The 55845-nt window shown below is 61.6% G+C and carries 54 protein-coding genes, 2 pseudogenes and 2 riboswitches; of the genes and pseudogenes, 20 read left to right on the forward strand and 36 right to left on the reverse strand.

The window, feature by feature from the left end:
- Window positions 1-135: 135 nt before the first annotated feature.
- From RBR25_RS09130 to yedE, 5 genes are all read right to left on the reverse strand, one after another.
- Complete coding sequence (locus RBR25_RS09130) at window positions 136-357, reverse strand: hypothetical protein (protein ID WP_432819246.1); 222 nt, start codon at window positions 355-357, stop codon at window positions 136-138.
- 41 nt (window positions 358-398) lie between these two features.
- Entirely contained in the window at window positions 399-1208 is an 810-nt protein-coding gene (locus RBR25_RS09135; protein WP_432819247.1) for an NAD(P)H-hydrate dehydratase, read from the reverse strand.
- A 26-nt stretch (window positions 1209-1234) separates the two neighbouring features.
- Window positions 1235-1789, reverse strand: coding sequence for a DUF3343 domain-containing protein (locus RBR25_RS09140; RefSeq protein ID WP_432819248.1), 555 nt, complete (start codon window positions 1787-1789; stop codon window positions 1235-1237).
- A 2-nt stretch (window positions 1790-1791) separates the two neighbouring features.
- Complete coding sequence (locus tag RBR25_RS09145; RefSeq protein WP_432819249.1) at window positions 1792-2010, reverse strand: sulfurtransferase TusA family protein; 219 nt, start codon at window positions 2008-2010, stop codon at window positions 1792-1794.
- 83 nt (window positions 2011-2093) lie between these two features.
- A complete protein-coding gene (gene yedE, locus RBR25_RS09150; protein ID WP_432819250.1) occupies window positions 2094-3176 on the reverse strand; it encodes a YedE family putative selenium transporter in 1083 nt (360 codons plus the stop codon).
- Between the two features lie 156 nt (window positions 3177-3332).
- Between yedE and RBR25_RS09155 the strand changes: the two genes are divergently transcribed.
- Window positions 3333-4229 carry a selenium metabolism-associated LysR family transcriptional regulator gene (locus RBR25_RS09155; RefSeq protein WP_432819251.1) on the forward strand — a complete coding sequence of 299 codons (897 nt, stop codon included), beginning with the start codon at window positions 3333-3335 and terminating at the stop codon, window positions 4227-4229.
- Between the two features lie 122 nt (window positions 4230-4351).
- Here the strand turns inward: RBR25_RS09155 and RBR25_RS09160 are convergent.
- From RBR25_RS09160 to RBR25_RS09220, 13 genes and pseudogenes are all read right to left on the reverse strand, one after another.
- Window positions 4352-4441, reverse strand: a pseudogene (locus RBR25_RS09160) (carbonic anhydrase); the annotation flags it as partial.
- Between the two features lie 28 nt (window positions 4442-4469).
- Window positions 4470-4682, reverse strand: coding sequence for a hypothetical protein (locus tag RBR25_RS09165; protein WP_432819252.1), 213 nt, complete (start codon window positions 4680-4682; stop codon window positions 4470-4472).
- Window positions 4683-4700: 18 nt separating this feature from the next.
- A complete protein-coding gene (locus RBR25_RS09170) occupies window positions 4701-5105 on the reverse strand; it encodes a hypothetical protein (RefSeq protein WP_432819253.1) in 405 nt (134 codons plus the stop codon).
- Window positions 5106-5441: 336 nt separating this feature from the next.
- Entirely contained in the window at window positions 5442-6098 is a 657-nt protein-coding gene (locus RBR25_RS09175) for a methyltransferase (protein WP_432819254.1), read from the reverse strand.
- A 1-nt stretch (window position 6099) separates the two neighbouring features.
- The gene (locus RBR25_RS09180; RefSeq protein ID WP_432819255.1) at window positions 6100-6300 is read right to left on the reverse strand and encodes a YwbE family protein; all 201 of its coding nucleotides are present in this window, start codon (window positions 6298-6300) and stop codon (window positions 6100-6102) included.
- Between the two features lie 3 nt (window positions 6301-6303).
- Window positions 6304-7938, reverse strand: a complete 1635-nt coding sequence (locus RBR25_RS09185) for an ABC-F family ATP-binding cassette domain-containing protein (RefSeq protein WP_432819256.1) — start codon at window positions 7936-7938, stop codon at window positions 6304-6306.
- A gap of 98 nt (window positions 7939-8036) precedes the next feature.
- Window positions 8037-9068, reverse strand: a complete 1032-nt coding sequence (locus RBR25_RS09190; protein ID WP_432819257.1) for a radical SAM protein — start codon at window positions 9066-9068, stop codon at window positions 8037-8039.
- Window positions 9069-9157: 89 nt separating this feature from the next.
- Entirely contained in the window at window positions 9158-10018 is an 861-nt protein-coding gene (locus RBR25_RS09195; protein ID WP_432819299.1) for an acyl-CoA dehydratase activase, read from the reverse strand.
- The gene (locus RBR25_RS09200) at window positions 9927-10313 is read right to left on the reverse strand and encodes a hypothetical protein (RefSeq protein WP_432819258.1); all 387 of its coding nucleotides are present in this window, start codon (window positions 10311-10313) and stop codon (window positions 9927-9929) included. Before RBR25_RS09200 ends, RBR25_RS09195 begins: the two co-directional genes overlap by 92 nt.
- A 198-nt stretch (window positions 10314-10511) precedes the next feature.
- The gene (locus RBR25_RS09205) at window positions 10512-11192 is read right to left on the reverse strand and encodes a hypothetical protein (RefSeq protein ID WP_432819259.1); all 681 of its coding nucleotides are present in this window, start codon (window positions 11190-11192) and stop codon (window positions 10512-10514) included.
- A complete protein-coding gene (locus tag RBR25_RS09210) occupies window positions 11189-11743 on the reverse strand; it encodes a hemerythrin domain-containing protein (protein ID WP_432819260.1) in 555 nt (184 codons plus the stop codon). The genes RBR25_RS09205 and RBR25_RS09210 overlap by 4 nt, the downstream gene beginning before the upstream one ends.
- A 2-nt stretch (window positions 11744-11745) precedes the next feature.
- A complete protein-coding gene (locus tag RBR25_RS09215; RefSeq protein ID WP_432819261.1) occupies window positions 11746-12204 on the reverse strand; it encodes an iron-sulfur cluster-binding oxidoreductase in 459 nt (152 codons plus the stop codon).
- Between the two features lie 12 nt (window positions 12205-12216).
- A complete protein-coding gene (locus RBR25_RS09220) occupies window positions 12217-12438 on the reverse strand; it encodes a hypothetical protein (protein WP_432819262.1) in 222 nt (73 codons plus the stop codon).
- 192 nt (window positions 12439-12630) lie between these two features.
- Here RBR25_RS09220 and RBR25_RS09225 point away from each other — a divergent pair, with 192 nt between their 5' ends.
- Window positions 12631-13059, forward strand: coding sequence for a PAS domain-containing protein (locus RBR25_RS09225; RefSeq protein WP_432819263.1), 429 nt, complete (start codon window positions 12631-12633; stop codon window positions 13057-13059).
- A 92-nt stretch (window positions 13060-13151) separates the two neighbouring features.
- Complete coding sequence (locus RBR25_RS09230) at window positions 13152-13718, forward strand: HEAT repeat domain-containing protein (RefSeq protein WP_432819264.1); 567 nt, start codon at window positions 13152-13154, stop codon at window positions 13716-13718.
- Between the two features lie 87 nt (window positions 13719-13805).
- Here the strand turns inward: RBR25_RS09230 and RBR25_RS09235 are convergent, their stop codons facing one another.
- From RBR25_RS09235 to RBR25_RS09245, 3 genes are read right to left on the reverse strand one after another with little or no spacing between them, the layout of a single operon-like run.
- Window positions 13806-15143 carry an HD-GYP domain-containing protein gene (locus RBR25_RS09235; protein WP_432819265.1) on the reverse strand — a complete coding sequence of 446 codons (1338 nt, stop codon included), beginning with the start codon at window positions 15141-15143 and terminating at the stop codon, window positions 13806-13808.
- Window positions 15133-16761 (reverse strand): HEAT repeat domain-containing protein, encoded by a 1629-nt coding sequence (locus tag RBR25_RS09240; protein ID WP_432819266.1) that lies wholly within the window; start codon window positions 16759-16761, stop codon window positions 15133-15135. Before RBR25_RS09240 ends, RBR25_RS09235 begins: the two co-directional genes overlap by 11 nt.
- 39 nt (window positions 16762-16800) lie before the next feature.
- Window positions 16801-17373, reverse strand: a complete 573-nt coding sequence (locus RBR25_RS09245) for an isochorismatase family protein (protein ID WP_432819267.1) — start codon at window positions 17371-17373, stop codon at window positions 16801-16803.
- Window positions 17374-17511: 138 nt separating this feature from the next.
- On the opposite strand from RBR25_RS09245, the gene coaE reads away from it, so the two are divergent.
- Window positions 17512-18105 (forward strand): dephospho-CoA kinase, encoded by a 594-nt coding sequence (gene coaE, locus RBR25_RS09250; RefSeq protein WP_432819268.1) that lies wholly within the window; start codon window positions 17512-17514, stop codon window positions 18103-18105.
- Here coaE and RBR25_RS09255 read toward each other — a convergent pair.
- Window positions 18080-18883, reverse strand: a complete 804-nt coding sequence (locus RBR25_RS09255; protein ID WP_432819269.1) for an alpha/beta hydrolase — start codon at window positions 18881-18883, stop codon at window positions 18080-18082. The two genes, coaE and RBR25_RS09255, sit on opposite strands and share 26 nt — an antisense overlap.
- Window positions 18884-19011: 128 nt before the next feature.
- Window positions 19012-19794: an IclR family transcriptional regulator gene (locus RBR25_RS09260; protein ID WP_432819270.1), complete on the reverse strand. Its 783-nt coding sequence runs from the start codon at window positions 19792-19794 to the stop codon at window positions 19012-19014.
- Window positions 19795-20077: 283 nt separating this feature from the next.
- Between RBR25_RS09260 and RBR25_RS09265 the strand changes: the two genes are divergently transcribed.
- Window positions 20078-20530: a universal stress protein gene (locus RBR25_RS09265; protein ID WP_432819271.1), complete on the forward strand. Its 453-nt coding sequence runs from the start codon at window positions 20078-20080 to the stop codon at window positions 20528-20530.
- Window positions 20531-20700: 170 nt separating this feature from the next.
- On the opposite strand, the gene RBR25_RS09270 is transcribed toward RBR25_RS09265, so the two are convergent.
- From RBR25_RS09270 to RBR25_RS09290, 5 genes are read right to left on the reverse strand one after another with little or no spacing between them, the layout of a single operon-like run.
- Window positions 20701-21504 carry a sugar phosphate isomerase/epimerase family protein gene (locus RBR25_RS09270; protein ID WP_432819272.1) on the reverse strand — a complete coding sequence of 268 codons (804 nt, stop codon included), beginning with the start codon at window positions 21502-21504 and terminating at the stop codon, window positions 20701-20703.
- A gap of 25 nt (window positions 21505-21529) precedes the next feature.
- Window positions 21530-21967: a DUF4212 domain-containing protein gene (locus RBR25_RS09275; protein WP_432819273.1), complete on the reverse strand. Its 438-nt coding sequence runs from the start codon at window positions 21965-21967 to the stop codon at window positions 21530-21532.
- A gap of 56 nt (window positions 21968-22023) precedes the next feature.
- Window positions 22024-23220: a tRNA pseudouridine(13) synthase TruD gene (gene truD, locus RBR25_RS09280; RefSeq protein WP_432819274.1), complete on the reverse strand. Its 1197-nt coding sequence runs from the start codon at window positions 23218-23220 to the stop codon at window positions 22024-22026.
- Window positions 23213-23917, reverse strand: coding sequence for a tRNA (guanosine(46)-N7)-methyltransferase TrmB (gene trmB / locus RBR25_RS09285; protein ID WP_432819275.1), 705 nt, complete (start codon window positions 23915-23917; stop codon window positions 23213-23215). The genes truD and trmB overlap by 8 nt, the downstream gene beginning before the upstream one ends.
- A gap of 53 nt (window positions 23918-23970) precedes the next feature.
- Window positions 23971-24285, reverse strand: coding sequence for a c-type cytochrome (locus RBR25_RS09290; RefSeq protein ID WP_432819276.1), 315 nt, complete (start codon window positions 24283-24285; stop codon window positions 23971-23973).
- Window positions 24286-24456: 171 nt separating this feature from the next.
- On the opposite strand from RBR25_RS09290, the gene aroF reads away from it, so the two are divergent.
- Window positions 24457-25467, forward strand: coding sequence for a 3-deoxy-7-phosphoheptulonate synthase (gene aroF / locus RBR25_RS09295; RefSeq protein WP_432819277.1), 1011 nt, complete (start codon window positions 24457-24459; stop codon window positions 25465-25467).
- A 10-nt stretch (window positions 25468-25477) separates the two neighbouring features.
- Here aroF and RBR25_RS09300 read toward each other — a convergent pair whose 3' ends face one another.
- Window positions 25478-26335, reverse strand: coding sequence for a metallophosphoesterase (locus RBR25_RS09300; protein WP_432819278.1), 858 nt, complete (start codon window positions 26333-26335; stop codon window positions 25478-25480).
- A gap of 101 nt (window positions 26336-26436) precedes the next feature.
- On the opposite strand from RBR25_RS09300, the gene RBR25_RS09305 reads away from it, so the two are divergent.
- The 4 genes from RBR25_RS09305 (at window position 26437) to RBR25_RS09320 (ending at window position 33442) form a co-directional block, all read left to right on the forward strand.
- Complete coding sequence (locus tag RBR25_RS09305; protein WP_432819279.1) at window positions 26437-27633, forward strand: FprA family A-type flavoprotein; 1197 nt, start codon at window positions 26437-26439, stop codon at window positions 27631-27633.
- 604 nt (window positions 27634-28237) lie between these two features.
- Window positions 28238-30430 (forward strand): replication restart helicase PriA, encoded by a 2193-nt coding sequence (priA, locus tag RBR25_RS09310; RefSeq protein ID WP_432819280.1) that lies wholly within the window; start codon window positions 28238-28240, stop codon window positions 30428-30430.
- Window positions 30431-30492: 62 nt separating this feature from the next.
- Window positions 30493-32037 (forward strand): DUF2868 domain-containing protein, encoded by a 1545-nt coding sequence (locus tag RBR25_RS09315; RefSeq protein ID WP_432819281.1) that lies wholly within the window; start codon window positions 30493-30495, stop codon window positions 32035-32037.
- Window positions 32030-33442 carry a DUF3482 domain-containing protein gene (locus RBR25_RS09320; RefSeq protein ID WP_432819282.1) on the forward strand — a complete coding sequence of 471 codons (1413 nt, stop codon included), beginning with the start codon at window positions 32030-32032 and terminating at the stop codon, window positions 33440-33442. The genes RBR25_RS09315 and RBR25_RS09320 overlap by 8 nt, the downstream gene beginning before the upstream one ends.
- Window positions 33443-33446: 4 nt before the next feature.
- Here the strand turns inward: RBR25_RS09320 and RBR25_RS09325 are convergent, their stop codons facing one another.
- The 3 genes from RBR25_RS09325 to RBR25_RS09335 all read right to left on the reverse strand — a co-directional run bounded on the left by RBR25_RS09325 (window position 33447) and on the right by RBR25_RS09335 (window position 37130).
- The gene (locus RBR25_RS09325; RefSeq protein WP_432819283.1) at window positions 33447-33914 is read right to left on the reverse strand and encodes an LEA type 2 family protein; all 468 of its coding nucleotides are present in this window, start codon (window positions 33912-33914) and stop codon (window positions 33447-33449) included.
- A 90-nt stretch (window positions 33915-34004) separates the two neighbouring features.
- Entirely contained in the window at window positions 34005-35855 is a 1851-nt protein-coding gene (locus RBR25_RS09330) for an aspartyl protease family protein (protein ID WP_432819284.1), read from the reverse strand.
- 30 nt (window positions 35856-35885) lie between these two features.
- On the reverse strand, window positions 35886-37130 hold the full coding sequence (locus RBR25_RS09335; protein ID WP_432819285.1) for a ChaN family lipoprotein: 1245 nt from the start codon (window positions 37128-37130) through the stop codon (window positions 35886-35888).
- Window positions 37131-37259: 129 nt separating this feature from the next.
- Here RBR25_RS09335 and tdh point away from each other — a divergent pair.
- Window positions 37260-37493, forward strand: a pseudogene (gene tdh, locus RBR25_RS09340) (L-threonine 3-dehydrogenase); the annotation flags it as partial.
- A 331-nt stretch (window positions 37494-37824) separates the two neighbouring features.
- Here the strand turns inward: tdh and RBR25_RS09345 are convergent.
- Entirely contained in the window at window positions 37825-38679 is an 855-nt protein-coding gene (locus tag RBR25_RS09345) for a universal stress protein (protein WP_432819286.1), read from the reverse strand.
- Between the two features lie 456 nt (window positions 38680-39135).
- On the opposite strand from RBR25_RS09345, the gene RBR25_RS09350 reads away from it, so the two are divergent.
- Window positions 39136-40389 (forward strand): multiheme c-type cytochrome, encoded by a 1254-nt coding sequence (locus RBR25_RS09350; protein WP_432819287.1) that lies wholly within the window; start codon window positions 39136-39138, stop codon window positions 40387-40389.
- Window positions 40390-40474: 85 nt separating this feature from the next.
- Here the strand turns inward: RBR25_RS09350 and thiC are convergent, their stop codons facing one another.
- Both thiC and thiD read right to left on the reverse strand, forming a co-directional pair.
- Window positions 40475-41773 (reverse strand): phosphomethylpyrimidine synthase ThiC, encoded by a 1299-nt coding sequence (thiC, locus tag RBR25_RS09355; RefSeq protein ID WP_432819288.1) that lies wholly within the window; start codon window positions 41771-41773, stop codon window positions 40475-40477.
- Between the two features lie 70 nt (window positions 41774-41843).
- Window positions 41844-43259, reverse strand: a complete 1416-nt coding sequence (thiD, locus tag RBR25_RS09360) for a bifunctional hydroxymethylpyrimidine kinase/phosphomethylpyrimidine kinase (RefSeq protein WP_432819289.1) — start codon at window positions 43257-43259, stop codon at window positions 41844-41846.
- A 238-nt stretch (window positions 43260-43497) separates the two neighbouring features.
- Window positions 43498-43601: riboswitch (TPP riboswitch) on the reverse strand.
- Window positions 43602-43888: 287 nt separating this feature from the next.
- Here thiD and alr point away from each other — a divergent pair.
- From alr to RBR25_RS09400, 8 genes are all read left to right on the forward strand, one after another.
- Window positions 43889-45013: an alanine racemase gene (alr, locus tag RBR25_RS09365; RefSeq protein WP_432819300.1), complete on the forward strand. Its 1125-nt coding sequence runs from the start codon at window positions 43889-43891 to the stop codon at window positions 45011-45013.
- A gap of 12 nt (window positions 45014-45025) precedes the next feature.
- Window positions 45026-46258 (forward strand): ASKHA domain-containing protein, encoded by a 1233-nt coding sequence (locus RBR25_RS09370; RefSeq protein ID WP_432819290.1) that lies wholly within the window; start codon window positions 45026-45028, stop codon window positions 46256-46258.
- Window positions 46259-46393: 135 nt separating this feature from the next.
- On the forward strand, window positions 46394-47959 hold the full coding sequence (gene purH / locus RBR25_RS09375) for a bifunctional phosphoribosylaminoimidazolecarboxamide formyltransferase/IMP cyclohydrolase (protein ID WP_432819291.1): 1566 nt from the start codon (window positions 46394-46396) through the stop codon (window positions 47957-47959).
- 187 nt (window positions 47960-48146) lie between these two features.
- Window positions 48147-49418 carry a phosphoribosylamine--glycine ligase gene (purD, locus tag RBR25_RS09380; protein ID WP_432819292.1) on the forward strand — a complete coding sequence of 424 codons (1272 nt, stop codon included), beginning with the start codon at window positions 48147-48149 and terminating at the stop codon, window positions 49416-49418.
- Window positions 49419-49484: 66 nt separating this feature from the next.
- On the forward strand, window positions 49485-50003 hold the full coding sequence (purE, locus tag RBR25_RS09385) for a 5-(carboxyamino)imidazole ribonucleotide mutase (protein WP_432819293.1): 519 nt from the start codon (window positions 49485-49487) through the stop codon (window positions 50001-50003).
- Between the two features lie 247 nt (window positions 50004-50250).
- Entirely contained in the window at window positions 50251-51612 is a 1362-nt protein-coding gene (gene resB, locus RBR25_RS09390; RefSeq protein ID WP_432819294.1) for a cytochrome c biogenesis protein ResB, read from the forward strand.
- Window positions 51613-51641: 29 nt separating this feature from the next.
- The gene (ccsB, locus tag RBR25_RS09395) at window positions 51642-52484 is read left to right on the forward strand and encodes a c-type cytochrome biogenesis protein CcsB (RefSeq protein WP_432817639.1); all 843 of its coding nucleotides are present in this window, start codon (window positions 51642-51644) and stop codon (window positions 52482-52484) included.
- Window positions 52485-52700: 216 nt separating this feature from the next.
- Window positions 52701-53474 carry a tRNA1(Val) (adenine(37)-N6)-methyltransferase gene (locus RBR25_RS09400; RefSeq protein WP_432819301.1) on the forward strand — a complete coding sequence of 258 codons (774 nt, stop codon included), beginning with the start codon at window positions 52701-52703 and terminating at the stop codon, window positions 53472-53474.
- A gap of 103 nt (window positions 53475-53577) precedes the next feature.
- On the opposite strand, the gene RBR25_RS09405 is transcribed toward RBR25_RS09400, so the two are convergent.
- Entirely contained in the window at window positions 53578-55362 is a 1785-nt protein-coding gene (locus tag RBR25_RS09405) for a S8 family serine peptidase (protein WP_432819295.1), read from the reverse strand.
- Window positions 55363-55439: 77 nt separating this feature from the next.
- A riboswitch (cyclic di-GMP riboswitch) is annotated at window positions 55440-55520 on the reverse strand.
- Window positions 55521-55845 lie beyond the last annotated feature (325 nt).

Raw genomic sequence — 55845 nt, forward strand, 5'->3', positions numbered from 1 at the left:
GGCGCTTATAGGACGACAGGCATTGTTGGTTGATAATGCAGAAGCAAATCAGGAACCGCCGTGTACGGAACCGTACGCACGGTGGTGTGGGAGGACGGCGGGGGCAACCCCGCCTCCTACCCGATTGGGGGAGCGTCAGTCGGGGGACGGAAGGGAGTGCTTGGCAACGTTGTTCAGATCGTTCAACAAGCCGTTCAGGTCGAGCCCATAACGGGCGGAGAGATTTTCGAGGGTTTCGAAGAGCGCCTCGCAGCAGATGCAGGCCTGTGCCGCGTGGTCGTATTTTCTGAAAACGTCGATGGTTTGTTCGTATCGGCTGAGAATGTCGAGGACGGTCTGGTCCTTGTTGATGATCATTTTGACACTGGTCTCGGGAGGTGGGAGGGAGGTTTTTTCCGTCAGAGAACCTGTTTCAGGGCCTGGGGGATCTGCCGGATGATTTCGATGACCTGGGTCGCGGGGCTGGGCTTGGCGAAGGAACCGGCCAGGCGGTTGACCTTTGCGGCGACGATGGCGGCCCGACCGACGGGCATGCCTGTTTCGATAAGCGCCGAGGCGATTCCCGTCAGGGTGTCGCCGGTTCCCCCCATGGCCTCCATGGCTTCTTCGTTGGGACCGTCCACCGTTTCCACGACGCCATCGCGGTCGGCCAGATAGTCGCAGCGGCCCTTAACGAGAAGATTTTGCGCCGTATTGTTGTGATGGTAGGCCCGCTCGATGAGATCCGGAACCCGGTTTTCCTCCTGCAGAATGAAGCCCCGGGTATAGAAGGGGTGCGGCGCTTCTTCGTCGGCGAGGAAGGCGAGTTCGCCGACATCCGGGGTGAAGAGGTCGTAGGCGGAGGCGCGGCCGCTCATCTTGGCCATGTACATGTAGCCCGCATCGGCGATCAAGCGCGGGCGTTCGGGCATGATCTCGATCGCGCCCAGGATCTTGGCGTGCCAGTGGACGATCGGCTGCAGGTAGTGAAAGGTCAGGGTGCTGAAGTTCGCCTGGGGCAAATGGTCGGCGAGGTGTTCGTAAAGGAGGAGACTACCGTGACCCAGGCCGATATCGCCGACCAGGTAGGTGAAAGGGGGCGGCGCTCCAAGCGTTTTGGTGGTTTTGAGGGCGGCGGCAAGCAGGGCCGGTGTGCCCCGGTTGACCGCGATGCGCTCCCCGGCAAGGCTCAGAGACTCCCCTTCAAAAGCGACTTGACCGCTTTTCAAGGGGGATTTTTTTATGGGGATGGTTCCTATAACCGCGAGCATTGTCGTGCGATCTCTTCGTAGGCAAGTTGCAGGGCATAGCCGCAGAGGGTGTGTCCAAGATCCCGGGGAAGCGGCGCAGTGTCCAGGGATTTCCCCACCAGTTCATACGCCAGGTAAGGAACGTCGGGACACCCCCCACCGGAGATGTTGACGATGGTGCGGGTCGCTTTATCGACGGTTATTTTCATGTTTGCGGCCCGGACCATCAGGTGACCACCAAAATCCTTGATCTGAAAAAGGTTCACCGGTTTCAGCAGGGGGCTGGTGACCGGAACGACCTGCAGGGGCGGAATACCGACGGCTTCAAGGAGCCGGCGAATTTCCAGCTCTTGCACCAAGGGGAACTCGATCACCAGGTCGCAGCCGGTACGGACCTCGGGCGGTGGACCCATGACGGTGACAGCCAGCCCCTGGGCTTTTAATGTGTTTTCCGCCTTGATGACCTCGCTGGTGTTCTCAAAGACCAGAATCCCTGAGCCCCTCTTTTTTTCCGGCACTTTCTGGGCGGATTTTTTTCTGAACAGGTTTGTGAGGGCCACGGTCAGTCCTTCTTAAGCAGGATCTGATAGCCGCTGTCCTGGTGGTCGATGTTCTGTGTCTGCCATTTACGGCTGGCGGCCGCGCGAATGACATTCTCTTTCGAGGCTTCCGTATCGACCAGGACAATGACCTCGCCCCGCTGTTGCCGCTGAAGTTGTTTCAAGGTATCCAGAACGGGCTGTGGGCAGGAAAGCCCTCGCGCGTCAACCGTCGTGCTCATTCTTCGCTCTCCTTTAGGGGACTATTTTTCAGCCGGGAATGCGCCTTCGACTCGATCGTTCGAGAAGTTCCACTCCTCTGGTTTCAGGCTTTTTGCCGCATCGTGAAGCCGATGAACAGGCAGACCAGAAGACCGACCACCAAGGCGGTGATGCCGTTGGGGCCGAGGCCCTGGGGTGAGCTGGCCAACCCGAAGTTGTGTGCCAAGCCGGCGCCGGTGATCATTCCGAAGACAAAAACCGCCGCGTCGCCGTCCCCTTCACCGGCCAGGAAGAGCTGCCTGCCGGGGCAGCCGCCCGCCAGAGTGAAAGCCAACCCGGCGAGAACCATCCCGGCGGCATTCCAGAGGCCCAGCGTGTGCGCTACCGGCTGTTCGGAAAATCCAGGGTGAAATTGACCGACCATCAGGTTGGTGACAAAGGCCGCCACAACCAGGGCCATGACGCCGGAGACCAGATGCATCTGCCGGAAGAGGAGAAGGTCGCGAAAGGCGCCCATGGTACAGAAACGGCTTCGCTGCGCAATAAATCCGACGAAAAGGCCCACCGCCAAGGAAATCGCCAGAGGAGCGTGCATGGCCCCGGGGCCTTTCAGGCTGTAAAGTAAAACGCCGCTTTTGCTTGTGCCCGGGATTTGCGGATTAAACAGGAGCAGGAGCAGCAGGCCGAGCATGGAGAGCGGAAAGAGCCAGCCCGCCGAGGAGTAGGTCTTTTCGCTGCGCCCCAGGTTGAAGCCGCTTTTGAGAAAGAGGGTGCCGATCCAGATGCCGGCGATCAGTCCGGCGAGGCCGAACAGGGCGTTGCCGTCCCCTCCGGAGAGTCGCAGCAGGGCACGCCACGGGCAGCCCAGGAAAATCAGGGCACCGAGCATGGCGAATATCCCCAGAATGAACCGCACAACCGGGGCGGAGCCGAGGCGGGGGCGGAATTCCTTGAACAGGTAGGAGGCGACCAGCGAGCCAAGGACAAATCCGATGATTTCCGGACGCAGATACTGCACCACCTCCGCCCGATGGAGGCCGATCGCCCCGACGATATCCCGCTCGAAACAGGCCACACAAATGCCCATATTCCCCGGGTTTCCCCAGTACTGCAAGAGTGCGGCCAAGACCCCGATTATCGTTCCGACGCCGATAATTCCAGGACGGGTGGCAAAAAAATTCTTCATGACAGTTCGCTTCCTCTGATGGTTCACTTAGACAGGCGTTAAAAGCCTTCGACTCAGGTTCGGCGAAAACATACCAAGTCCGGTAAATGTTTAGCAAATAGGTAATTTTGTAATTTTGTGATATCGTCTATTGAAATTATAAATAAGGAGATGGGTATGACCCGGAAACAGATCGATGTTTTTTTGGCCGTCGCCGACCATCGGAGCTTTTCCAAAGGAAGTGAAGCGGTGCTGTTGGCCCAGTCCACCGCCAGCCAGCACATCCGTGCCCTGGAAGAGGAGCTGGGGGTGCGGCTCTTTGACCGTTCAGCGCAGCAGGTCAGCCTGACGGAAGTGGGTCGGCTCTTCTATGAACAGGCCAGAAGGGTGGCCGCGCACTTCGATGAGGCGATTCGGGCGGTCAGGCGCTTTCAGGGGCTGGAGCAGGCGACGCTGCGCGTCGGGGCAAGCACGATCCCGGCGGCCTTTTTGATTCCGGACATGCTCGGGCGTTTTGGTTCCCGCTGGCCCGGAATCTGCCTGGACCTGCACCAAGGGAGTACCCGTGAAGCCCTGGGGATGCTGAGTGAGGACAGGGTCGAACTGGCGGTGGTGGGGGGCAAGCCGGACCGGGAGTTCGCTTGCGAAGAGGTGGCGGTCGATCGCATTGTTCTGGTAACGTCTCCCCAGGAGTCCCGGCAAAAGCCCCTGACTCTCGAAGACTTGACGGAAATCCCCTTGGTTCAGCGCGAGGCCGGTTCCGGCACTCGCCTGGCGGCGGAATCCGCCTTGTCGAGAGTTGGCGTCGATCCGCGCACGCTGAAGGTCGTCGCGCACCTGGGAAGCAGCGAAGCGATACGGCGGGCCGTTTTGGGTGGGGCCGGTTATTCCTTCATTTCCATGCTGGCGGTCAAGTCGGATATTGCCGATGGCGCGCTTCATGAGGTCCCTCTGCCGGGGCTCAAGATCCGGCGAAGCTTTTACCTGACCTGGAAGTTGGGGCGCAGCCTGTCGCCGGCGGCGGAAATGTTTGTCGCGACGATGAAAGAATCGGTGTCGGAACCGTCCGCATAAGGAAAGGAAGAAGGAAGAAAAAGGCCCGGCCGCTGAGACTTCATGGCGGTCGGGCCTTTTTTTGTGATTTGAGTCGGGGCCGCCGGAAAGTGGCGCCCTGACGAATTGACCGATCAGTGGGCCATGGCGGTTACCGCCTCACCCTGGGTGTGGCCGAGAACGACCATCACCGGGATATTGACGTGGGCCAGGCCGCATTCGATAGAGCCGGCACTGCCCCGATTGACAACGTTTTAAGGTTCATCCCTGCCATAGGGTCCAGGCCAGATTGTTCTTGTCGGTACTCTGGGTGAATTTGGCCTTGCAGGTCAGGCATTGATAATCCTGTTCCTCGAAGCCACGGGGCTTGATCCCGTTGAACTTTCGCGGGGGACCGATTTTTACTAAAAATTCATGGGGTTTTCCGTTGCGGGTTTTTCGCGATTGCTCTTCACAGAGCGCGCAGATTTCCATACCGACCTCCTGAGTCTTTTATTTGCAGCGCATGGTCTTTTTTCCGTCTTCGAAGAGAATCTCGATCTTTTGCGGACCGACAATGCGTTGGACGAAGCCAAGGCCGAAGGTCGGATGGTTGATCAGCGATCTGAGTTTGTAATGGGCGGTCATGGAGTAATCCGTTGCCTCGACGTTCGCGATGGTCGGCTGCAAATCTTCCCACTCTTTGCGTTCGGCGGCCTTGGCCAGACGGGTTTGCCGCACGGCGGTCTTCTGGTTTGTGGCGTCTGTCCGGTAGTCATGCTGGCGTCCGCAGATGTTGCAGAGAACCTTTCCTGGGGTGGATTCGTCCATGGTGACAATAAGGTGAGAGGTGATTTTGCGACATTTGGTGCAACGGGTTTCGATCTCTTTGCCTTGGGAAAACATGGGTTTTCGCATCGTGTGACTCCCTGGTTTGCAACTAGCCGAAGGATGGCCGATAAAAACCAGGGAACAGACCGGAATCTAAAGGCACGCTTGACCAATTGGCATATTTGGAACACCCGTTGGCAGGCAACGGGCTTCTTCAGGCCGTAAACTCAGATCCTTACGGCAGTGAAGGGATGAAGGGCGAGGAGGGGTGGGGGAGGATCTCTGGTTAATACTACACCCCCCCACGAATAAAAGATACCGATAGATCAAGCAAAGACCTGTTGCAGGTGAACCGCATGGCAGTGGTCGGCGCGGATTTTGGGGAAGGCAGGAAGACGGATGGGGGGCCGAAGAAGGTTGCCGTCAGCGCGGTTCGGCCAGCAACAGGCGGTTTTTCGGGGTGATGTCGCCGGGGATGGTCTGGGTGTGGATCTGATAGCCGGCTCGGCGCAGACGTTCGGCGCGCAACACGTCGAGGGCGAGAGGGCCGTCGAGCCAGCCGTGCAGGCCGCCGAGGTCGGCGCCCTTGAGGTCGTGACAGCAGGGGAGCAGGGCCAGTCGGGCGCGGACGGCTAGGGCACGCTCCAGAATCCGGTCGCTGAGGCCGCCGCAGGCATGGGCGGAAACGACCAGATCGCCGGCGGCAAGTTCGACGGCATTCAGGTCGGCTTCGATAAACCGCACCCGCCCCGCCAGGCGCGGCCAGTCTTCGACGAGTACCGCTGCCAGTCGGGGAGCGCTCGCCGGTAGACGCAAATCCACGGCCAGCGCTTCCGGGGAACTGTCGTCGAGCAGAAGCAGCAGTTGGGCGAGCAGCCCGTGCCCGCAGGCGAGATCAACCACCCGTCCGCCGCGCAGTCGCCGCCGCGTCCGCCGCGCCGTTTCCCAGGCCTCGAACAGCTCCTTGCGCGGCAGGCAGCCGGCCCGGCAACAGGCGCGGGCGACCCGATCGAAAAGGCTGTCGCCGGGAAACTGGGGAATCATCCGGGTGGTCAGCCGGTTGCGGGAGGCGCGGTCCATTTCAGTCGGGCGCTCCGAGCACTTTAACCCGGCCCACTTGGCCATCCTCCAAGCGCACCTTGATCCCCCGGGAATGATAGGGGGCGCTGGTAAGCAGATCCTTGACCACTCCCCAGGTCAGCGTGCCGCTCTTCTGATCCTTTTTCAGCACGATCGCTACGGTCATGCCGGGTGCGATATCCTTGCGCGTTTCGCCGGCCATGGTCTAGAGCTTCAGGTCGGCGTGGTCCGGGCTGAGCTGTTCCCGCTCGCGGGCCACTTCGGGGCTCTCCAGGTATTCCTCGAAAGTCATGGCGCGGTCGATATAGCCCTCCGGCAAAAATTCGACGATGCGGTTGGCCAGGGTTTCGATGAACTGATGGTCGTGGGAGGTGAAGAGGATCACTTCGGAAAAGGTGATGAGACCGTTGTTGAGGGCGGTGATCGATTCGAGATCGAGGTGGTTGGTCGGCTCGTCGAAGACCAGGGCGTTGGCTCCTTTGAGCATCATCCGCGCGAGCATGCAGCGCACCCGCTCGCCGCCGGAGAGGACCCTGGTTTTCTTGGTCGCTTCGTCGCCGGAGAAGAGCATCCGTCCGAGAAAGCCGCGGGCGAAGGTCTCGCCGTCGCAGGGCGGAAACTGGCAGAGCCATTCGATGAGATTGAGATCGTTGTCAAAATAGCGGCTGTTGTCCTTGGGGAAGTAGGCCGGGGTGATGGTCACCCCCCAGCGGCAGCTGCCGGCGTCCGGTTCCAGTTCGCCGGCGAGGATCTGGAAGAGGGTGGTCTTGGCCAGGGCGTTGGCGCCGACGAAGGCGATCTTGTCCCCCTTGTTGACGAAGAGGTCGAGGCCGCCGAAGAGTTCGACCCCATCGATCTTTTTGTACAGTCCCTTGATTTCAAGGATGATGTCGCCGCAGGGGCGCTCGGGCTTGAAGACGACGAAGGGATATTTGCGCGACGACACCGGCAGTTCCTCGACGGTGAGCTTTTCCAGCAGCTTCTTGCGCGAGGTCGCCTGCTTGGCCTTGCTGGCGTTGGACGAGAAGCGCTGGATGAACTCCTTGAGTTCGTTGGCCTTGTCGGTGATCTTGCGGTTTTCGTCCTGCTTCTGCTTAAGGGTCAGTTGGCTGGCCTGATACCAGAAGTCGTAGTTGCCGACGTAGACGGTGATCTTGCCGAAGTCGATGTCGGCCACGTGGGTGCAGACCTGGTTGAGAAAGTGGCGGTCGTGGGAGACGACGATGACCGTGTTGGGGAAGCGAAAGAGAAAATCCTCCAGCCAGGCGATGGATTTCAGGTCGAGATGGTTGGTCGGCTCGTCGAGGAGCAGGATGTCGGGATTGCCGAAGAGCGCCTGGGCGAGGAGCACCCGCACCTTGTCCCCCGGTTCCAGTTCCTTCATCCGTTTGTGCCGCAACTCCTCGGGGATGCCGAGACCGTCGAGCAGCACCGCCGCTTCGGCCTCGGCTTCGTAGCCGTTCATCTCGGCGAATTCCGCCTCCAGTTCGCCCGAGCGGATGCCGTCTTCCTCGCTGAAATCCCCTTTGGCATAGAGATCCTCGCGCTCGCGCATCACCTCGAAAAGGCGTTTATGCCCCATGATGACGGTATGGAAGACCGTCTCCTCGTCGAAGGCGAACTGGTCCTGGCGCAGCATGGCGATGCGTTCGCCGGGGCTGACGGTGACTTCCCCCCGATCCGGTTCGGACTGCCCGGCGAGAATCTTGAGAAAGGTCGATTTCCCCGCGCCGTTGGCACCGATGAGGCCATAGCAGTTGCCGGGGGTGAACTTGATGTTGACGTCTTTGAAAATCACCCGCTTGCCGTAGGCCAGGGCGATATTGTGAGCGCTGATCATGTTTTTGCGTTCCTTGCGTAAAAAAGAAAAGAACCGCCGGGACGATCCGGCGGTTCGTGATGTGGCTTTATAGCATCAATGCGGCGGGGTGTAAAGGCCTACGACAATGCGGTGTCGATCAGCCTGCCGTGACTTTTGGCGTAGTAGCGGGAGGGGCCGGTACGCGCCTGCCAGTCCGCTTCGGCGAAGAGTTTGACGCAATCGGCGACTGACAGCCCCCGGCCTTCCTCGGTTTTCTCCCGGGTGTCGCGGGGATTGGCGCCGCTTTCCGCCCAGAACAGGTTAGCGCCGGCGGCGGCGCCGATGACGCAGGGTTCGTGGGTGCAGTTACCCAAAACGGTGCGCGGTGTGGCGATCCTGGTCACAGCGACGATCTGGCTCATGCGCAATTCGGAGATCATGCCCTTTGCTTCCAGTTTCGATCCGGGGATGGTGATCCGCCGGGCGGCGCCGCTGAAGGCTGGATCAAAGGAGGCCGCTAAAAGGATGTGCTCGGCGATTTCGGTGTTACTGTGTTCGGGGCCAATGGGTTCGACGCAGGTACCGACGATCAGCCCCGCTTCCTGAAAGTTGCGGATGCTGCGCAGGCGCTGCCGACGCGGCGCCTTGGTGACTGTCCCCTCGCCCAGCCGAACGGCGTGGTAGACCCCGTGAAAACCGGCATCCTTGAGTTGCCGGGCTTTTTCGTAACTCATGTCGCCGACGTTGGCGATGAGCGTTGTTTCTGGCCTGAGCCGCCCTTTGATCTCCCGGGCCATTTCCAGCAGTTTGCCGAAACTGTAATCGGCGGTGGTCATCAGCAGGATGGCGTTGTTTTCCGGGTTGCGCTCGAAGTCCAGGGCGGCCTGAATCGCGGCCTCGGCCGAGAGCTCGCTGGGTCGGGTAAAAATTTGGTATTCGGAGGAAAAAGAACAGAATTGGCAGTTGACCGGACAGGGGGAGAGGTTGAGGGCAAACTGCCCCTGCACTTCGGCGAGGTTGTCCGTGAGTTCCCGGGAAATTCGCGCCCCCTCGGCCATCAGCAGCATCGCCTCGGGGGAGGACGCCGGCGGGGCCAGCATGGTTTCGATCTCGTCCCGGGTGAAGGTGCCGCCATCCCGGGATTTCGCTAACAGTTCAGACAGATTCATACTTAACTCTCCAAAAATTGATTGACGGCCTTCAGGCGGCAGCGCCCAGATGCAGTGCCGCTCCCAAGGCACCGACGATTTCCGGCGCGTCAGGAACATGGACCGAAAGCCCCAGGCGGCTCGCCAGAAGCTCGACTAAAAAACCGTTGAGCGCGACGTCCCCGGAAAAAACCAGATCCCCCCCGGAGGCCTACCCGCCCCAGCATATTTACCAAGCGGACGGCAATCGACAGATGAATGGCCCGGGCGATGTCCTCGGCGGCGAAGCCGCGATTACGCAGGGAGATGACTTCCGATTCAGCAAAAACCGCGCACATGCTGTTGATCGGTATATCTCGGGTCGATATTGCCGCGGCTGCCGCGAAGTCTTCCAGGGAGTAGCCCAGGGATGCGGCCATGATCTCCAGAAAGCGGCTGGTGCCGGCGGCGCATTTGTCGTTCATCTGAAATTGCGCGACGCGCCCCTTTTCGTCAAGGGCAATCACCTTGGAATCCTGACCGCCGACATCGAGGATAGTTCGGCATTCCGGAAAAAAATAGCGCGCCCCCAGGGCATGGGCCTTGATTTCGGTGATGACCTGTTGTGCGAAATGTTTCTGAGCCAGATGGCGGCCGTAACCGGTGGCTACGACCGGGGCGGTTTGATAGCGGGCGATCAGTTCGGCCGTCTGTTTGTGCGGCTCGAAGGAACTTTCTACCACTTCGCTGCCCACCAGCTTGCCCCCGCAGACCAAGGCCAGCTTGATGGCCCGCGAACCCAGATCGATACCGATATGCATGGCGATGGTGTCTTTGTAATAGCGGGTACCGATGCAGCTTTCTTCGTTGACCACCACCGCTCCGGCGCTCTCGATGATGTTATGCAGTTTCCAGTTGGGCAGCGCCATGGGGGTGCCCGAGATCATGACCCGGGGCGTGCCCTTGGGGGCAATCCTGTCGCCGTTTTGGATGCGGGATTCGAGTTCGTCGCAGAGTTCGTTGATCTTCCGGAACATAGACGCAGAAGGTGCCGATCACCGGCTTGCCTTCCTGACGGAAGGCGGTCATTCCCCTGATGCGCTTGGTGAACATGCCGCTCACCATGTCATCGAAATAGGCCATGATTGCCGGGCGGTTTTTCTGACGGAGGAAGGTGTGGTTGAAGGACTGGGTGAGCATGGGCGGGATGTTCATGAAGCGGTCGACATCCATATCGAGGCTGGCCCAGAGTTCCGGATCGGTTTTGATTTGAAACGCATCGGACATCGCTGCAGCTCCCTTTGGCTTTTAAGGATTTTTCGAAACAGAGCAATCCTTGCATAGCCCGGGATTACGAGTCAATCCGCAATTTTACAAAAACTATCCTGTCTATCGATTTGGCCGATAATGGCTCGTGAAGGTATTGTATTGATGGATAGACGGTAGGCTTGCGCTGCCCGTGCGGGCGTTCTTGTCCGGTTGTTTTCAGCCGGAATGGCGCAGCAAATCGTCGATTTCCGAGTCGATTCGGGCGATGTCGATACCGGCTTCGTGGAAGAGGGCGCTCCAGCTTTTGCCGGTAGCGGATTTTCCCTGGGCGACGGCTTGCGCCGTTTGACCGCTCTTTTTCGCCAGCAGGGCGACCATCAGCAGTTCCTGGTTTTCGAGACCGGCCTGGCGTAATGGGGCGATATCCCCTTTGTTCAGCACCCCGTGGCGCGGCAGCAGCTCATCGACGATTACCCGGTCGAGGCGGGTGCCGGAGGCTTCCGAGGCGAGGGCGTTGGTGAAAAAAGGCTCCAGGGATTGGCCGTCGATTTCTTGGGCGGCGAGGGTCGCGCTCCAGTTCGGATGTTCGTAACGGGCCTTCAACAAGGTTTCCGCAGAACTTTTCGCTTGTCCGGCAACGTAATGGGCCACCCAGAAATCCTCCATGAGCATCCCTTTTTGTTTGCCGCGCACCAGCAGCTTTTTCTCGGTCTTAAAGAGCTTGGCGAAGAAGGTGTTCTGGGTCGCCGCCAGATAATAGGCGTCAGCCGCCTCGGGACGGGCCGCATCATAGCTGCGGTCGGTGAAGCAGTGGCAGGTGACCGCCGACAGCGGGTTGGCCAGGGCCGGAAGCGCCATCAACAGCAGCGCCGATAGAAAAATCATGCGTAAGATCATGAGAGAATCTCCTGTTCGTAGTCTTCCACCATTCGCCGATAGGTTTCGGCCAACTCGGGTGCGCGGGCCTCGGCGGCCCGGTAGGCGTCGAGCATGGCCGGGCGCATTTCTTCGGGGAGTACCCGCTCGGCCAGGGGATAGAGAATGGTGTCTTCTTTGTTGATGTGGCCGCGCAGCAGCTTGGCGTAGCCCCGGGCGTGTTCGAGCAGGGCCGGAATTCCGCTGTCGTCCCCCGCCAGCGCCCGCTGTGTCGCCTCTTCCATCCCCCGGACATGGGCGCGGCCGGCGTCATGTTCCATCAGCATGGCCTCGATGGGGGACTGCTTTTCCGGCATGCCGTTTTTCACCAAGGCGGTAAAGAGCACCGCCTCTTCCTTGGCATGATGAAAACGGTCGGCGTAGTCGCGGATAAAGGCAACGGCGTCGAGAAAAAAGCGCCAGTTGCGAAACTCGCCCCGCGCCAGTCGTTCGGCGCTCTTCTCGACCAGGGCGATCATGCGCAGGATCAGCCGGTGTTCCGCTATCATCTCCTGAGTCACCTCGGTCTTCATGGTCAGTTCTTCCGGGTTCCGTCGATGCCGATCACCACGATCTCCAGGGGCACGTCCTTGCCCGACTGTTTGAGCGCTTCTTTAGCCATCAGGCCGAGGCCCCGGCAGCAGGGGACTTCCATGATCGTCACGGTGATCGAGAGAATATCGTTTTGGCGGATGATTGCCGCCAGCTTTTCCACATAGGGGCTGGTGTCGTCCAGCTTCGGACAGGCGTTGACCAGCACCCGGTCCTTGATGAAATCGCGGTGGAAGTCGCCGTAGGCGAAGGGGACACAGTCCGCCGCGATGAGCAGGTGGGCGTTTTCCAGCCAGGGGGCGTTCGGCGGCACCAGATGGAGCTGGGTCGGCCACTGGCGCAACTCGCTGGTCAGCCGCCCGCCCGGCTCGGCGTTTGGGGTTTCGGGGCGCTCAATGGTGCGAACAAGGCTGCCGGAGCAGCCGCAAGCGAGTTTTTCCATGGGGATTCTCCTTTATGCGTCGAGGGGTTCGAGGTAGTCGCGGATTTCCTTTTCGATTTTCGCTTCGATTTCGTCACCGAGGGCATGGATGGTGACCACGTCCTTGACCAGGCAGATGCCGACACCGCAGGTGATACAGCCGATGTCGTACTTCTGCAGGATTTCGCCGATGCGCGGATGCTGTTCGATGGTTTTGTTGATCGGCTGGTTGCCGATTTCCTCGGGCAGATTCATGGTCGCTCTCCTTTCCTCGTGAACGTGATGCCAGCATATCCGTAACGACCGGAGCAAAACATGACCGGGGTCAAAAGTCCGATAAAATTTGTCATCATTTCCCGGGGAAGGCGACAGGTAGCCCCAATGCCGCAGGGATTTTGCTATCCTTGCAGCAACTGAAAACGCCCGGAATAAAGGAGAGATGTCGACATGGACGAAGAAAGATTGCGGGAAATCATCGTGGAGAAAGCGCCGGATGCCGTCATGTTCGCCGATCGCGACGGGGTTATCCAGCTGTGGAACGAGGGCGCGGAGTGGATTTTTGGGGTGGCGAAGGCCGAGGCTCTGGGTCGTTCTCTCGATCTGATTATCCCCAAACGGCTACGGGAGCGCCATTGGCAGGGATATCATCAGACCATGTCGACGGGCATAACCCGCTATGGTCGTCAGTTGTTACGGGTTCCGGCCCTTAAAGGGGACGGCGAGCCGTTTTCCAGTGAGTTTTCCATTGTCCTGGTTCAAGATGAATCCGGGCAGCCGCTGGGGGTTGCCGCCATCCTCCGGGACGTGAGTGGACAATGGCAACGGGAGAAGGAGCTCAAGGAGAGGATCGCGGCTCTGGAGGCGGGGCGAAAATGAAATGATTGCACCGTGGATCAGGTTTTGTTAATGTCGTGAAGTTGTTGCACAGTTTTGAAATGAGGCCTGTGGCCAAGAAAGTGAAATGAATAATGTTGGAAGATCGCAAAAAGGCGTTACGGGAAAGACTCAAAGATCCGGACGAGGGGGTGCGTCAGGCGGCGGCTTCGGCGCTCGATGCGCTGGAGTCGGCTCTCGACCTGGCGGAAATTCTCGAACTGATCAAACGGGGCAACCGGGGGCAGCGGGTTAAGGCCCTGCTGGCCCTGGAGCGGATCAATTCCATCGAGGTTTTTCCCCCTCTGCTGGCGGCGCTGAGCTTTCCCGACGAGGATATCCGCTCCACTGCCGTTCAGGTGCTGGGGCGCAAGAAGAATCCCAAGGTCATGGGCAATCTGGTGCAATGTCTGGGGGACAGCCATCCGGCGGTGCGAGTACACGCCGCCGAGGCGCTCGGCTACTTCTCGGACCCGCGCCTGGTCCCTCACCTGACGGCGCTGCTTGACGATGGAGATATGGAACTGGTCAAGGCGGCGATTCATTCCCTCGGGGCCATCGGCTGTAAAAGTGCCGAGGCGCCACTGATTGCCCGACTTAAGCATGAAAGCGCCGCCGTTCGCCGTGAGGCGGCCCGTGCCCTAGGCCGGCTCGAACTCTAACGCCGTCGAGCAAAGCGGTTACCATACAAAAAAGCCGATCCCAAGGGACCGGCTTTTTTGTATGTGGCCCGATTCTGCGCGAAGATCTCAGTCGAAATAATCGGTGACTTCGATGTTGCGCCCGACGGGGTCGACCTCGGCGACAATGCGTTTGATCTCGGCGTCGTTCAGGGTGGCGGGGATCGGTTGGGGAAGCTTGTCGCCGTTACCGGTGGTGATGATCTTTAAATCGATGCTGTTTTCTTCCTGGCGCCCGACCCGGGTTACGACTGCCAGTTCGTTGCTGTCGAGGCGGACCAGGCTGCCCACCGGGTAGGGGCCGAGATAGGCGATGAGTTTTTGCAACAGCTGCGGGTGCAGGGTGGTGCCGGAGAGTTCCATCAGGTTTTTGACGGCCATGCGCGGCGTCACCGGGCGCTGGTAGGAGCGCAGGGTGGTCATGGCGTCGTAGGTGTCGGCGATGGTCGCCATGTCGGCCAGTTGGGAAATCTTTTTGCCCCGGGCGTCGGCGGGATAGCCGCTGCGGTCGTAGTTGAGGTGATGTCCGAGAATGATGTCGACCACCTCTTCGCTGATTCCATCCATCTGCCCAGCGATCTGCGAGCCCGAGACCGGGTGTTTTTTGATCTCCTCGTATTCCGCTTCGGTCAGGCGTCCCGGCTTGGTGATGATCTCCTTGTCGATGATCAGCTTGCCGATGTCGTGGAGCAGGGCGCCGAGCCCCAGGGTCCGCATCTTCTCTTCCGAAAGCCCGCAGGCGTGACCGACGGACAGGGCGATAACCGACACATTCACCGAGTGGGTGAAGGTGTAGTTGTCATAGTCCTTGAGCAGGGAGAGGGCGAGCAGGGCTTGGGGCTCGGAAAGGGTCGAACGGACCATGCTGCCGACCACTTCGATCGCTTCGGTGGAAGAGGGGATGCGCCCCAAGCGCACATCGTTGAAGATGTGGCTGACCACGGTCAATGCCCGCTGGTAGATTTTCCGGGGCGGTTCCGCTCGTCCGTCGGCGACCTGTTTCTCTAGGGTCACGGAGCGGATGTGGGTGATGCCGTGTACGGTCAAGAGCTTTTCCAACTCTGTCCCGACGCTCTTGGTTTCGTGCAGGATCTGAAAAAACCGTTGAATTTCCTGAGCGGTCAATCCCGTTTCGAACTCAAGGGCCTCCAGTTTCCGCTCCGTGAGCAGATCGCGAATCTCCTCCATCGCCGGTTCGCTGAGGACGAACATGTGTTTTTCGAAAAAGAGCGTATCTTCCAGAACGCCCAGCCGGATTCGGGGTTTCTCCTGAAAAAGAACGAGAAAACTCTTGGCCAGGTTCTGCGCCTGTTGCTGAACGGCCGGATGGGCCGGCGGATAGAGACGCAGCCCCTTGTGGACGCCGCTCAATCCGTAAATGATCTTTTTCAGCTGATCAAGTTGCATGTTTCAACGCTTTCTCCAGACGGTTGAGAGCCAGGCGCGCGGCCCGGGCCACGGCCGGGGACCGGTCGTCGACGGCATTTTCCAGCAGGGTCAGGGCCTTGTCGTCGCAGATTTTGCCCAGCGCCTCGGCGGCGGCTTCGCGCAGTTCGTCATCGTTGCCGCCAAACCAGAAGCGGCGCCGTTTCAGGATGCCGCCTAAGCAGGGGAGCACTTCCCCTGAGCCGATCTGGCCAAGAGCGACGATCACTTCCTTACGCTCTTCCGGCGATAATCCTCTACTTTCCTTGCGACTCGCCAGCTCCGTCAGGGCCGGCAGGGCCAGGGTCGATTTGAGCGCGCCCAGAGAGAGAATGGCCTGGCGGCGCATTTCCCCATCGTCGCTTTCAAGGATACGGATTAAATTGTTTTCGGCGCTGCGTCCGCCGATCTTGGTCAGGGCGCGCAGCGTTTCCCGCCGTACGCGAATGTCTTCATGGTTCAAGAGCGGCACGATCTGCGCCGTGGTCTGCTGGTCGCGGATTTCGCCGAGAATGACCATGACGTTACGCACCACGAACCAGCGCGGATCCTTGAGATGACCGATCAGAACCGAAGCGGCGGTGGCGCCCAGGCGTACCAAGGCCGTACCCAACACCTTGCGCGCCTGGGAATCCCCTTCGGCAGCCAAGTGACGCATCAGCGGCTCTTCGATTTTGCCGGGGAAAGCGGCGATGAGCGTCAGCAGGCGTTCACGGGATTCGCGGACCTCGGGATTATGGCACAGGCAATGGATGAGAAAGTCGAAGAGGTCGTCCCGGGCGAGGAGACCGAGGGTCTCTTGGGCGGTGCTCCGGCGGCTCGGGGAGAGCCGGGGATCATCGCCGTAGCGGCGCAGCAGTTGCAGGGCGCGGATGACCAGATTGGCTCCTTGGTCGTGGAGATGGGCGAGGATTGCCGGTTGCAACTCTTGGGCGAGGATTGCGAAGTGCTGATCCGACTCGGTCTGTTCCAGATCGCGCAGCAACTCTTCCAGATCCCGTTGTTCCGGTTGCGCGGCTGCTACGGCGGCTAAAGTGCCGTCCGGCAACGTCTCGGCGCCCTCGTTTTCATCCCCGTCGAGGGTTTCCTCGGGACCCAGGCTTTCGATCTCTTCCTTGCGGGTGAGAACGGCGGAGAGGTCGATTTCGTTCACCCAGATGGTGGTGACGCCGGCTTCCTTAAGCAGCGCCTGGACTCCTCCCGCCTCCTGGATTTCCCCCGGCTCCCGGGTCAGACAGCGGGAGAAGGCGTGGAGGTCGCGGGCTGAAAGGTCGGTCAGGACCATCAGGCTGCGCACGTGGCGGGCGAAGAGCTGGACGGCAAAGTTCTTCAGCACCAGTCGGTCGGTGGAGAGCGGCGTGTCATCTACCCGAAAGCCTTCCTTGTGGACCGTGAAGAGAATGGATTCACGCCCCATGAGCATGGGGGCAAAACGCAGCAAGGCCTGTTCGACGGCGGTCTTTAGCGCGGGATGGCCCGGCGGGTAGAAGCGCGTCGCCTTCAACAGGACATCTAGGGCGCGCAGGGCCGATTCGAGATATTCTGTTGTCAGCGTCGGTCCGGCCAAAGTCAGGGGGGCTCCTGTCGGGTTAATGGGCATCTCCCTCAGCATACGGTTTTGCAGCAAAATTGTAAATAATCAACGCCCCTTGATGAGGGTCGAGACGGCCTTGAATTCGGGGGCGCGGCTGTGACGCAGAAGCTGGAAAAGCGCGATTTCCACTGTGGTTAAAATGGCGCCGGCGGTGTCGGCGAGATGCAGGGCCGCCTGGTAGTCGGCTTTGCGGCGCGAGCAGACGGCGTCCCGCACCAGGTGCACCTCATAGCGGTGGGCAAGCAGGTCGAGGAGGGTCTGAAAGACGCAGACGTGGGACTCCATGCCGACCAGCAGCACCCGGCGGGCGTTGTGGCGCGCCAGGGCTGAAAGAAAGGCCGGTTCGCCGCAGCAGCTGAAGCTCGTTTTCTCGATTCGCTCGCCCTTTTCGCCAGCAGCCAGGGGGGCGATGGTATGACCGATTCCGGCCGGGTACTGTTCGGTGGTGATGACCGGCAGTTCAAGGAGGGCCGCCGCATCAAGGAGCACCCGGATCCCTTTCACCACCCGCGCCAGCACCTCCGGCGGCATGGCCGGGGCCAGCCGCTCCTGCACGTCGACTACCACGAGGACCGTGCCTTCCCGTTCCAGCCAGAGACGTTCCCGTTTTTCCGTCATGAGCTTTCTCCTTTTCGGCAAGAGGACTTTCTCGGTCGAACCCGCCACCGGAAAAGACTCGCTCCGGGCGGGCCGCCCTGCTAAGATCAGCCCATTTGCGCCGGAGCGGATCTCCGGCCGGGCCAAAGGGGGTTCTTCATGGTACTTGGCATCACCGGCGGCATCGCCACCGGCAAGAGCAGCGTGGTGCGCATCTTTCATCAACTGGGAGCCGTGGTTCTCAGCGCCGATGAGCTGGCGCGCGAGGTGGTAGAACCTGGATCGCCGCTTCTTGCGCGTCTGGCCGAGCGCTTTGGCGCGACCGTGCTGCGCGAGGACGGCGGCCTTGATCGCCCGGCGCTGGCCGCCGTTATCTTCGCCGATCCCCGGGCGCGGCGAGATCTCGACGGCATCATGCATCCGGCCATCGCCGCCCTGGCCGAAACCCGGCTGCGGGAGCTGTCCGCCCGCGCGCCCCTGGTGGTCTATGAAGCGCCCCTCCTCTTCGAAGCCGGGGCCGAGGGGCGGGTGGATGCCATCCTGGTGGTGACCGCCGATGAGGCGACCCAACTGCGACGCCTCATGGCCCGCGACGGTATCGACGAGGCCGCCGCCCGCGCCCGCATCGCTGCCCAGATGCCGCTGGCGGAAAAGGTGCGCCGTGCCGATTATGTCATCGATAACTCCGGTGATTCGGAGGCGGCCGAGCAGGCCGTGCGGGCGCTCTTTACCCGCCTGCGGGAAGCCCACTGAAAAAATCGAGAAGGCGATCCCGGGTCTCTTCCCAGCGCGGATTCTCCCGGGTCGCCAGATCGTGGCCGACCTCGGGTCCGAACTCGTACAACTCTTTACGCGGACTGCCCAGACGGTGATAGAGGCGATGGGCGCTGGCGGCGTCGACGGTGCGATCCCCTTGGGCGCTGAGGACCAGAGTCGGGGCGGTGATACGGTCGAGGACCGGTTCCACCTGACGGATCAGCCGGCGGATCTGATGGATGCCGTTGAGGGGGCGCCGGTCGTAATAATAGGGGGTCAGATGTTCGGGCAGATGGCGCCGCTGATGGCGTTTGACGTGGCGCAGGAGCCCGACCAGTGGGGCGAGCCGGTGGCGCAGACGCAGAAAAGGCGAAAGGAGGGCCAGTCCGGCGAACCGTTCCCGTGTGGCCAGGGCCAGCAGAAGCAGGGCGCCGGTACTCATGCCGACGCCGAAGACGGGCAGGTTTCTCGCGGTTAGTTGCCGGTATCCTTCGGCCACCGCTGCCAGCCACTCTTCGTAGCGGCGCCCGCTCAGGTCGGCGACGGTGGTGCCGTGGCCCGGCAGGCGCACGCCCAGAACGAGGTAACCCGCATCGGCCAGGGCTTCCCCGAGGGGGCGCATCTCCCAGGGACTGGCGGTAAAGCCGTGGACCAGCAGCGCCGCGCCCCGGGCGGGCCCTTTGGGGTCAAGGAAAAAGGAACGATTGTCGGGTGAAACCGGTGGCGGTGAAGGGCTGGCAGTGGGAGGGGGGGCTGGGGTGGTTTCTGCAGGCATGGGCTCTTCTCCCCTTGGCGTGGCAGGCGCGTGGTTCATGACGGCGACGAGCCCGATTTCCGTGAGAAGGCGGAAAAGAAATGCCCCGGAAGCGCCGCAGCGTCTCCGGGGCGTGGGAAAGCCCGGGATTACTTGTGAAAGCCCAGCCGGGTCGAGAGATCGTCACCGGCCTTGATGACCAGGGGAATCAGTTCCTTTTCGATGCGCTCATCGGTGAAGCGCATCGACGGACCGGAAATACTCACGGCGCCGACGATGCGGCGGGTATAGTCGCGAATCGGCGCGGCCACGCAGCGCACGCCCTGATCCATCTCCTCGTTGTCGATGGCGTAGCCCCGTTCGGCGACCAGGGCCAGTTCCTTGAGCAACTCGTCGCGGTCGGTGATGGTGGTCGGCGTATATTGCTTCATCTCCCGCTGCGGGAGGAGGGCGAAAATCTCTTCCTCGGTCATGTAGGCCAGGTGCACCTTGCCCGAAGCGGTGCAATGGGCGGGCAGCCGGGAACCGACGCGGGAGACTACCCGCACGGTCAGGTCGGTTTCGACCACGTCCAGGTAGACCACGTAGCCTTCCTTGAAGATCGCCACATAGGAGGTTTCGTTACACTCGCCGACCACTCGTTCAAGAATCGGTTTGGCCTGGCGCAACAGCCCCATCTGCTTGATGAAGGTCTGTCCCAGTTCCAGGGATTTGAGCCCGAGACGGTAGTTTTCCGTGGCCCGGTTCTGCTCGATGTAGCCGCGCGATTCAAGGGTGGCGAGCAGACGGAAAACATTGTTTTTATGCAGCTTGAGGCGCTTGCTCAGCTCGGTGACCCCGAGTTCGTCGACCTCGCCGTGGAACTGTTCGAGCAAGTCGAGGGCGTGGGAGACGGCCTGGATGATATATTCGGATTTTTCTTTTTTCGCCATGTCGTACTTCTTTCTCGGGTGAATTTACAGAGCAAAAGGGGCCCTCATCTTATAAATTTCGCACCGCATGTCAAGTATTATGGGAAATATTGCGAAATCTGGATTGATGAGCGGGTACCCGCTCCTTTGCCATGCTTTGGGAGAAATATAAAATAACGTTTTACGAAAGTCAACTCTCTTGGACGACAAACAAACGATTTCGGACCAGGGTGTTGCCAGGGGAATTGACAGAAATTTCCCCATGGTCTAGTCTGAGTCGATCCTCCGCCGAACGGACATTCTCATGCTCAATCCCGGCAAAAAGATCCTCGTGGCGATCGATGGTTCTCCTCAGTCGGACAAGGCGGCTGAAGAAGCCGTGCGTCTGGCGAGTGTTGCCGGACCTCCATTTAAAAGCAAAATCTACGCCATTCTTGTTATCCCCGGGGCCAGAGCCCCCTCATTCACCGACTTTTTTCCTTCACCCCCCGCCACCGAGCGCCCCGACTGGGAAGAAAAACGCAAACGAATCTTCTACGTCGTGGAAAAGGCCGCCGCTGAAGCCGCTGTTTCCCTCCACGTCGAGGTCGTCTATGGTGAAGCCGCCGACGAGATCCTGTCATTTGCCGAACAGGAGGAGATCGACGTCATCGTCATCGGCTCTTCCGGCGTCGGCCGGGTCAAGCGCGCCCTTCTGGGCAGCGTCTCCAGCCGAATTGCGCAACAGGCTCGCTGCTCCGTCTACATCGTGCGCTAGGGGCGGCTGAGGAAAAACGCCCATCTGCGGCGTTGCCCTCATCCTCGTCGCTGTGACGTACCTATCGGTACGCCTCACTCCTCAAATTTCGGGCGCCTTGCATCTGGGCATTTTTGCTCAGCCTTATGGAACGTGGATTTTTCAGTCACTCTTTACTTCCCCTAACTCCCTCACTCCTCACCCCTCGTTCCTCCCCGCGTCTCCTTTCGCAAATAATCAAGTATTTCCGCTAGGATCGCGCGAATCCCTTCTTCTTCCTTGGGGAATTCGTGGGGAGAGAGTTCCAGGGTCAGGGCCTGGTCGTAGCCCGTTTCTCGCAGGTGGTTGAGGAAGCGGGTCAGGGGGAGGATGCCGCGACCGGGAAGGAGGTGCTCGCGACCATGACCGAAGTCGGAAAAGTGGATGTTGCGCATCCGGCCGGTGTCGTACAAGAGATGGAAATCACGAAGGAAGTCAGCCTTGGATGAGCCCATGTGGGCGGTGTCGAAGGTCAGGTAGAGATGGTGTTCGGCCATGAAACGGATGAGGCGCTTGGTGTGCCCGAGCAGGTAGGGATTGACCCCGAAGGGGCCGGTGCTGGGCATGTTTTCGATGGTGATGATGACCTGGTCGCGACCGATTTCCCGTTGACAATCATCGAGGCGTTTCAGCCAGTGCCAGAACTTCAGCTCGCAACCGAGCCAATAGGGGGGGTGAAAGTTGATCAGGGGGATCTCCGTCTCCAGTGCCAGTTCGGCGGTGCGCAGGGTCTGGTTGATTTTGTCCCCCCAGCCGTCCAGTTCCATGAAGGGCGCGTGCAGGGAGCAAATCGGCAGGATGGTCGCCAGGTCGAGGAGCAGGGCGCGGTTGTCCTGGTACTGGAAATCGTAATTGATGATCACCTCGACGCCGTCGAATCCGGTGTCGCGGGCGAGCTCAAAAATTTTTTCCAGGGGAAGGGTGTAGAGGCTTCCCGCCGATAGGACAAGTTTCATGGAATTAAAAAAAATAGAACGTCGTTTATATTTTGCTCTTTTTCGATTCAGGGAGCGTGCACTTCCTCGGCCAGAAAGCGGCGGCGGACCCGGCGGCGGCGCGCGCCCTCGCCGGGTCCGCCGCTGCTTCCGCGCTCCCCTGGGCGATGCGGGCGAGGGTGGCGTAGGCCGGTGCGCTCCAGTAGAGCAGGCAAATCAGGATGAACCAGACAATGAGGAACTGGCCGGAAAACCAGTAATGCAGCGGAAAGCCGAAGACGATTGTCGTGGTGATCGGGCTGTCCCCCGCGGGGGTTTCCTGGGTCAGCAGCAGGAACTGAAAGCCCAAAGTGAAGAAGGCCCAACTGCTGAGCAGTCCCCAGCTGTAGCGGACCTTCTGGCGCATGTAGCCGGGGCGGGGGCGAAAGAAATTGACCCGGTAGTCGGGGTTGGGCGTGGTGCGGGGCGCTGAGGTATCGGTCATGGCTCGCTCCTCGTGGCGCCCCTGCCGGCTGGGCACGGCAGGAAACGGCGGACGCCTCAGGGGGCGTCCTTGACGATTTCGTGCAGAACCGCCGTGGCGTAGCTGCCGCGCGGCAGGGAAAATTCGAGCAGCAGATCTTCCCCCTCTTGGTGCGCCGTCGGATTTTCGATCGGCACCCGCAGCGGTCGCCGCTCTCCCTCCATGCCCAGGCCATTGGCGAGACGAAAATTTTCCAGGGTCAACCCCTCCTTGTCAAGCAGGCTCTGTTCGAGAATTCCCGCTTCCCCCTGGGCCGAGGGCATTTTGTAGCCGAACATCGGTCCCGTCGGGCTGATTTCCATAGCGTCGGCGCGGGGCTGTTCGGCGGCGGGGTCGGTCACCAGGAAGCAGGCGCCATTGATGTGCTTACAGGCCAGATCGCCAAAGCGGAGGATGTCGATGGAATCGAGGCGCATGGCCAGGACCCGGTCGAAGAGATGCGACTGGTAGGCCGACAGATAGAGTCGCAGCAGCTTGCGGGGATAGGCCAGAAGCGCCGCTTCGGGGCTTTTGCCGTCGCGCAGGGCATGCAGGAGGGCGCGTTCGTCGCGGAAGCGTCCGGGAAAGGCGGCCAGCGCCCCGTCGAGATCCCCCTGGCCGAAGGCTTCGGCGGCACTGCGCCAGCGTTCGTTGGCGATACGTTCGGGATCGCCGATGATCTCGCGGATGGCTTCGGAAAAATCCTGCCGCAGGAGGGCCCGCCCGATGCGATGGGAATTGCCGAGGACGCCGTAGCGCTGCTCACCGAAGCGGTTGGGAACGCCGGTTTGTTGCAGAATATGCAGGGCGTCGAGGGCATGTTCCAAGGCGTTTTCCCGCACTTGGCGCAGCCGGATGGTGAAACGGTTCCCCGCCAGGTGGCCGAGGCGCAGCTTGTTGCGGTGGAAACGGGCGTCGAGCACGCGGAGGTTGTCCAGTTGCAGGTTGAGGGCCTGCTCCGGAGTGACGCCGGTGACCGAGACCGTCTGCCGGGTGGTGGCCCGGGCATCCTTGAGGCCGGCATAGCCGATATCCCGTTCGCGCAGTCCCAGCGCCTTGGCCAGCCGGTGCAGCAGCTCGTAGGTGGTGATCCCCTCTTTTTCCACCAGCAGGTAGAGATGTTCCCCCTCGCCGCAGGGGGGATAGAGGGGCAGTTCCTCGACCAGAAAATCCTCGGGGGTTTCCTTGATGACGCCGCCGGTGCCGGGAACCTTGGCCGTGACATAGCTAGACATGTTCGACGCGCCTCCAGTTGAGCCGGAAACCGGGATCGATGGCCGGGGGAGCGATGGTCTCCGGGGCCAGTTGCGGATTCCGGCGGTAATGGATGAAATGGATTGGCTGGCCCTGCTGGAGAAAGCGGCGCATGTACTTGGAGAGGGGATAGCCGGGCAGTTCTGTGACCAGCGGCCGGTCGAGGACGTTGACGTAACCGGCCATCTCCGGCAGCAGTGCGGCGACGTCTTCGGCGTAATCCTGAAAATCGGTGCTGAAATAGAAGTCGCCGCCGGGACGCAGATAATAAAGGGCTGTTTGCAGGAACTCCCGCCGCACCAGGCGCCGGTCGCGGTGGCGCTTTTTCGGCCAGGGGTCGGGGCAGTTGATGTAGATCGCCGCCAGACTCTCTGGGGCAAGGTAATGGGTCAGCAGGTAGCGGGCTTCGGCGCGCAGCACGCGGACATTGCTCAGCTCTGCCCGTTCGACGCGGTTGCAGGTCTTGAAACAGCCCTTGTTATAGATGTCGATGGCGAGAAAATTCAGCTCCGGCCGTCTTGCGGCTAGCTGCACGATGAAATCGCCGATGCCGCAGCCGATTTCTAGAACCAGCGGCTGCTTTTCGGGAAAGAGCGCGGCGAGGTCTGCCCCCGGTTGCGGATCGCGGGGCAGGGGGAAGAAAACGGGGGAGGTGATTTCGATCATCCTCTGGGTCATGCGGATGGTCCTTTGTGAAAATAAATGGCGACGGATGCGGGGCGGCGGGTCGATCAGAGGGTGCGCAGATAGGCCAGCAGCGTTTCCCGTTCCCTTTTGGTGAGATGGCTGAAAGTTGGCATCGCTGCCTGGGGGTCGTGTTGGGTCAGGAGTTCCCGCAACTGGGCTTGGGTAAGTCGCGTGCCCACGCCGTCCAGGGTCGGACCGCGACTGCCGCCGTCCGTGCCGAGACGGTGGCAGCCCCGGCAGCCGAGGGCAAGGAAGATCGTTTCCCCCTCGGGCCGGTTGTCGGCGGCAACGGCGGCAACGGTCAGGAGCAAAAACAGAAGCAGAGTCAGAAAGGGATTTCGATGGCAAGGGCGGAACACGGCGATTCTCCCGGATGTGGGTTGGGGCGCAGCATACAATGAAGCCGCTTGCGGTGCAATGCGCTCGCCGGGAATTGAGTTGAAATAATCCCCGGCGCTGGTTAAGCTGACCCGTTACGAATCATCCCCCTAACACCTGCGGCAAAGCATTTCAGATAAAGGAGAACCCCCATGTTGATCGTCATGAATCACAACGCCACCCAGGAACAGATCCGCGCCGTCGAAAAGGCGGTGGAGGTCATGGGTCTGCACGCCTCGCCGATCCCCGGCAGCGAGCGCACCGCCATCGGCGTTCTCGGCAACCAGGGCTACGTGGATGACAGCAGCATCCGCGAACTGCCCGGCGTGGTCGAGTGCATCCACGTCAGCAAGCCCTACAAGCTGGTCTCCCGCGACTTCCATCCCGAGCCGACCATCGTCGAAGTCGGCCCGGTCAAAATCGGCAACGGCCGGCCGCCGGTGGTCATGGCCGGTCCCTGCTCCATCGAAAGCGAGGCGCAGATGCTCGCCTCGGCGCAAGTGGTGAAAGCGGCCGGGGCGCAGATTCTGCGCGGCGGAGCCTTCAAGCCGCGCACCGGGCCGCATTCCTTCCAGGGACTCGGAGTCGAAGGCCTCAAATATCTGCGCCGGGCCGGGGACGAGGTGGGATTGCCGGTGGTTACCGAGGTCATGCGTATCGAGCAGCTCGACGACGTCTGCCGCTATGCCGACATCCTCCAGATCGGCGCCCGCAACATGCAGAACTTCGATCTGCTCAAGGAGGTGGGCAAGCTGCGCCATCCGGTGCTGCTCAAGCGGGGGATGAGCGCCACCGTCGAGGAATTCCTGGCCGCCGCCGAATACATCGTCGCCGAGGGGAACGGGCAGGTCATCCTCTGCGAGCGCGGCATCCGCACCTTCGAGAAGGCGACCCGCAACACCCTCGACCTCTCCGTCGTGCCGCTCATCCGCAAGATGAGCCATCTGCCGATCATCGTCGATCCCAGCCACGCCACCGGCATCCGCGCCCTGGTCCCGGTGATGAGCAAGGCGGCCCTGGTCGCCGGCGCCCACGGGCTGATGGTCGAAGTCCATCCCGAACCGGAGAAAGCCCTGTGCGACGGCGCCCAGAGTCTCACCGGCGAAGGTTTCGCGGAACTGATGGGGGAGATCTCCGGGCTGCTCAGGTATCTCGGCTATTGATTGCCGATGCTCAGGCGGCGTGCAGGCGCAGCAGGGTGATCTCCGGGCGACAGAGAAAGCGTACCGGCAGGACGCTGGTGCCGATCCCCCGGTTGACGTAGAGGGGGGTGGAACTCGGGCCGACGTGGTAGAGCCCGGCGACGAAGGGGTACGAAAAGCGGGGCAGGTAGAAGGGTTCGACAAAGGGGATCTTGACCTGGCCGCCGTGGGTATGGCCGCAGAGGATCAGGTCGACACGGCCGTCGAGCTGCTGGTGCCGGAAGGCGGGGACATGGGAGAGCAGCAGGTTGACTCGGCCGGGGTCGGCCTGCTGTTGCAGCTTAAGGAGATGGTCGACGGGGGAGGGATAGTCAAGCCCGAGGATCGAAAGGGGAACGCCGCGGGTTTCCAGGTCAAAGCGTTCGTCGATGAGCAACGTGACGCCGACCCCGGCGAAGTGACGGCGCAGGTTTTCTCCTTCAAGGCGTGACCAGTATTCCCAGTTGCCCTGCACGGCGAAGATTCCCTTCGGGGCCCGCAGCAGTTTCAGAAACTGGCGGACATCGGCGAGATTGCGATCCTTTTCGAGAAAGTCGCCGGTAATGAGGATGGCTTCGGGTTTCAAGGCATTGACCGCCGCCGCCACCCTGCGATGATAATCCGTGAAGGACTGGATGTGCAGGTCGGAAATCTGCACCAGGCGCAGCTCCCGTCCCGGCGGGATTTTCGCCAGGGACAGGTGCAGCTCCTCGACCTTGAAGGTGCGCGGTTCCCGCCACAGGGCATCCCCCGCCAGCAGGCCGCCGAGTCCCAGGGTTCCGGCCGTCAGCAGGCGGCGGCGGGTGAGGCGCGAAGAGGAATTTTTCGGAGTCGTTTCGGGAGTGGTCATGGGGCGTCGGGGTACCGTTCGGGTTGAGGGCTTGCGAGTCGGGTCGGCCTTGGGTATTCTAACCCGAAGCCCTTACTATGTTCCAGGAAAGGTTTAAGGTTATGAACGAAATCATCCAGATCGCACCGGAAGTCTACTGGCTTGGAGTCAAGCATCCCGAATTGCAGGTTTTCGACGAACTCTTTCCCACCAGTAACGGTTCCACCTATAACGCCTATCTGATCAAGGGCACGAACAAAACCGCGCTCATCGATACGGTCAAAGGCCCCTTCACCGAAACCTATCTGGAGCGGATCGCCTCCTTGGTCCCCCTCGACAAGATCGATCTGCTGGTGGTCAACCACACCGAGCCCGATCATTCCGGCGCCCTCGGCGAACTGCTCAAGCGCAATCCCGATATTCAGATCTATTGCTCCAAGGCGGCGGAAAACTTTCTCAAGCAGATTCACGACATGCCGATGAAGACCCAGGCCGTGAGCGAGGGCCAGGAGATCGACCTGGGAGGCAAAACCCTGCGTTTCATCCTCGCTCCCTATCTGCACTGGCCCGACACCATCTTCACTCTGCTGCCGGAAGAGAAACTGCTCTTTTCCTGTGACGCCTTCGGCGCCCACTACTGCCCGGACAAGCTTTTCGATGACGAGTCTCCCGATTTTTCCGGGGATTTTAACAGCTACTTCGACGTCATCATGCGTCCCTTCAAGGAAAAGATCCGCGAGGCGCTGGCCAAGGTCGAAAATCTCGAGTTGCGGATGATCTGCCCGTCCCACGGCCCGCTCTTGCGCCGCGATCCCCGGGCCGTTATCGCCGTCTACAAGCAGCTGGCGGCCGCGCCCCCCGAGGACGGCAAAAAGCATGCGCTGATTCTGACCCACTCGCCCCACGGCAATACCCGGAAGATGGGCGCCGCCGTGCGTCGCGGGCTGGAGAGTCGCGGGGTGGCGGTGGCGGAAATAGCCATGTACGGAGCCGATGCCGAAAAAATCCGTGATGCTCTGGAGTGGGCTGACGCTCTGGTGGTCGCTACCCCGACCATCAACCGCGACGCGCCGCCGCCGGTCTGGCAGGCTTTGGCGCTGCTTTCCACCGTCACCCCGAAGGGACGGATCGGTGCGGTGCTCGGTTCTTACGGCTGGAGCGGCGAGGCGGTCAAGCTGGTGGAAGAGCGGTTGGTCGGGCTCAAATACACCCTGGCGGTGCCGGGGTTGCATTATCGTTTTACCCCGGGCGAAGAAGATATCGCTGCTTGCGTCAAGATGGGGGAGCAGGTGGCGGCGGCGCTGTTGGGGGACAAATAGCATCAGCGTTTTTTGCGGGAGGAAAAGGCCGGTATTCGCCGGCCTTTTCCTTTGCTGAAAAGATTAAAACCGTCGGGTTCCGGCCCGACAGCCGGGTTACTTTTCTTTGAGCGCAAAGAAAAGTAACCAAAAGAAACTCGCCACTGCGTGGGGCATGGCGGTCGCCGTCGGCATAGTTTCAATCAGCTTTCGTCGTCGACAACAACGCCGGCGCTGCGTGGCACCTCCCCGGGCGCTATCGCGTTTCGAGGCTTCGGCGGCGGTGTTTGGACAACCGGCGCGGCAATCGCGTTTTTGAGTGAAAACCCTCAACCTCTGAATCCCGTAGGTTTTGTGGTTTTGGTTTTGCTTGCCTGTAGTCCGGTGTTTGCTCAGCCGGGGAAACCGCTGCCCTCCCCACTGCCGGCGGCAGTTGCGCTACGAAGCACGGTCGCCGGCTTCGCCATGACGGTGATTGCGTCCACAACTCTTTGCCCTGGTGCTCTTCATGCCCCACGCAGTGGAACCGCTTTTTTGCTTACTTTTTTGTCGGCTTACAAAAAAGTAAGTCGCCTGCCGGGGCGAGTCCCGACGGTTCTAAGGTTTTGCTTTTCGGATATTGGATATGTCCTCACTCATCGCCACCGTGGCCATCGCCGCCCCCATCGACAAACCCCTCTCCTACCTCGTCCCAGACTCCCTGCGAGAATCGGCGCGGGTTGGGGTGCGGCTGCGCGTGCCCTTGGGGCGGCGGCAGGCGGTGGGCTATCTCCTGGCCCTGGCTGAGGGAGAGGTGGAAGGGCTCAAGCCGGTGACCGAGGTGCTTGATGCCGCCCCACTTTTCGCGCCCGAGCTGGTCCCCTTCTTCATCCGCGCCGCCGACTATTACGGCCATCCCCTCGGCGAGGTCATCCGCACCGCCCTGCCCGCCGGGCTTTCCGGGCGCGGCGCGGAAATCGCCATCCTCCGGGAAAAGCTCTATACGGCGACGGATTTAGCCGGACAGCCGAGCGGCGCTTTGCAAAAGGAGGTGCTGGCTTTGGTCCGCGCCGCCGGGCAGCTGACGATGAGCGAACTGCGGGCGCAGGTGGCCGCGCCCTACGGCGCCCTGCGCCGGCTGGTGGAACTCGGCTATCTCGCGGAGAGTGAAAGCGAGCGTCGCCGTGACCCCTTTCTCGATTTGCCGGTCACGCCCGACGCGCCGACGACCCCCACCGCTGAGCAGGCGTCGGTACTGGCCCAGCTTGAACCGGCGCTCTCCAGCGGCGAGTTTTCCCCTTTTCTCCTGCACGGCGTCACCGGCAGCGGCAAGACCGAAATCTACCTGCGCGCCATCGAAAGGGTCTTAGCCCAAGGGCGGCGGGCGCTGGTTCTGGTGCCGGAAATCGCCCTCACCCCGCAGCTGGTGGGGCGCTTCCGCGCCCGTTTCCATGACGGTCGGGCGAGGATCGCCGTGCTTCATTCCGGACTCTCCGAAGGCGAGCGCTACGACGCCTGGCGGGCCATCGCCCGCAACGAGGCGGAAATCGTCATTGGCGCCCGTTCGGCGGTCTTCGCCCCCCTCGACAAGTTGGGGATCATCGTCGTCGATGAGGAGCACGAAGCGAGCTACAAGCAGGGGGAGGGTTTTCGCTACCATGCCCGCGATCTTGCCCTGCTGCGCGGCCAGATGGCCGGGGCGACGGTGCTGCTCGGCAGCGCCACTCCCGCCGTCACTACCTTTTACCGGGCGCAGAGCGGTCAGACCGGCTATCTGGAGCTTCCCGGCCGGGTGCTCGCCCGGGCGCTTCCTGAGATCGCGCTGGTCGATTTGGCCGCCACCCCCTTTGGCGAACATCTTTCCGCGCCGCTTTTGACCGCCCTGGAAGAGAATCTGGCCCGCGGGGAGCAGTCGCTGCTCCTGCTCAACCGGCGCGGCTTCGCCCCTTATCTACTCTGCGCCGACTGCGGTACGACCTTCCGCTGCCCCAACTGCGAAATTACCCTGACGTTTCATCGGCAAAACCGGCTGCTGCGCTGTCATTACTGCGACTACCAGCAGACGCCTCCGGAGCTTTGTCCCAACTGCCAGGGTGGGAACATCCATCCCGAGGGGATCGGCACCGAGCGCCTCGAAAGCGAGCTGGCCGAGCGTTTTCCAACGGCGCGCATCGCCCGCATGGATCGCGACACCACCGCCCGCAAGGGGGCGCATCAGTCATTGATGGAGCGCATGACCGGACGGGAGATCGACATTCTCGTTGGCACCCAGATGGTCGCCAAGGGCCATGACTTTCACGGCGTCACCCTGGTCGGGGTGGTGAATGCCGACGCCACCCTCAACTTTCCCGATTTTCGCAGCGCCGAGCGCACCTTTGCCCTCCTCACCCAGGTCGCCGGCCGAGCCGGGCGGGGGGATCTGCCGGGACGGGTGATCATCCAGACCCGCAACCCTGACCATTACGCTCTGGTCTGCGCCGCAAACCATGACTACCGGAGTTTTTACGAGCAGGAGATCGCCTTTCGCCGGGAACTCGGCTACCCCCCCTTCGGCTATCTAGTCAATCTGATTCTTTCCGGTAACGATGGCGAACGGGTCGCCGCCGCCGCTCAAGAACTCGCTCTCGCACTCTTTCAGGCCGTCGGGGAAGTCGAAGTCCTCGGCCCCGCCCCCTGTCCTTTGGCCAAGCTGCGGTGCAAGAGCCGGGTGCAGATCCTGCTCAAATCCCCGACCCGTCTTCCCCTGCGCCGCCTGCTTTCCGCCTTGCCCCAGGCCCGCAAAAAAATTCCCACCGGCGTCGCCCTCGCCGTCGACGTCGATCCGGTGGATATGCTTTAATGGCACCGAGGGGCCCGGTCAGGGCTTTTCGAGTTTAAGAAAATTTTTATATCGGGATGTCGATGCCGAAAAATTTTCAGGAAAGATGGGATCTCGCCGCATTGGCCGATCTGGAATATTTTCTCACCCGGGACGGCGACGCCGACGAGGAGGAGGAGGAGGAGGATCTGGTCGTTCGCGATCGGGAACTCTATCGCGGCCGCCTGGAGCAATCGCCGCCATTGCCCCGGCGCATTTTGCTGCGGCGCTGGCTGGAACTGCGCCGGGAAGCGGCGTTGGCGCGCGGGGAGGAGGGGTTCCCCGGCGCCGCCGTGGCGGCGATAACCCGGCTGCTTCCGCTGCTTCTCTTCGGCGGCGCTCTGGTCTCCGGCGCGGGGCTGGCCTGGGGGGTGCTGGCCTATGCCGGCGCGCGGCCGATCAATCTTTTCGTCGCGCTTTTGCTGCTGGTTCTTCTCCCTTTTCTGTCGGCCCTGGCCTCGGTGTTCTTGCCCCTGGCGCGGCGCTTGACGGGCGGGGATTTTTCCGGCCCCGTCGTTACCGCTTTAACCGGCGCCCTCTTTTCTCGGCTGGGCCGGTTCCTGACCGGCCGGGGCAAGGGGCGGGGCGCTTCGCTCTGGGGCAGCCTGCGCGCCCGGAGTGGGTTGCACGCCGGATTGATGGGATGGTTGGTCTTCGCCTGGATGCAACTCGCCGGACTCGGTTTCGCTCTCGGCCTGTGGCTGACGGTGCTGCTGCGCGGCTGGGTCGCCGATCTCGCTTTCAGCTGGCAGACCACGGCCCAGGTTTCTGCCGAACAGGTCTACCGGCTGGCGATCTGGATCGCCTGGCCCTGGTCCGCTCTGGCATCGCCCCCCCGCTCCCATCCGACCCTGGCGCAGGTCGAAGGCTCGCGGGTCTTTCTCAAGGAGGGTCTGGAACATCTCGCTAGCGCCGATCTTCAGGCCTGGTGGTATTTTCTCCTCTGGGCGATTCTTGTCTATGCCTTCCTCCCCCGCCTTCTGCTTCTCGGCGCCGCCCTCATCGGCAGCGCACGAGCCAGGGGCCGCCTTGCTTTTACCGATGCCCGCTGCGAGGCGCTGCTGCGGCGCATGCGCCAGGGGCAGATGCGTATCGGCAAGGAGCATGCGACCTCCGGCGGGACCGCACCTTTGGCGGACTATGCGGAGGCTCCCCCCGCGCCGGAGCTGCTCCGGCTGCGAGTGCTGATTCCCGAAGAGCTGCTGGCGGAGGGGCGGACGGAGGCCTGGCGCGCGGCGCTAGGGGAGCAGTTTTCCGGCGAGGTGACGGGGATCGAGGCGGTGCGCCTCGATGAAGAGGAAGACGCCGCGGTGCTTTCGGCGCTGGCGGCGGAACCGGCGGGGATTTCGCCGGTGCTGGTGCTGGAGGGCTGGCAGCCCTGCATCACCGCCACCCTCGAATATCTCAAGGCGCTGCGCCGCGCCCTCGGCCGGGAGCGGCTGCTGACCCTGGTGCTGGTCGGCCGCGACAGTGGGGAGGGTATGAGAATACCGACCCCCGCGCAGGAATTCGCTATCTGGCGCGGTCGTCTCGCCACCCTCGGCGACGGCGCGCTTTTGGTTCGCAACTGGAGGTCCACCCATGACTGAGGTGCCTGTCTTTGCCGTAATGGGTCATCCCAACGAAGGTAAGTCCTCGGTCGTTTCGACCCTGACCGAGGACGACTTCGTCCCGATCAGCGCGGTTCCCGGGGAAACCCGCCGCTGCGTGAGTTACGCCATCACCCTCGATGGCGAGACCCTGGCCCGCTTTGTCGATACTCCCGGCTTCCAGATGCCGGTGCCGACCTTGCGCTGGATGAAGAACTACTCCGGTCCGCCGGGGCGCCTGCTCGAGGATTTCATCCGCCTGCACCGCGACGATCCCCGCTTCGCTGACGAATGTGAGCTGTTGCGGCCGCTCTTGGATAACGCCGGAATCATCTACGTGGTTGACGGCTCGCGCCCTCCGCGTGCCAACGATGAGGCGGAAATGGAGATATTGCGCCTCACCGGGCGGCCGCGCATGGCGGTGATCAACGCCAAAAGCGACGAGACCGCCTATCTCGACGAGTGGAAGGCGGCCTTCGCCAAGACCTTCAACGTCAATCTCCAGTTCAACGCCCACTGGGCAACCTTTCGCGAGCGGATCGAGCTGCTGGAGGCGCTGCGGCACATCGAGCAGGAATGGGGCGCGCCCCTCAAACGGGTGGTGACGGCCCTCAGGGAGGACTGGAACGGACGCCTGGAAGCCTGCGCCGATGCCATCTTGCTTATGCTGGAGAAAGCGCTGACCCTGACGCTGGAAGAGATCAGCCGCGCGGAGGAGGAAGGGGAACGTCAGCGGGTGCGCGAACGGCTCACGGCGGAGTTTCAAAAGAAGATCGCCCGGCTCGAAGCGGCCTGCCGGGATGAGCTCAAGGGGCGTTTTCTGCACAATGTTTTTGCTGCCGACCTCGCCGCCGAAACGGTGGCGGCGCAGGATCTTTTTTCCGAGCAGACCTGGGAGGCGCTGGGCCTGACCCGCAAACAGCTGAGCATCGCCCTGGCCACGGTCGGCGCGGCGACCGGCGCGGCCCTCGACGTGGCCGCCGCCGGCATCAGCTTCGGCGTCTTCACCCTCGGGGCCGGGGCGCTCGGCGCCCTCGCCGGATGGACAGGGGCGCGGCCCCTGTCTCGGCTCAAGGTCGATATCGGCCCCTTCTCCCGGGAGTTGGGAGGTTGCCGCATCCAGGTCGGCCCCCTGAAAAATCCCCAGCTGATGTTTGTTCTGCTCGATCGTGCTCTCATCTACTTCCAGTGCGTCAGCAACTGGGCCCACGCCCGCCGCGAAAGCCCGACGCTGATCCTCCCCGAAGGCAAGCAGGGGCTGACGGCAGGCTGGGATCGTGAGTACCGCCGCCTCTTCGAAAGCTACCTCGCCGCGCTGCGCAAAGGGGAAACCGGCAAGGTCGACGTCCTGCGTCCCGAACTGCGGCGGACTCTGGTGCGAGTGATGGCGGAAGAGTCGACCTGAGCCCTTACTTCATTGCGTCGTTCAAGGAGATTTCCCCCTTTTCGCGGATCTTGAGCCGGGGTTGCAGGCGGCCGATATCGAGCTGCGCTTCGAGATCGTAGCTGAAGGGCTTTTGCGGATCCTTGAAGAGGGAGGAGAAGAGACCGAGGGTGCGCAACAGATCGGCGCTCGCGGTCAGGGTGACATCCCCCTCGCCGTAACCGGCGATGACCGGCAGGTCGCTGGAAGCGCCAGTGATGACCTTGTGCCCGTCCAGATTCACCGAATAGACGATCCCCTCCAGTTTGAGGGCCGAACGGTTGGGATTGACCACGTGCAGACCGATTTCGAAGCGCGGCACACCCCCGTCGGAGGGGAGGATGCGGAAGGACTTGAGCCCTACCGTCGGCGTTTCAAAATCGGGGCTCACGGCTAGACAGCCGCCCAGAAAAAGTCCCGCCGCCGGCATCAGTATCCACTTGAACAAACGCATGGTACGTTCTCCTTCCTGATAAAACTCTGTGAGTAATCTCGACGCAGGGTGCTTGTCTGCATCCCTGTTCCTCTCTTTTACCTCAGCCCGTCAAAAAAGTTCCCGCAAGACCAGTTCGATATGCACCTCCCGCCCCTGCCGCAGCAGGGTGAAATCGAACTTGGTGCCCGGCGCCCGGCGCAGCAGCTCGCGGATGGGCAGCACCCCGCCATACTCGGCCGCCGGTCGGCCATCCACCGTCGCGATGACATCCCCGGCGAGAAAACCCGCCTCTTGGGCCGGCGTTCCCGCCGCCACGAAGGAGACCATCGGCCCGCCGTTTTCCCCCTGACCGACGAGCAGCCCGCTGTGATCCTCGGGAAACGTTTCGTTGAACTCGGCGCCCGCTTCGATCATCACCTGCTGCTTGCCGTAATCGAGGGTGAGGACGAAATGGCGCAGCAGCGAGTTGCCGAGGGTGCCGGCCAACTCCCCCACCGCCGCCGTCCCTGCCCCCGCCTCGTCGGGGATGGTCAAAAGCGGCCGGTCGATGGAGAAACCAGCGATCTCCAAGCGGTCGAAAGCGCTTAGGGTCTCAAAACTAAAACTGGCCATCCCCTTGCTGACGGTCTGCACCCCCGGTCGTTTCAGCAGGCCATGACGGGCGGCGAAGGGATGATGCAGCGAACTGCGATGGGAACCAAGGTCGAGGCTGAATCGCTCATCGGGGAGATCGTCGATCCTCGCCGGCAGGGAAAAGGTGCGGTACTTGAGAGGGGCGTCGACGATTTTGCCGGGGCCTTGATAGACGAAGCTCTCCGGGCGGTAGAAGGAGATCGTGCGTCGGGCGTAGTCGATGCGGGTGACAAAGCGGGAGAGGAAATCGTAGCCGAGAATGCCGACGCGCACCGGTTCGTAACTGTTTTCGGCCAGCCCCTTGTAGGCGTGGATGGTCTGGGCGGGGAGGGTGAGTTCCCCGACCCGGCAGGGGGGCAGGCGCACGAAGGAGAGAGTGAAGAGGTCGCCGAAGCCGAAACCGCCGATGCTCCCCTCGGGCGTAAGGCCGAGACTTGCGGCATAGTCGGCATCGATCACCGACATGGAGGCGCCGCTGTCGAGAATCCACCAGCGGGTGTCGCCTTTGAGGGTGACCGGCAGGTAGATGAGATTCTCGCTGAAGAGAAAGGGGATGTTTTCGGCGCGGTCGTTGGCGGGAAAGTCGATGGCGCCCGTTGCCGGGGCGGGCTTGGCGAAGCGCTGCCGGTTCACGGGCGGGTCGATGCGCTGGGCGGTGATGACGATTTCGCGATGCTTGTTGCGGGGGTGGATGTTTGAAACCTGACGGAAGGGGAGCCACAGGCCGTCGACGCGCCGGTAGTCGTCGTAGCGGGTGTGGATCTCCACATCCGGCTGGGTATCGACGGTCTTCACCACACGCAAATCGTCGACGGCGAAGAAGAAGCGGCTGACGTCGCTGTTGATGCGGTTGTCCAGGCGCAGCACCCGGCAGGGAATGCCCTCTACCGCGGCGTGTCCTTCGTCGCTTAAGGAGAACCAGGGGGAGTCGGGGTTCAGGTGTTCGAAGTTTTCCAGAAGTTCGGCGATACGGCGGCGTTTCAGGGTTTCTTCGTCCCGCACCTCCTCGACCTGGCCGTTGGTGTCCTTGCGCCAGCGCAGGGTGCCGTCGTCCCCCTCGCTCTGGCGGATGATGCCGAAATCCTCGTTGAGGCGATAGCGCAGGGGTTTTTCCGACCAGCTCTCGAACGTTCCCGTTAACCCGTCGTAGCGCACTGTGCCGACGCTCCAGCCGGAGTTGATCCGTTTAAAGCGTTCCAGCCCGCCCATTGCTTCGTAGTGGGCGGCGAAGAAACGATAAGGATCGACCGCCTCTGCGGCGCAAACCGGGAGGGCGACGAACAGGGCCAGAAGCAGGGCAAGGAAGAGGCGGCGCGGCAGCAGCATAGGCTCAACCGTTGGTGGTAGGGGGCACCCCTATTTCTTCGGCATTTCCCCGTGTGGATCGCCCGCCGGCGGGAGGACGAATTCCACGGGAACTTCCAGTTCTTTCCCGTTCCGTTGAATCTTCAGGGTCGAGTGGTCCCCCGGCTTTTTGCGTTTGACCTCGTAGATCAGGTCGAAATTTTCCACCACCGGTTCGCCGTCGATGGCGAGAATCCGGTCGCCTTTTTGCAGCCCGGCGGTTTCCCCCACCGAGGCGGGCATGACCCCCTCGACGATCAAGCCTTCTTTGGATTCTCCGAGCATTACCCCGAGTTTGACCTCCTGCTTGCCGAGATCCTCGTATTCGGTGAAGAGGAGAAAGTCGTAGGGAACCATCGGGAATTGGGGCTTTTTGATATTCATCAGCCGGTCTTTTTTATCCTCGGGGACGACGATTTCGGTGCTGCCGACGAGCACGTAGGAGGTCGGCAGACGGCGGAAGACCCGCCGCGGGATGCCGAATCCGTAGCGCACGTGGTTGCCCCCGGCGATCACCATCAGCCGGTGCTCGCCGTGATCCGGGTCACTCAGGTAGCGGACGATGCTCTCGGCCATGGTTTCGTCCCACAGGGTCTGAACGCGATGAAAGCCGTCCGCCGGAATCGCGCCGTGCTGGCCGTGGTCGCCGAGAATCGCCTTGGTCATGGCCTTCTGGTAAGGATCCTCGAGATCCATCTCCGGCACCTGCCGTTGCACATCCTCCGCCAGTTCCGCCGTCGGCTTGTCCCGCACCGCCGCGACCAGGTTCTTTTCGACGTTGAGGCCGAGCACGGGAATCCGCAGATTCCGGGCCAATTCAAGCAGTTCCCGGTAGTAATCGAAATCCATTCGCCAGGTTTCGTACCAGCGTGACTCTTTCAGAAACGCCTTTTCCGAAAGCTCCCCGGCGCTCCAGCGGTCGAGGATCGGTTGCTGGGAAGGGACGAACATCTCCATGCCGAGGGCGACCTTCCCCGGATGGCGCTCGGCCAAGGCGCGCAGCAGCGCGACCTGCTGGCGGTGCGAAGCGGGGTTGTCGTGAGTTTCGCCGACATAGACGATACGGGCGTCACCGGCGATGGCGTGCAGGCGCGCCTCGTCGACCAGCATCCCGGTGGGCAGATGGACGATCTGCCCCAGTTGCGGTTCCTGGGGCAGAGGGTAGGGCTGTTCGGGATCGGCGGTCATCGTTTTCGGCGCACAGGCGCAAAGGGCAAGAGAGAACAGGACAAGAGAGAGGTTACGGACGGAAAACATGCGGTGTCTCCTCGAAAGTGTGGCGAAAGAAACTGAAAGGATTAGACCACAAAAGGAGGGTTCTGCCAACCTTCGCCGGAACGGTACGGAGAGATGGTCGTGACTCGCGGTCCCATTTGGGTATCACCTCCCCCCGGCACCATGGCCATCGACTGGAGCCAGATCATCTTTAAGGGACTAAACCTCAAGGGTATCTACAGCCGCAAGATGTTCGAACCCTGGTACAAAATGGCCAGCCTCGTCCAGGCCGGCCTCGACCCCACCCCCATCATCACCCACCGCTTCGCCATCGACGACTTCGAACAAGGTTTCGCGGTCATGCGCTCGGGAGAATCGGGGAAGGTCGTGCTGGAGTGGGCGTGAGGAAATGATTGTAGGATGCCGGTGAGCAAAGCGAACCGCATCGCCGGGGGAGGAGAGGGAAAATAAAAGATTATGCAAATCAACAACTTGACGGGCTATGCTGCCCGGGATAGACTGGCGGGGCTTATGCGTTACGGGGGAATAGGTCGGAAATGGGTCTACTTGAGAGTTGCCTTGCCGTACCTGGTGAAAATGTCAGCGAAATGTGTCCTTGGTTTTCTGCGATTAAACGGGGCAAGCCGGGGCCGAAGGGTAAGGGCAGTTAAGTATCATGTTTCCGGAACTGCGGAACTGGCCGGGAGAACGCTCACGGTTGACGATTTTCTCGCGGTTATAAGCCCTTGGCCACCAGCACGTCGCAGGGGGGATTGGTGAGGATCTGCCGCGCGGTGCCGCCGATCTTGTTGGGCAACAGGCTCGGGTGGCTGTGGGTGCCGATGGCGATGAGATCGGCTTTCAGGGCGACAGCTTCTTCCACCAGGGTCGGATATGCCGCCCCTTGACCGGAGCGGTATTCGAAACGCTGCGGATCGACGCCGAATTTTTTCAGCACCACACTGTTTTCCTTGGCAAATTTCACCAGACGCTGATGGGCTTGCCGGGCGATGACATCTCCCGCGAACTGGCTGATTTTGTCGCCAATGTAGGTGTCGGGAATGTCGTAATAATGGCGCAGGTGGATGTGGCTTTGGGGCGCCAGTTCCGCGCCGAGTTGCAGTGCCTGTTTCGATCCGCCGGTGAAATCCGTGCCGACCAGAACGTTTTCATACCCCCCCAGGGGCTTTTCCTTGACCATAAGCACGGGTTTGATCCCTTTGCGGATCACGCGTTCAATGGTTGTTCCCACGAACATGTCGAGGAGCCTGGCCTTGCCGTGCATCCCCATGACAATCAGCCCGACATTCGTTCGCTCCGCCTGCTCGATGATTTCCGCGTAGATTTCGCGTGCCGCCAGCACGGTTATGACGACCTTCAAGGATGACGCGGCGGAAAAGCTCTCCAGATAGCCTCTGATGGCGTCCTCGGCGCTTTTTTTCAGGTCAAGGGCGGTTTGCCCCGCCGGATAGGGGGGGCAAACATGAACGATGTGCAGTCTCGATTTCAACATCGCGGCCAGGGAGATCGCTTGTTCGAAGGCGCGGTCGCTTTCGGCGGCCAGGTCGGTGGCCAGCAGTAGATTTTTCATCCCGTACTCCCTTCGTTGGCGGATCAGGCGATTCGTCTTGGCCCGCCGCATCCGCGCTCCTTTCGGAGAGGCTTGACGGCTTGAACCAACTTCTTGAAATCTATCATGGATTCTGGGTTTGTCCAGAGCTTTTCCGGGGTCAGGTCATTCCTTGACACTCTCGACCCGGCGAATTCCCTCCCCCTTCTCCGGGGGGCTCGAACAGGACGAAAGTACACCTGAATAACCAAGAGGCTTTCGTCGTTCGTTGCCCGTCCCAAGGGCTGTGGCAGGGGAATTAGCCCCAAACGCCTCGGGTCGACGACTCGCCGGCCCGAGGCAGGAATCTGGCGCAGCCATTGACGACCGTCCTCGCCCCCATCCCCTTGATTTTTTGTTGGCATTGGGTAATACTTCAAGGGTGGCATCCGGCATGGCGTCGGATGGCGATGTTCCCGTGGATCAAGGAGGAGAGAGATGCGGATTTTTCAATGGTTAAACGTGGTTTTGAGTGGCGTGCTGCTCTGCCTGTTGCTGGTGCCGGCACCGGCTTCGGCCGTTCCCTCTGAATGTGAGAACTGCCACGTCAAGATTTCCCCGGCCATGGTCAAGGATTTCAACCGGGGCAAGATGGCCAAAACCCTCACCTGCGACGTCTGCCACGGCAGCGCGCACACCAGTGCGGCGGATGCGGACAAGGCCCAGTTGCCGACCATCGCCACCTGTCGACGGTGCCATCCCGAGCAGGCGACCCAGTATCTGGACGGCAAGCATGCCTTGGGCCAGATCGCCCTTGATGCCATGCCCCGCACCCATCAGCAACCCAAAGCCTTCATGGCCGGGCAGAAAGGTTGCGGCGGCTGTCATACCCTGGGGTTGGCCGATGCCGAGGCGCGCAAGAGCGAGAATCGCCAGTATTACAAGTACGGTATGGATTGCCAGAACTGCCATACCCGTCACGCTTTCTCCAAGGCCGAGGCTGCCGAGCCCGAGGCTTGCCAGACCTGCCACATGGGCTTCGATCATCCCCAGTGGGAAATGTGGTCCGGCTCCAAGCATGGCGTCACTTATCTGATGAATCGCATCATCAACCCCGAGAACAAGGATCGCGCCCCCCGCTGTCAGACCTGCCACATGGCGGAAGGCAACCATCGGGTCATGACTCCCTGGGGCTTCTTGGCGGTGCGCTTGCCGGAAGAGGATGCCGAGTGGATGGGCTATCGGACCATCATCCTCAAAGGGCTGGGGGTGCTTGATCCGGCGGGGAATCCCACCGCGCGTCTGGATGTGGTCAAGGCCGGCAAGGTGGCGCGGCTGAGCAAGGAGGAGTTCGACGCCGAGCGGGCCAAGTACGTGGCGGTCTGCGAGCAATGCCATTCCCCCAATTTTGTGGCCGAGAACTTCAAGAATGCCGACCAGATGGTGAAGGAAGCGGACAAGGTTTTTTCGGAGGCGATCGCGATCGTCGCGGGTCTGTATGAAGAGGGGATCATCAAGCAGAAGGAAGGGCAGCCTTACGCCTATCCCGACCTGCTGACCTTCTACGATGTGGATACGAAGATCGAGGAGACCCTGTACGAGATGTTCATGGATCACCGCATGAAGGCCTTCCAGGCCGGTTTCCACATGAACCCGGATTACGCCACTTGGTATGGCTTCGCCAAGATGCAGAAGGATCTGGTGGAGATTCGTGAAATGGCGGCGGATATGCGCAAGAAAGCGGGTAAATAGCCGCTGACAGGTTCCTCAAATGAAAAAACAACGCCCCCAGGTCTTGTGATCTGGGGGCGTTGTTTTTTCAGGATTTCCGAGGGATTCAGCCGGCGAGTTGTTCCTTGCGCTGGTTCATGACCTTGTAGGCACAGAACTCGCCGCACATGGTGCAGGCACCGTGTCCTTCGTCGACCCCTGACTTGGCGCGGATGCGCCGGGCCTTTTCCGGATCAAGGGACTGGGCGAACTGCCCTTCCCAGTCGAGGGCCTTGCGGTATTTAGCCATGGCGATGTCTTTGTCGATGGCGCCCTTGACGCCTTTGACGATATCCCCGGCATGGGCGGCAATGCGGCTGGCAATGACTCCTTCGTGGACGTCGGCCGCGCTCGGCAGGGCGAGATGTTCGCTGGCCGTGACATAGCAGAGGAAGTCGGCGCCGGCGGCTGCCGCCAGGGCGCCGCCGATGGCGGAGGTGATGTGGTCGTAACCGGGGGCGATGTCGGTGACCAAGGGGCCGAGAACGTAGAAGGGGGCGCCGTGGCAGAGCTGTTTCTGCAGCAGCATGTTGGCCTCGATCTGGTTCAGCGGCACATGGCCGGGGCCTTCGATCATCACCTGGATGCCGGCGTCCCAGGCGCGCTGGGTCAGGGCGCCGAGGGTAATCAGTTCCTGGATTTGCGCCCGGTCGGTGGCGTCGACCAGGCAGCCGGGGCGGAAGCCGTCCCCCAGGGAGAGGGTGGCGTCATAAGGTTTGACCAGTTCGAGCAGGCGGTCGTAGTACTCGTACAGGGGATTTTCGGCGTTATTGTAGGTCATCCACTCGATGGTGAAGGAGCCCCCGCGGGAGACGACTTCCATGATCCGCCCTTCGCGGTCCATCTGCTCGACGGCGGCGCGGTTCACGCCGCAGTGGACGGTGATGAAGTCGACGCCGTCATCCAGATGCTTCTTGATGCCGGCGAAGATCTCGTCGACGGTCATCTTGACCATCGCCTTGCCTTTGCGGGTGACGGTGTCGACGGCGGCCTGATAGAGGGGGACCGAGCCGATGCAGGCTTGGGTTTCGCGGATAATGGCGGCGCGGATCTCGTCAATGGGCCCGCCGGTGGAGAGGTCCATGATGGCGTCGGCGCCGGCGGCCACGGCCACCCGGGCCTTTTCCAACTCCTTGTCGATGCTCTTGTCGTCCTTGCTGGTGCCGATGTTGGCGTTGACCTTGGTGCGCAGGCCTTTGCCGACGGCTAAGGGGATGCCGTTTTTGTGGAGGTTGTTGTGGCAGATGATGGCGGTGCCTTCGGCGATGCGCTCACGCAGCAGTTCGGGGTCGATTCCTTCGCGGGCCGCCGCCTCTTTCATTTTGTCGGTAATGATGCCCTTGCGGGCGAATTCGAGTTGGGTCATGGTTTCCTCGATTTTTGGATGGGATGAATCCGTAATGAAATCCTTGGATGGTGAGGGCGTCCAGGGTTCCTCAGCTGATGGCCTTCGCCCCCTGCCAGTGGTTGAGCGGGCCGTGCCCGGAACCGAGATTCGGCGCTGTGGCAATGGCTTCGCTGACGAAGCGCTTGGCCTGTTCGACGGCGGTTTTCAAGGGCAGACCGCCGGCGAGCAGAGCGGCGATGGCGGCGGATAAGGTGCAGCCGGTGCCGTGGGTGTTGCGGGTGTCGATGCGCTCGGCGGGCAGGCGATGCAGCCCCTTGGCAGTCAGGAGCAGATCGACGGCGTCGCCGGGCAGGTGCCCGCCCTTGATCAGGACGTTGCGCGCCCCCATCTCCCGCAGTTTGCGCGCCGCGCGTTCCATGTCCCCTTCGTTCTCCACCGGCATGTCGGTGAGGGCTGCGGCTTCCAACAGGTTGGGGGTCAGCAGGTAGGTTTCGGGGAGTAGTTCGATCTTGAGGATTTCCACCGCCTCCGCTTGCAGCAGCGCGGCGCCCCCCTTGGCGATCATCACCGGATCGACCACCGCCGGGAGCGAGTGGCGGCGGATCGCCTGGGCTACCAGGGCCACGACCTCCGCGCTGTGGAGCATGCCGGTCTTGAGGGTGTCGGCACCGATATCGGTGAGGACCGCGCGGATCTGTTCGCCGACGAACTCGGCCGGAACCGGATGAATGCCGCTGACCCCCTGGGTGTTTTGCGCGGTCAGGGCGGTGATGGCGCTACCGGCATAGCCGCCGAGCAAGGTGATGGTCTTGATGTCGGCCTGGATGCCGGCACCGCCGCCGGAGTCGGAACCGGCCACGGTCAGCACCCGCCCGCGCGGATAGGGCTTGCGGCGGTTGAAGAGCATGGAGATTTCGCGGGCGGCGATTTCCGGAGAGTCATCCTCCATGACCGCCGAGATGACCGCCACCGCGTTGGCTCCGGCGTTCAGAACGACGTCGGCGCCGTTGACGTCGATTCCGCCGATAGCGACCACCGGGATGCTCACCGCCCGGCGGACCTTGGTCAGAGTTTCGAGACCGACGACCACGGCGTCGTTTTTGCTGCCGGTGGGGAAGATGCTGCCGATGGCGACGTAATCGGCCCCCTGCATTTCCGCCTTGATCGCCTCTTCGGCGGTACGGGTGGAGATGCCGATGACGCGGCCGTGACCGAGGAGCTTGCGGGCCTCGGCGATGGTACCGTCTTCCTGGCCAAGATGAACGCCATCGGCGTCGCAGGCCTTCGCCAGTTCGGCATCGTCGTTGACCAGAAAGAGGGCACCGTGCTTACGGCACAGCTCCCGCAATTCGGCGGCGTCCGCCACCTGTTCCATGGCCGGGCGGGTTTTGTCCCGATACTGAACGATGCGCGCGCCCCCCTTGAGGGCCGCCTTGACCCGGGCCTTGAGCCGGCCGTCCCGGTTATGGTCGGTGAGCAGATAGAGCCCTTCGATGGTCTTCATGGCCGTTTTTTCCTTCTCGGTTGATGGCGTCGCCAAAACTCACCAACTGACTGTGTTACTGCAACCGGCCCGCTGCTTCGACGTACGTCAGTACGCCTCATTACTCGCCGGTTGCGCGCTTTGCAGGTGGCGCTTTTATCTAGCCATCCCACTTTAAATGCTTGTTGTGAAAACTTTATGGTTGGGGCAAAGAAAAATCGCCGGGCCCGACAATGGGGCGCGGCGATTTGAACGTCGTCGGTTCTGATCGCCGCTTCCCTACGCCGGCATCACCCGGATCAGGTTCCAAGGGTCGTTTCGCGGGAGCGAAACTCTCAGTATAGAACTCCCCTAGCGGTATTTTGTATTGTCGATATGCGGCTTAGGCCGTTTGCCCACGGACATCGCCTGAGGCGACGCCGATGCATTTGATCTTCTCGATGGCGCCGGCGATTTACTTCTCGACTCTTGCCGAGAAAACATCCACCCATTCAATTCCGCCGGCGACGGGAAGTTGAGCCTATCGGATTACCCCCCGGCCTGTCAACCGCAAAAGCAGTCGGCTGTTTTCGGGCGGGGAGTTTGCCCTTTACACCGATCTCGGCCGCGTGCTAAAAATCACACTTTCATCCCTCCCCGAGGTTTCCGTCATGCATGGCCATCGCCCCACCCACGTCGAAATCGATCTTGCCGCCCTGCGGCATAATCTCCAGCAGGTCCGTCAACACCTCACTTCCGAAACGCGGATCCTCGCGGTGGTCAAGGCCGATGCCTACGGCCATGGCGCAGCCCGGTTGATGCCGACCCTGGAGCGGGCCGGGGTCGATCTCTTCGGGGTGGCGATCGCCGAAGAGGGGATGGATTTGCGCGCCGCCGGGGTGGCGCGGCCGATCCTGGTTCTGGGCGGCGTCTATCCTGGCCAGGAAGAGGAGTTTTTTCGCTACCGCCTGACCCCGACCCTCTTTGATCTCGACGCCGCCCGGCGCATGGATCGCGCCGCCGGCGAACGGGGCGAGGTTTGTTCCTACCATCTGAAGATCGATACCGGCATGGGCCGGGTTGGTTTTCGTCCCGAAGAACTGGCCGGGGTCTTGCCGTGCCTGGCGGAACTGAAACATCTGCATCTGGCGGGGGTGATTTCCCATCTGGCCATGGCCGACGAGCCCGAGCGCCCCTTCACCGACCACCAGATCGCCCTCTTCCGCGACTCTCTTGCCCAGGTGCGGGGCTCGGGGTTCGCGCCGGAGTTCGTCCATATCGGCAACAGCGCCGCCATCTTCACCAAGGATCTGCCCGAATGCAACCTGGCGCGGCCGGGCATCGTCCTCTACGGCGCCCTGCCCAGCAACGCCTTCGCCGGGCGGCTCGACCTGCGTCCGGTGATGAGTTTTCGCACCAGCGTCGCCCAGCTCAAGTGGGTGCCGGCGGGGACCGGGGTCTCCTATGCCCATCGTTTTGTCGCGGAACGGGAAACCCTACTTGCCGCCATCCCCGTCGGTTACGCCGACGGCTACAACCGGCGGCTCTCCAATCGCGGCGAGGTGCTGATTCGCGGGAAACGGGCGAAGGTGGCGGGGACCGTGTGCATGGACTGGACACTGGTCGACGTCACCGACATCCCCGATGTGGCCGTCGGCGACGAAGTGACCCTTCTCGGCCGGGACAACGGCAACCGGATCACCGCCGAGGAATGGGCCGAGCGTATCGGCAGCATCGCCTATGAAGTCTTCTGTCAGGTGAGCAAGCGGGTGCCGCGCGTCTATCTCGACGAATAGGGCCGGGGTGTGATGAACCCATCCGACAGCTATCTTGCCCTTGATCTGGGGACGACCACCCTCGCCGGGCGGCTGGTCGACGCTTCCGGCCGGACCCTGGCCGAATCCCGCCTGCTCAATCCCCAGCGGGAACTGGGCAGCGACGTCATTCGCCGTCTCGAAGCGGCGCGCGCTGGGGAGGGGGAGCGCCTGCAAGGGCTGCTGGTTACAGGCATCGACCGGCTGCTGGCCGAGCTGCTCAGTCTCTCCGGTCGCCCCCGCCAATCCTTGCGCGGCGCGGCCGCCGCCGCCAATCCGGCGATCAGTCATCTGCTGCGCCGCCTATCCGTCGATGCCATCCTCTTTCCCCCGCACCGCCCCCGGCATCCCGAAGGCGCGCTGCTCGACCCCGCCGAGCTGGGGCTCGACCTGCCGGTGCCCCTCTACCTCTTCCCTCTGGTCAGCGGCTATGTCGGGGGCGATCTGGTCGCCTTTCTTTTCGCTTGTCCCCCCCCGGAGACAACCAGCCTCTATATCGATGTCGGCACCAACGGCGAGATGGCCCTTTTTGCCGAGGGGCGCTGGTGGGTGACCTCGGTCCCCGCCGGGCCAGCCTTCGAGGGGGACGGCATCGCCTGCGGTATGGCGGCGACGCCGGGGGCGATTCGCGGTGTGCGGATCGAGGGGGATGTCCTGCGCCTTCTGACCGTCGCCGACCGGCCACCCTTGGGGCTCTGCGGCAGCGGCCTGGTCGCGGCGGTGGCTGCCGCCCTCGACGGTGGTCTCATGGACCGGCACGGCACGTTTCTCGATCCCGACGCCGTGGAAACGAACCTGGCCCGTTACCTGGTTGCAAACGGAGAAGGCCCGTCCCTGCGTCTCTATCGGGACGCGGCGCGGGAACTGCGGCTAACCCAAGACGACATTCGCGCCTTTCAGTTGGCCAAGGGGGCGGTGCGGGCCGGGGTCGACTGCCTTCTCGGTCGGGCCAAGGTCGCGGCGGGGGAGGTCGGAGCGGTCATCCTGACTGGTTCTTTCGGGCTTTCTCTGGCGCCTGCGGCATTGAAAAAAGTTGCCATGTTGCCGGAAAACATGGTAGATAGGGTGCGTTTCGTCCCGGCGGGGGCGCTTTCCGGCACGGTTCGCTATCTGCTCGAACCCGATGCCGCGACCCGGCTGGAATCCCTGGTCAAAAGCCTGACGCCCTATCCCCTTTCGGGAACCCCAGCCTTCGAAAAGGCTTTTCTGCACGCGCTCGACTTCTGAAAAAACCGCCGTCATGACGGTTTTTTCGTGTTTTTGGCGTAACCGTATACAACGTCCGCCGATGAATTTCCTCTTCCTGGCCGATCGACGGACCGACGTTTTCGCTCCCCGCTCTTCGCATGAAAGGATATTTCCATGGCTACCATCAAGCGCGCCCTCATCAGTCTGTCGGACAAGTCCGGCATCGTCGACTTCGCCAAGGAATTGGCCGCATACGGCGTCGAGATCCTTTCCACCGGCGGCACCGCCAAGCTGCTGCGTGATGCCGGCCTGACCGTCAAGGACGTCTCCGAGTTCACCGGTTTTCCGGAAATGCTCGACGGCCGGGTCAAGACCCTCCATCCCAAGGTCCACGGCGGCCTGCTCGGCATGCGCGACAACCCCGAGCACGTGGCGAAGATGAAGGAGTACGGCATCGAACACATCGATATGGTGGTGGTCAACCTCTATCCCTTCGAGGCGACGGTGGCCAAAGCCGACTGCACCTTAGAGGACGCCATCGAGAATATCGATATCGGCGGCCCGACCATGCTGCGCAGCGCCGCCAAAAATAACCGTGACGTTACCGTCATCGTTGACTGCGCCGATTACCCGGCCGTTCTCGCCGAGATGAAGGCCGGCGGCGGCGCGGTCTCCCGCGAAACCAATTTCCGGTTGGCGGTGAAGGTCTATCAGCACACCGCCGCCTACGACGGCATGATCTCCAACTGGTTGGGCAAGAAACTCGATGCCGAATCCGCCGAGTTTCCGCCGACCCTCACCCTGCAGTACAAGAAGGCGCAAGGGATGCGCTACGGCGAGAATCCCCATCAGAATGCGGCGTTCTACGTGGAGAAGAGCGTCAGTGAGGCGTCCATCGCCACCGCCCGCCAGTTGCAAGGCAAGGAACTTTCCTACAACAACATCGGCGATACCGATGCCGCCCTCGAATGCGTCAAGCAGTTCAGCGAGGGGCCGGCCTGCGTCATCGTCAAGCACGCCAACCCCTGCGGCGTCGCTCTCGGTGAAAATCTGCTCGATGCCTACAACCGCGCCTTTTCCACCGACCCGGAATCGGCCTTCGGCGGCATCATTGCCTTCAACCGTGAACTCGACGGCGCTACCGCCAAGGCGATCTGCGACAAACAGTTTGTCGAGGTCATTATCGCCCCGGCCGTCTCCACAGAGGCGAGCGCGATCGTCGCCGCCAAGAAGAACGTGCGCCTGCTCGAATGTGGTTTCTGGCCGGCCGAACCGGGCCGGCGTCTCGATTTCAAACGGGTCAACGGTGGCCTGCTGGTCCAGGACACCGACCTGTCCCTCTATAACGAGCTCAAGGTCGTGACCAAGCGTGCCCCCACCGAAACGGAGATGCGGGATCTGCTCTTCACCTGGCGGGTGGCCAAGTTCGTTAAGTCCAACGCCATCGTCTACGGCAGAGAGGGCATGACCATCGGTGTTGGCGCCGGCCAGATGAGCCGGGTGAACTCGGCCCGCATCGCCGCTATCAAGGCCGAACACGCGGGACTCGACGTCAAGGGTTCGGCTATGGCCTCCGATGCCTTTTTCCCCTTCCGTGACGGCCTTGACAACGCCGCCGCCGTCGGCGTCACCGCCGTCATCCAGCCGGGCGGCTCGATCCGCGACGAAGAAGTCATTGCCGCCGCCGAGGAGCACGGCATTGCCATGGTCTTTACCGCGATGCGCCATTTCCGCCACTAGGAAACGGCCCTTTTCCGCAATCCCGGTGTTGCCCGGCGGAAAACGCTTGTGCGGCGTACTGGTTTACGCCTCCGCATTTTTTCCTTGGGCGTCTTGATCTTGCGAAAAATTGCATGCTTCCGGGGGTTGGCGATTGGTGAAACAATGCCAGTCACCAATTACAAATCACCGATTTCGAGAGGTTTTTATGAAAATACTGGTCATCGGCGGGGGCGGGCGGGAGCATGCCCTGGTCTGGAAAATCGCTCAGTCGCCGTTGGTGAAGACCCTGTACTGCGCGCCGGGGAATCCCGGCATCGCGGCGCTGGCCGAGTGTGTGCACATTCAGGCCGAAGAGATTGATGCCCTGCTCGATTTCGCTCGTGCCGAGAAAATCGACCTGACCGTGGTCGGGCCGGAAGTACCGCTGACTCTGGGGATCGTCGACCGTTTTCAGGCGGCGGGGCTGGAGATCTTCGGCCCCAGCCGGGCGGCGGCGCGGCTGGAGGGAAGCAAGGGTTTTTCCAAGGATCTGATGGCCAAGTACGGCATCCCCACCGCCGCCTATCGCACCTTCAGCGACCGGGATCAGGCCCATGCCTACATCCGCACGCAGGGGGCGCCCATCGTCGTCAAGGCTGACGGACTCGCCGCCGGCAAGGGAGTGATCGTTGCTGTGACCGTCGAGCAGGCGCTGGCGGCGGTGGACGACATCCTCCTCGACAAGGTCTTCGGCGCTGCCGGCAGCCAGGTGGTCATCGAAGAGTTCATGGCTGGCGAGGAGGCTTCCTTCTTCGTCTTTACCGACGGCAAAAACATTCTGCCCCTGGCTTCGGCCCAGGACCACAAGCGCATCTTCGATAACGACGAGGGGCCGAACACCGGCGGTATGGGCGCCTATTCGCCGGCGCCGGTGGTGACCGAGGCCGTCGCCGCCGAGGTCATCGAGACCATTGTCAAGCCGACCATTGCTGGCATGGCCGCCGAGGGCTGTCCCTATCGCGGTATCCTCTACGTCGGGTTGATGATTGCCGACGGCAAGCCGAAGGTGGTGGAATATAACGCCCGTTTCGGCGATCCCGAGGCCCAGCCGCTACTCATGCGGATGAAGTCGGACATCGTGCCGGTGCTGCAGGCCTGTGCCCGGGGGGAACTGGGCGGCGCGTCCCTGGAATGGCACGAGAAAGCGGCGGTCTGCGTGGTCATGGCTTCGGGAGGGTATCCCGGCAGTTTCAAGAAGGGACTGGAGATTTCCGGACTGGAGGCGGCGGAAGCCGTCGAGAACCTGATGGTCTTCCATGCCGGAACCGCTTTTCAGGACGGTAAGATCGTCAACCACGGCGGCCGGGTGCTCGGCGTGACCGGCCTCGGAGGGACGGTGGCCGAGGCCATTGCCAAAGCCTACGAAGGAGTCCGGGCGATTCACTGGAAAGATGTCCAGTATCGTAAGGATATCGGGCAGAAAGCGCTGAACCGTTAACGAAAAATCAACCGGCATTGGGGGCCGGCGATGATCATCCGTTTTGATGAGAACGAGGAGTAAGCCATGAGTGACAAGCCGTTGGTCGGAATTCTGATGGGCAGCGATAATGATTACGAGGTGATGGCCGAGGCCGCCCATGCGCTCAAGAGTTTCGGCGTTCCCTTCGAAATGACCGTTTCCAGTGCCCACCGCACCCCCGAGCGCACCGCCAAGTATGTACGTTCGGCCAGGGAGCGGGGGCTCAAGGTGCTGATCGCCGGCGCCGGCGCCGCCGCCCACCTGGCGGGAGTGGTGGCGGCCGAATCGACCCTGCCGGTCATCGCCGTGCCCATCGACGCCACTTCCCTCGGGGGGCTCGACGCGCTTCTTTCCATGGTGCAGATGCCGGCGGGCATTCCTGTGGCGACCATGGCCATCGGCAAGGCTGGCGCCCGCAACGCCGGACTCTTCGCCGTGCAGATCCTCGCCACGGCCGACGAAGCCCTGGCCGGGCGTCTGGCTGACTACAAGGTGGAACTGGCCACTGGCGTCGAGAAGAAGGCCAAATCCTTGGCCGAGCGTCTGGTGCGCGACGGATTTTAATCGGCAGTCGCGAATCCGGCGGTTTTTGCCGAGGGTTTTTCTCGGTCTTTGTTGCCGGGAGTTTTCCTTGACAGCTCAAGAACCCTTATATTAGCTTTTCCGGAGTGGACTACTCCGCGCCGCACCGCCGTGGAGCAGTCCTTCCGTACTTTTGTTTGCCGGAGCCGGGTTGCCTGCGGCTCCTTTTGTTTGTTTTCCGGGGCCTGCGCGCGGTCGGCGACGGCTCCTGTCTCGGGAGTACACCATCTTGCCAGCGAAAAAAAATCCGATTGACGCCCTCTGGGATTTCTTCTGTTCCCTCAAGTTGACTATCGTCACCCTCATCCTGCTGGCGGCGACCTCCATCATCGGCACGGTTATCCAGCAGAATCGTTCTCCGGAGGAATATCTCCAGCGGTACACTGAGAGCACGTATCGCCTGCTTGATTCCCTGCAATTCTTCGACATGTACCATTCCTGGTGGTTTTTGGCGCTGCTCGGCATCTTTTCGCTCAATCTCATCGCTTGTTCGCTGAAGCGTTTTCCCCTGGTCTGGAAAGCGGTCACCCAACCCCGTTTGACCGCAGATGACGCCCTCTTTCAGACCTTCGCCAACACCGAGGAGCAACTGGTCAAGGGCAAGAGCATCGAGCAGGTGGGAGAGAAGGTCTCGGTCTACCTGCGGCAGCATTTCGCTGCGCCGGTTCTCACCGACCAGGACGGTACCCTGCATTTTTTTGCCCAGAAGATGCGTTATGCCCGCTTCGGCGTCTATGTCACCCATCTGTCGATTCTGATCATCTTTGTCGGAGCGATTATCGGCAATCTCTGGGGTTACAAGGCCTTCGTCAATATTGTCGAGGGGACGAGCGAAAGCCGGGTCTGGCCCCGGGGGAGCAATGCCCCCATCGATCTCGGCTTCACCGTGCGCTGCGACGAATTTTCCGTGAGTTTCTACGAAGGCTCCAATCGGCCCAAGGAATTCAAAAGTTTGCTGACGGTCATCGACGGTGGGCAGGTGATCGAGGAGAGACGACCGGTCATCGTCAACGATCCCCTGACCTACAAGGGCATCACCTTCTACCAGTCGAGCTACGGGCCGACCGGCGACGCTCAGATTCGCCTGCAGGCGACGGCCGTAGCGACGGGTGAGACCATTGATCTCGCCGTGCGCCAGGGGCAGCGCGTGGGCCTGCCCGGCGGCAGCACTCTGCGGGTGCTCAACGTCTCCCAGTCCTATCAGAACTTCGGCCCCGGCGCGCAACTGGAAGTCGTCGACGCCGAAGGCAAGCGTTCTACCTATCTCGTTCTCCAGAAGTTTCCAGGGTTCGACAGCCGGCGTGATGCCGCCTACCGTTTTGTGCTCGGGGATTTCAAGCAGCGTTACTACACCGGCTTGCAGGTAGCCAAGGATCCCGGGGTTTGGGTGGTCTGGCTCGGCTGTTTTCTGATGATTGTCGGCTCGATGGTTGCATTCTTCATGTCCCATCGGCGCATCTGGGTGCGGGTCGAAGCGGTCGGCGACCAAGTCGGCGTCAAGATCGGCGGCAGCGCCCATCGCAACCAGCCGGGCTTTGAACTCTTTTTTGACGAATTCAAGAAGAACCTCAAATCCGAACTCGTTTCCTGAACCCGGCCGGTTGCCGTTGGAGGAATAAAATGACCAGTTCCCTCTTTTTCAATATCACGACCATCGCCTATTTCGCCGCGATGGTGCTCTTCATCATCTACCTCGTCAGTCGCAGCCGAGCCGTCGCCCTGGCCGCGACCGGGGCGGTCTGGGCCGGTTTCGCCGCCAACACCCTGGCCATCGGCCTGCGCTGGCGCGAGGCCTACGCCCTGGGCTTTGAGCAGGCACCCCTCTCCAACCTCTACGAGTCAGTGGTCTTCTTCGCCTGGAGCATCGCTCTCTGCTATCTGCTCATGGATTTCAAGTACAAACAGCGCGCGGTCGGGGCCTTCGTCATCCCCTTCGCCTTCATCTTCATGATCTGGGCGCAGCTCGGCTTAAACGCCCAGATCCAGCCGCTGGTGCCGGCCCTGCAGAGCAACTGGCTGACCTACCACGTCATCACCTGCTTCCTCGGTTACGCCGGTTTCGCCGTCGCCTGCGGGGCATCGATCATGTATCTGCTGGTGATTGGGCGCGAAGAGCGCAAAGGGGACAAGCAGGGGCTGACGGGGATTTTCCCAAGCGCCAAGGTGTTGGACGACATCAACTACAAGGCGATCATGTTCGGCTTTCCCATGCTCTCTTTGGGCATCATCACCGGCGCCGCCTGGGCAAACTACGCCTGGGGCACCTACTGGAGCTGGGACCCGAAGGAAACCTGGAGTCTGATCATCTGGTTCATCTACGCGGCTTTCCTGCATGCCCGTTTCACCCGGGGCTGGGTCGGGCGCAAGGCGGCCTGGCTGTCGGTCATCGGCTTCGTCGCAACAATCTTCTGCTATCTCGGCGTCAACCTGCTGCTTGCGGGCCTGCACTCCTACGGGAGTTAGGGAAGGTGAGGAGTGAGGCGTGAGGGGGGTAAAAGTCTTTTTCTTGCCTCACTTCACGCCTCACGGTCTTAAATCAACGCCGGGACAGCACTCCCTCCAATGAACCTTCGCCAGGGAGTCTTTCACGCTCCCCTCGCAGTTTCGCCCCGCCCTATGCCGATGACGAGTCGGGTCTGCTCAGTGTCCCCTTAACCGAACGGGGTGAATTTGAACGTGATGAGCGGCCAGCAGGTTTCAGATAAGGTGACGACCATAGATGAAGTCCAACTCGCTCCCGATGAAACCCTCGATGATCTGCGCTGCGGCGGCTTGCGGATTATCCAGAGTCGGGACGGCTACCGCTTTTCCCTCGACCCGGTGCTGCTCTGTGCCTTCGCTCGGATCGGCGCCGGCGAGGCGGTGGTCGATCTCGGTACCGGATCGGGGGTGATTCCCCTGCTGCTGGCGCGGCGCACCGCCGCCGGTTCGATTGTCGGGGTGGAGATACAGTCGCAGGCCGCCGATCGGGCGCAGCGCGCCGCAGTTCTCAATGGTCTAGCCGAGCGGATCAGCATTATTCATCGGGATTTGCGGGATTTACGAGGTGTGCTCGCGCCCGAATCCTGCGATGTCGTCTTGAGCAATCCCCCCTTTCGACCGATCGGTACCGGCAAGGTGGCGCCTAGGGATGAACGGGCTGCTGCCCGGCACGAACTGGCGGGTGGCCTGGAGGATTTTCTGGTTGCCGCCTATTTTCTGCTCAAGCAGGGAGGGCGCTTCTATCTTATCCACCTCGCCGAGCGCTTGGCTGAGGTGCTGGCGGCGATGCGCCGGATGCGGCTGGAGCCGAAGCGGCTGCGCTGTGTCTATTCCCGCCCGGGGCAGGGGGCACGGTTGGTGCTGGTCGAAGGGCGCAAGGAGGGGCGCCCCAGCCTGACGGTGGAGGCACCCCTCTACATTTACGTTGGGGAAGGATATTCGGCGGAAGTGCTGGCGATGTACGGCGAGTGAAAAGATAACAGGGCAGGGGAACCCTTTTCGCCCAACAGAAAACGCAAAAAGGACCAGGCTGACAACCTGGTCCTTTTTGCGTATACGGGAAAGAAAGAACTTCTTAACGATAGACGATGACCGAATCCTCACCGATGTTGCCGGCGGCGTCGAAGGCCTGCACGCTCAGGGTATGCGCCCCGGCGCTCAGACGAGCGGTGTTCAGGATATGAGAAAGGGTCGAAGCATAAACGGTCTTGGTCAGTTTGCCGTCGACGGACAGGTCAATGCGGGTTACGGCGACGTTGTCGTTGGCGGCGGCGTTGACCGTGACTTTTTTGGCGACGGTGTCACCGGCGTAAGGGGAGAGGATTTCGACCGTCGGCGCTTCCACATCCTGGGTCGGATTGCTGACCAAAACCATGATTTCCGCCGAAGTCCCGACATTGCCGGCTTCGTCGTAAGCGATGGCGGAGAGGGTGCGCCAACCGTCGGCGAGGCTTGCGGTTTCCCACGAGAAGCTGTGGGGGGCGCTTTCGTCGGTAGCGAAGACTTTGCCGTCGATCAGCAGATCAACCCGATTGACCGCTAGGTTGTCGGTGGCATTGGCGGTTACCACAACGGCTCCGCTCACGCCGTCGCCGTCGCCGGGGGAGGTCAGGGCGACGGTCGGCGCTTCTTGGTCGGGGGTCGGTACGACGCTCTGGGCCAGTTGCAGGCTGTTGTAGACGTTGATGCGTCCGAATCCGAAGGAGGTATCGAAGCCGGCCGTTCCGAGATCGTCCGCGCCCTGCTTGAGGATTTCGACGACTTCGGCGTTGCTCAGCTCCGGGTTGGTCGACCAGATCAGTCCGGCCAGGCCGGCGACGATGGGGGAGGAGAAGGATGTACCATTCCAAGCGCCGTAGCCGCCGCCGCGATTGGTCGTGTAGATGATGCTACCGGGCGCGGCCAGGTCGATCCAGTTGCCGTAGTTGGAAAAGCTCGACAGGGCGTCGTATTTATCCGTGGACGAAATGGCCAGCACGTTTTCGCAGGCGGCGGGATAATAGGGGGTGCTCACGCTGTAGTTGGCCGCCGAGGAGACGATCACTGCCCCCTTGGACCAGGCGTAGTTGACGGCATTTTGCAGAGTAATCGAGGAACTGCTGCCGCCGATGCTGATATTGAGAACCCTGGCTCCCTGATCCACGGCGCGGATGATGGCCGAGGCGATGTTGGCGTAGGTGGCGTAGTTGCTGGTATCGAGAACGACCATGGGCATCAGGGGATTGTCCCAGGCGACGCCGGCGACACCCTGAGCGTTGTTGCCGATGGCGCCGGCGGAACCGGCGACAGCGGTACCGTGGCCGAAGAGGTCGTCGGTGACGGTCGTGCCGTTAAGAAAGTTGTAGCCGGGGAGCAGTTTGGCGGCGAGGTCGGGATGATCGGCGTCGATGCCCGAATCGATGATGGCGATGGGCACGCCGCTTGCGCCGGTGGAGAGATCCCAGCCTTGGGGAGCGGCGATTTTTGGCAGATGCCATTGGCTGGGGTAGGTGGTGTCGCTCGGCACCAGCAGTCCCTGGGCGATGAAGTTATCCTCGACGAAGGCAACATGAGGATTGCGGGCCAAGGCCGCTTTGACCTTGTCGTGATTGGCCTCGTTGATGCGGATGCGCTTGACCTTGATGCCCGGGATTTCCTGGGCCGTCGTAGCGCCCAGACGTTTGAATTCGCCGTCAACGGCATTAGCGGCAGCTCCCGCATGGATTTGCACTAGCAGTTCACCCGCGACCCGTTTGGAGTTCGGCTGGACGGCGAGAGCATCGATGGCGAAAACGAGGGTCAGAGTGAGAACGATGGCTCCGATCAAGGGCAGGAAGCCGAGAGCAGAGAGCCGCGGACGACTCAGGGTTGAGGTAGTCATGGAACGCCTCCGTACTAATGAAGTTAATTGGGGGGTGCTTTCGAAGTGAGGAGGCGGGAGTAAGTGGTCCGCCCCGTTTTGGCAACTCGGCTATCCGGAACCTTTCCGGACCCGTAGTTTTGCGTCCCCCGGTTGCCCGGGGTTTGCCTTTTCGAAAACAGGTCGTTTGGCCATCAATTAATGCAAACGCTGTGCCGAGCTTGAAAGCGACTGTTGAAATACCGCAAGATGGCTGAAATGACAAGAAAAATAAGTTTTTTGTCTGCGGCGCCGAGCGACGCCAATCGTCTGGAAGACGCTATGAGCGGTGAAAAGACTCCACGGGCCTGACCAAAAAAGTTTCCGGTTCGTGCCGGGACACTGCCAATAGACGTTCGGTTGCTAAGGAAGGTCGATTTGCATTTGCAATCGTGCAAAATTCTCCCGACTTTCTCCTCGCAGGATTGCAAAACTTTGTTTTGAAAAACGCTAAGTAGCTTTTTC

The organism is Trichloromonas sp., from assembly GCF_034006665.1.
Lineage (GTDB): Bacteria > Desulfobacterota > Desulfuromonadia > Desulfuromonadales > Trichloromonadaceae > Trichloromonas.

Bases quoted from the DNA above. Each gene is read 5' to 3' on its own strand.
- RBR25_RS09130 (WP_432819246.1), bottom strand. From the start codon at position 357: ATGATCATCAACAAGGACCAGACCGTCCTCGACATTCTCAGCCGATAC.
- RBR25_RS09145 (WP_432819249.1), bottom strand. From the start codon at position 2,010: ATGAGCACGACGGTTGACGCGCGAGGGCTTTCCTGCCCACAGCCCGTT.
- yedE (WP_432819250.1), bottom strand. From the start codon at position 3,176: ATGAAGAATTTTTTTGCCACCCGTCCTGGAATTATCGGCGTCGGAACG.
- RBR25_RS09155 (WP_432819251.1), top strand. From the start codon at position 3,333: ATGACCCGGAAACAGATCGATGTTTTTTTGGCCGTCGCCGACCATCGG.
- RBR25_RS09165 (WP_432819252.1), bottom strand. From the start codon at position 4,682: ATGGAAATCTGCGCGCTCTGTGAAGAGCAATCGCGAAAAACCCGCAAC.
- RBR25_RS09170 (WP_432819253.1), bottom strand. From the start codon at position 5,105: ATGCGAAAACCCATGTTTTCCCAAGGCAAAGAGATCGAAACCCGTTGC.
- RBR25_RS09175 (WP_432819254.1), bottom strand. From the start codon at position 6,098: ATGGACCGCGCCTCCCGCAACCGGCTGACCACCCGGATGATTCCCCAG.
- RBR25_RS09180 (WP_432819255.1), bottom strand. From the start codon at position 6,300: ATGGCCGGCGAAACGCGCAAGGATATCGCACCCGGCATGACCGTAGCG.
- RBR25_RS09185 (WP_432819256.1), bottom strand. From the start codon at position 7,938: ATGATCAGCGCTCACAATATCGCCCTGGCCTACGGCAAGCGGGTGATT.
- RBR25_RS09190 (WP_432819257.1), bottom strand. From the start codon at position 9,068: ATGAATCTGTCTGAACTGTTAGCGAAATCCCGGGATGGCGGCACCTTC.
- RBR25_RS09200 (WP_432819258.1), bottom strand. From the start codon at position 10,313: ATGTCCGATGCGTTTCAAATCAAAACCGATCCGGAACTCTGGGCCAGC.
- RBR25_RS09205 (WP_432819259.1), bottom strand. From the start codon at position 11,192: ATGATCTTACGCATGATTTTTCTATCGGCGCTGCTGTTGATGGCGCTT.
- RBR25_RS09210 (WP_432819260.1), bottom strand. From the start codon at position 11,743: ATGAAGACCGAGGTGACTCAGGAGATGATAGCGGAACACCGGCTGATC.
- RBR25_RS09215 (WP_432819261.1), bottom strand. From the start codon at position 12,204: ATGGAAAAACTCGCTTGCGGCTGCTCCGGCAGCCTTGTTCGCACCATT.
- RBR25_RS09220 (WP_432819262.1), bottom strand. From the start codon at position 12,438: ATGAATCTGCCCGAGGAAATCGGCAACCAGCCGATCAACAAAACCATC.
- RBR25_RS09225 (WP_432819263.1), top strand. From the start codon at position 12,631: ATGGACGAAGAAAGATTGCGGGAAATCATCGTGGAGAAAGCGCCGGAT.
- RBR25_RS09230 (WP_432819264.1), top strand. From the start codon at position 13,152: ATGTTGGAAGATCGCAAAAAGGCGTTACGGGAAAGACTCAAAGATCCG.
- RBR25_RS09235 (WP_432819265.1), bottom strand. From the start codon at position 15,143: ATGCAACTTGATCAGCTGAAAAAGATCATTTACGGATTGAGCGGCGTC.
- RBR25_RS09240 (WP_432819266.1), bottom strand. From the start codon at position 16,761: ATGCCCATTAACCCGACAGGAGCCCCCCTGACTTTGGCCGGACCGACG.
- RBR25_RS09245 (WP_432819267.1), bottom strand. From the start codon at position 17,373: ATGACGGAAAAACGGGAACGTCTCTGGCTGGAACGGGAAGGCACGGTC.
- coaE (WP_432819268.1), top strand. From the start codon at position 17,512: ATGGTACTTGGCATCACCGGCGGCATCGCCACCGGCAAGAGCAGCGTG.
- RBR25_RS09255 (WP_432819269.1), bottom strand. From the start codon at position 18,883: ATGCCTGCAGAAACCACCCCAGCCCCCCCTCCCACTGCCAGCCCTTCA.
- RBR25_RS09260 (WP_432819270.1), bottom strand. From the start codon at position 19,794: ATGGCGAAAAAAGAAAAATCCGAATATATCATCCAGGCCGTCTCCCAC.
- RBR25_RS09265 (WP_432819271.1), top strand. From the start codon at position 20,078: ATGCTCAATCCCGGCAAAAAGATCCTCGTGGCGATCGATGGTTCTCCT.
- RBR25_RS09270 (WP_432819272.1), bottom strand. From the start codon at position 21,504: ATGAAACTTGTCCTATCGGCGGGAAGCCTCTACACCCTTCCCCTGGAA.
- RBR25_RS09275 (WP_432819273.1), bottom strand. From the start codon at position 21,967: ATGACCGATACCTCAGCGCCCCGCACCACGCCCAACCCCGACTACCGG.
- truD (WP_432819274.1), bottom strand. From the start codon at position 23,220: ATGTCTAGCTATGTCACGGCCAAGGTTCCCGGCACCGGCGGCGTCATC.
- trmB (WP_432819275.1), bottom strand. From the start codon at position 23,917: ATGACCCAGAGGATGATCGAAATCACCTCCCCCGTTTTCTTCCCCCTG.
- aroF (WP_432819277.1), top strand. From the start codon at position 24,457: ATGTTGATCGTCATGAATCACAACGCCACCCAGGAACAGATCCGCGCC.
- RBR25_RS09300 (WP_432819278.1), bottom strand. From the start codon at position 26,335: ATGACCACTCCCGAAACGACTCCGAAAAATTCCTCTTCGCGCCTCACC.
- RBR25_RS09305 (WP_432819279.1), top strand. From the start codon at position 26,437: ATGAACGAAATCATCCAGATCGCACCGGAAGTCTACTGGCTTGGAGTC.
- priA (WP_432819280.1), top strand. From the start codon at position 28,238: ATGTCCTCACTCATCGCCACCGTGGCCATCGCCGCCCCCATCGACAAA.
- RBR25_RS09315 (WP_432819281.1), top strand. From the start codon at position 30,493: ATGCCGAAAAATTTTCAGGAAAGATGGGATCTCGCCGCATTGGCCGAT.
- RBR25_RS09320 (WP_432819282.1), top strand. From the start codon at position 32,030: ATGACTGAGGTGCCTGTCTTTGCCGTAATGGGTCATCCCAACGAAGGT.
- RBR25_RS09325 (WP_432819283.1), bottom strand. From the start codon at position 33,914: ATGCGTTTGTTCAAGTGGATACTGATGCCGGCGGCGGGACTTTTTCTG.
- RBR25_RS09330 (WP_432819284.1), bottom strand. From the start codon at position 35,855: ATGCTGCTGCCGCGCCGCCTCTTCCTTGCCCTGCTTCTGGCCCTGTTC.
- RBR25_RS09335 (WP_432819285.1), bottom strand. From the start codon at position 37,130: ATGTTTTCCGTCCGTAACCTCTCTCTTGTCCTGTTCTCTCTTGCCCTT.
- RBR25_RS09345 (WP_432819286.1), bottom strand. From the start codon at position 38,679: ATGAAAAATCTACTGCTGGCCACCGACCTGGCCGCCGAAAGCGACCGC.
- RBR25_RS09350 (WP_432819287.1), top strand. From the start codon at position 39,136: ATGCGGATTTTTCAATGGTTAAACGTGGTTTTGAGTGGCGTGCTGCTC.
- thiC (WP_432819288.1), bottom strand. From the start codon at position 41,773: ATGACCCAACTCGAATTCGCCCGCAAGGGCATCATTACCGACAAAATG.
- thiD (WP_432819289.1), bottom strand. From the start codon at position 43,259: ATGAAGACCATCGAAGGGCTCTATCTGCTCACCGACCATAACCGGGAC.
- alr (WP_432819300.1), top strand. From the start codon at position 43,889: ATGCATGGCCATCGCCCCACCCACGTCGAAATCGATCTTGCCGCCCTG.
- RBR25_RS09370 (WP_432819290.1), top strand. From the start codon at position 45,026: ATGAACCCATCCGACAGCTATCTTGCCCTTGATCTGGGGACGACCACC.
- purH (WP_432819291.1), top strand. From the start codon at position 46,394: ATGGCTACCATCAAGCGCGCCCTCATCAGTCTGTCGGACAAGTCCGGC.
- purD (WP_432819292.1), top strand. From the start codon at position 48,147: ATGAAAATACTGGTCATCGGCGGGGGCGGGCGGGAGCATGCCCTGGTC.
- purE (WP_432819293.1), top strand. From the start codon at position 49,485: ATGAGTGACAAGCCGTTGGTCGGAATTCTGATGGGCAGCGATAATGAT.
- ccsB (WP_432817639.1), top strand. From the start codon at position 51,642: ATGACCAGTTCCCTCTTTTTCAATATCACGACCATCGCCTATTTCGCC.
- RBR25_RS09400 (WP_432819301.1), top strand. From the start codon at position 52,701: ATGAGCGGCCAGCAGGTTTCAGATAAGGTGACGACCATAGATGAAGTC.
- RBR25_RS09405 (WP_432819295.1), bottom strand. From the start codon at position 55,362: ATGACTACCTCAACCCTGAGTCGTCCGCGGCTCTCTGCTCTCGGCTTC.